This is a genomic window from Streptomyces sp. 7R007 (genome assembly GCF_054850255.1).
Window position 1 is genome coordinate 278,056 of the sequence record NZ_JBTWMV010000006.1, and the last position, 46,037, is coordinate 324,092.

The 46,037-nt window shown below is 72.9% G+C and carries 38 protein-coding genes (1 of these 38 running past the window's edge); 21 read left to right on the forward strand and 17 right to left on the reverse strand.

Features of this window, described 5'->3' with window-relative positions:
• Positions 1-405: the end of a hypothetical protein gene (locus tag ACYF6T_RS11175; protein WP_461695588.1), read on the forward strand. The gene continues 855 nt to the left of window position 1, outside the view; only the last 405 of its 1,260 coding nucleotides appear in the window; its start codon lies off the left edge, out of view; its stop codon occupies positions 403-405.
• A gap of 5 nt (positions 406-410) precedes the next feature.
• On the opposite strand, the gene ACYF6T_RS11180 is transcribed toward ACYF6T_RS11175, so the two are convergent.
• Complete coding sequence (locus ACYF6T_RS11180; protein WP_461695589.1) at positions 411-1,583, reverse strand: thiolase C-terminal domain-containing protein; 1,173 nt, start codon at positions 1,581-1,583, stop codon at positions 411-413.
• A 98-nt stretch (positions 1,584-1,681) separates the two neighbouring features.
• On the opposite strand from ACYF6T_RS11180, the gene ACYF6T_RS11185 reads away from it, so the two are divergent.
• Together ACYF6T_RS11185 and ACYF6T_RS11190 are read left to right on the forward strand one after the other, a co-directional pair.
• Complete coding sequence (locus ACYF6T_RS11185) at positions 1,682-2,875, forward strand: acyl-CoA dehydrogenase family protein (protein WP_461695590.1); 1,194 nt, start codon at positions 1,682-1,684, stop codon at positions 2,873-2,875.
• Positions 2,872-3,342, forward strand: a complete 471-nt coding sequence (locus ACYF6T_RS11190) for a nitroreductase family deazaflavin-dependent oxidoreductase (RefSeq protein ID WP_461695592.1) — start codon at positions 2,872-2,874, stop codon at positions 3,340-3,342. Before ACYF6T_RS11185 ends, ACYF6T_RS11190 begins: the two co-directional genes overlap by 4 nt.
• Before the next feature lie 99 nt (positions 3,343-3,441).
• Here the strand turns inward: ACYF6T_RS11190 and ACYF6T_RS11195 are convergent, their stop codons facing one another.
• On the reverse strand, positions 3,442-4,077 hold the full coding sequence (locus tag ACYF6T_RS11195; RefSeq protein WP_461695652.1) for a TetR family transcriptional regulator: 636 nt from the start codon (positions 4,075-4,077) through the stop codon (positions 3,442-3,444).
• 134 nt (positions 4,078-4,211) lie between these two features.
• On the opposite strand from ACYF6T_RS11195, the gene ACYF6T_RS11200 reads away from it, so the two are divergent.
• The gene (locus ACYF6T_RS11200; protein WP_461695594.1) at positions 4,212-4,946 is read left to right on the forward strand and encodes a VOC family protein; all 735 of its coding nucleotides are present in this window, start codon (positions 4,212-4,214) and stop codon (positions 4,944-4,946) included.
• Positions 4,947-5,127: 181 nt separating this feature from the next.
• Complete coding sequence (locus ACYF6T_RS11205) at positions 5,128-7,482, forward strand: outer membrane protein assembly factor BamB family protein (RefSeq protein WP_461695596.1); 2,355 nt, start codon at positions 5,128-5,130, stop codon at positions 7,480-7,482.
• A 6-nt stretch (positions 7,483-7,488) separates the two neighbouring features.
• Here ACYF6T_RS11205 and ACYF6T_RS11210 read toward each other — a convergent pair whose 3' ends face one another.
• From ACYF6T_RS11210 to ACYF6T_RS11220, 3 genes are read right to left on the reverse strand one after another with little or no spacing between them, the layout of a single operon-like run.
• Complete coding sequence (locus ACYF6T_RS11210) at positions 7,489-8,262, reverse strand: enoyl-CoA hydratase/isomerase family protein (RefSeq protein WP_461695597.1); 774 nt, start codon at positions 8,260-8,262, stop codon at positions 7,489-7,491.
• Positions 8,259-8,666, reverse strand: coding sequence for a Zn-ribbon domain-containing OB-fold protein (locus ACYF6T_RS11215; protein ID WP_461695598.1), 408 nt, complete (start codon positions 8,664-8,666; stop codon positions 8,259-8,261). The genes ACYF6T_RS11210 and ACYF6T_RS11215 overlap by 4 nt, the downstream gene beginning before the upstream one ends.
• Positions 8,667-8,669: 3 nt before the next feature.
• A complete protein-coding gene (locus tag ACYF6T_RS11220; RefSeq protein ID WP_461695600.1) occupies positions 8,670-9,833 on the reverse strand; it encodes a lipid-transfer protein in 1,164 nt (387 codons plus the stop codon).
• Positions 9,834-9,924: 91 nt separating this feature from the next.
• Between ACYF6T_RS11220 and ACYF6T_RS11225 the strand changes: the two genes are divergently transcribed.
• Complete coding sequence (locus tag ACYF6T_RS11225) at positions 9,925-11,496, forward strand: FadD3 family acyl-CoA ligase (RefSeq protein WP_461695601.1); 1,572 nt, start codon at positions 9,925-9,927, stop codon at positions 11,494-11,496.
• A 73-nt stretch (positions 11,497-11,569) separates the two neighbouring features.
• Here ACYF6T_RS11225 and ACYF6T_RS11230 read toward each other — a convergent pair whose 3' ends face one another.
• Both ACYF6T_RS11230 and ACYF6T_RS11235 read right to left on the reverse strand, forming a co-directional pair.
• Positions 11,570-11,731, reverse strand: coding sequence for a hypothetical protein (locus ACYF6T_RS11230; protein ID WP_461695603.1), 162 nt, complete (start codon positions 11,729-11,731; stop codon positions 11,570-11,572).
• A 204-nt stretch (positions 11,732-11,935) separates the two neighbouring features.
• Positions 11,936-14,890 carry an AfsR/SARP family transcriptional regulator gene (locus ACYF6T_RS11235; protein WP_461695604.1) on the reverse strand — a complete coding sequence of 985 codons (2,955 nt, stop codon included), beginning with the start codon at positions 14,888-14,890 and terminating at the stop codon, positions 11,936-11,938.
• A gap of 187 nt (positions 14,891-15,077) precedes the next feature.
• On the opposite strand from ACYF6T_RS11235, the gene ACYF6T_RS11240 reads away from it, so the two are divergent.
• The 7 genes from ACYF6T_RS11240 (at position 15,078) to ACYF6T_RS11270 (ending at position 23,218) form a co-directional block, all read left to right on the forward strand.
• Positions 15,078-16,316 (forward strand): amidohydrolase family protein, encoded by a 1,239-nt coding sequence (locus tag ACYF6T_RS11240; protein ID WP_461695606.1) that lies wholly within the window; start codon positions 15,078-15,080, stop codon positions 16,314-16,316.
• Complete coding sequence (locus ACYF6T_RS11245; RefSeq protein WP_461695607.1) at positions 16,313-17,236, forward strand: LLM class F420-dependent oxidoreductase; 924 nt, start codon at positions 16,313-16,315, stop codon at positions 17,234-17,236. Before ACYF6T_RS11240 ends, ACYF6T_RS11245 begins: the two co-directional genes overlap by 4 nt.
• Positions 17,237-17,246: 10 nt before the next feature.
• Positions 17,247-18,017 (forward strand): SDR family NAD(P)-dependent oxidoreductase, encoded by a 771-nt coding sequence (locus ACYF6T_RS11250; RefSeq protein ID WP_461695608.1) that lies wholly within the window; start codon positions 17,247-17,249, stop codon positions 18,015-18,017.
• Between the two features lie 96 nt (positions 18,018-18,113).
• Complete coding sequence (locus ACYF6T_RS11255; protein ID WP_461695610.1) at positions 18,114-19,232, forward strand: LLM class flavin-dependent oxidoreductase; 1,119 nt, start codon at positions 18,114-18,116, stop codon at positions 19,230-19,232.
• A gap of 120 nt (positions 19,233-19,352) precedes the next feature.
• Positions 19,353-21,083 (forward strand): N-acyl-D-amino-acid deacylase family protein, encoded by a 1,731-nt coding sequence (locus tag ACYF6T_RS11260; RefSeq protein ID WP_461695612.1) that lies wholly within the window; start codon positions 19,353-19,355, stop codon positions 21,081-21,083.
• Entirely contained in the window at positions 21,080-22,534 is a 1,455-nt protein-coding gene (locus ACYF6T_RS11265) for an aldehyde dehydrogenase family protein (RefSeq protein WP_461695613.1), read from the forward strand. The genes ACYF6T_RS11260 and ACYF6T_RS11265 overlap by 4 nt, the downstream gene beginning before the upstream one ends.
• A 135-nt stretch (positions 22,535-22,669) precedes the next feature.
• Entirely contained in the window at positions 22,670-23,218 is a 549-nt protein-coding gene (locus ACYF6T_RS11270; RefSeq protein WP_461695615.1) for a DUF3455 domain-containing protein, read from the forward strand.
• Positions 23,219-23,238: 20 nt separating this feature from the next.
• Here ACYF6T_RS11270 and ACYF6T_RS11275 read toward each other — a convergent pair whose 3' ends face one another.
• Positions 23,239-23,631 (reverse strand): nitroreductase family deazaflavin-dependent oxidoreductase, encoded by a 393-nt coding sequence (locus tag ACYF6T_RS11275; RefSeq protein ID WP_461695617.1) that lies wholly within the window; start codon positions 23,629-23,631, stop codon positions 23,239-23,241.
• 101 nt (positions 23,632-23,732) lie between these two features.
• Between ACYF6T_RS11275 and ACYF6T_RS11280 the strand changes: the two genes are divergently transcribed.
• On the forward strand, positions 23,733-24,557 hold the full coding sequence (locus ACYF6T_RS11280) for an endonuclease/exonuclease/phosphatase family protein (RefSeq protein ID WP_461695618.1): 825 nt from the start codon (positions 23,733-23,735) through the stop codon (positions 24,555-24,557).
• Here ACYF6T_RS11280 and ACYF6T_RS11285 read toward each other — a convergent pair.
• Together ACYF6T_RS11285 and ACYF6T_RS11290 are read right to left on the reverse strand one after the other, a co-directional pair.
• The gene (locus ACYF6T_RS11285; RefSeq protein ID WP_461695620.1) at positions 24,545-25,675 is read right to left on the reverse strand and encodes a hypothetical protein; all 1,131 of its coding nucleotides are present in this window, start codon (positions 25,673-25,675) and stop codon (positions 24,545-24,547) included. The genes ACYF6T_RS11280 and ACYF6T_RS11285 overlap by 13 nt on opposite strands.
• Before the next feature lie 64 nt (positions 25,676-25,739).
• Positions 25,740-27,305, reverse strand: a complete 1,566-nt coding sequence (locus tag ACYF6T_RS11290; protein ID WP_461695621.1) for a CehA/McbA family metallohydrolase — start codon at positions 27,303-27,305, stop codon at positions 25,740-25,742.
• Between ACYF6T_RS11290 and ACYF6T_RS11295 the strand changes: the two genes are divergently transcribed.
• The 3 genes from ACYF6T_RS11295 (at position 27,198) to ACYF6T_RS11305 (ending at position 31,303) form a co-directional block, all read left to right on the forward strand.
• Positions 27,198-28,046, forward strand: a complete 849-nt coding sequence (locus tag ACYF6T_RS11295; RefSeq protein WP_461695622.1) for an LLM class F420-dependent oxidoreductase — start codon at positions 27,198-27,200, stop codon at positions 28,044-28,046. The two genes, ACYF6T_RS11290 and ACYF6T_RS11295, sit on opposite strands and share 108 nt — an antisense overlap.
• 38 nt (positions 28,047-28,084) lie before the next feature.
• Positions 28,085-30,673 (forward strand): bifunctional FO biosynthesis protein CofGH, encoded by a 2,589-nt coding sequence (locus ACYF6T_RS11300; RefSeq protein ID WP_461695624.1) that lies wholly within the window; start codon positions 28,085-28,087, stop codon positions 30,671-30,673.
• A 72-nt stretch (positions 30,674-30,745) separates the two neighbouring features.
• Positions 30,746-31,303 (forward strand): hypothetical protein, encoded by a 558-nt coding sequence (locus tag ACYF6T_RS11305; protein WP_461695625.1) that lies wholly within the window; start codon positions 30,746-30,748, stop codon positions 31,301-31,303.
• 3 nt (positions 31,304-31,306) lie between these two features.
• On the opposite strand, the gene ACYF6T_RS11310 is transcribed toward ACYF6T_RS11305, so the two are convergent.
• The gene (locus ACYF6T_RS11310) at positions 31,307-31,816 is read right to left on the reverse strand and encodes a DUF2165 domain-containing protein (RefSeq protein ID WP_461695627.1); all 510 of its coding nucleotides are present in this window, start codon (positions 31,814-31,816) and stop codon (positions 31,307-31,309) included.
• Positions 31,817-31,927: 111 nt separating this feature from the next.
• Between ACYF6T_RS11310 and ACYF6T_RS11315 the strand changes: the two genes are divergently transcribed.
• Positions 31,928-35,338, forward strand: a complete 3,411-nt coding sequence (locus tag ACYF6T_RS11315) for a tetratricopeptide repeat protein (protein ID WP_461695628.1) — start codon at positions 31,928-31,930, stop codon at positions 35,336-35,338.
• 161 nt (positions 35,339-35,499) lie between these two features.
• Positions 35,500-36,615: an ADP-ribosylglycohydrolase family protein gene (locus ACYF6T_RS11320; protein WP_461695629.1), complete on the forward strand. Its 1,116-nt coding sequence runs from the start codon at positions 35,500-35,502 to the stop codon at positions 36,613-36,615.
• A gap of 17 nt (positions 36,616-36,632) precedes the next feature.
• Here the strand turns inward: ACYF6T_RS11320 and ACYF6T_RS11325 are convergent, their stop codons facing one another.
• The 3 genes from ACYF6T_RS11325 to ACYF6T_RS11335 form a co-directional block, all read right to left on the reverse strand.
• Positions 36,633-37,055 carry an SsgA family sporulation/cell division regulator gene (locus tag ACYF6T_RS11325; RefSeq protein WP_461695631.1) on the reverse strand — a complete coding sequence of 141 codons (423 nt, stop codon included), beginning with the start codon at positions 37,053-37,055 and terminating at the stop codon, positions 36,633-36,635.
• 221 nt (positions 37,056-37,276) lie between these two features.
• Entirely contained in the window at positions 37,277-38,845 is a 1,569-nt protein-coding gene (locus ACYF6T_RS11330) for a sodium:solute symporter family protein (protein WP_461695632.1), read from the reverse strand.
• 237 nt (positions 38,846-39,082) lie between these two features.
• Entirely contained in the window at positions 39,083-39,868 is a 786-nt protein-coding gene (locus ACYF6T_RS11335; RefSeq protein WP_461695634.1) for an SDR family oxidoreductase, read from the reverse strand.
• Positions 39,869-39,948: 80 nt separating this feature from the next.
• Between ACYF6T_RS11335 and ACYF6T_RS11340 the strand changes: the two genes are divergently transcribed.
• Positions 39,949-40,788, forward strand: coding sequence for a hypothetical protein (locus ACYF6T_RS11340; protein WP_461695635.1), 840 nt, complete (start codon positions 39,949-39,951; stop codon positions 40,786-40,788).
• A gap of 104 nt (positions 40,789-40,892) precedes the next feature.
• Here the strand turns inward: ACYF6T_RS11340 and ACYF6T_RS11345 are convergent, their stop codons facing one another.
• The 3 genes from ACYF6T_RS11345 to ACYF6T_RS11355 form a co-directional block, all read right to left on the reverse strand.
• Positions 40,893-41,084, reverse strand: coding sequence for a DUF397 domain-containing protein (locus ACYF6T_RS11345; protein ID WP_461695636.1), 192 nt, complete (start codon positions 41,082-41,084; stop codon positions 40,893-40,895).
• 255 nt (positions 41,085-41,339) lie between these two features.
• Positions 41,340-42,197 (reverse strand): helix-turn-helix domain-containing protein, encoded by an 858-nt coding sequence (locus ACYF6T_RS11350; RefSeq protein ID WP_461695637.1) that lies wholly within the window; start codon positions 42,195-42,197, stop codon positions 41,340-41,342.
• 314 nt (positions 42,198-42,511) lie between these two features.
• Positions 42,512-43,267, reverse strand: coding sequence for a GOLPH3/VPS74 family protein (locus tag ACYF6T_RS11355; RefSeq protein WP_461695638.1), 756 nt, complete (start codon positions 43,265-43,267; stop codon positions 42,512-42,514).
• Between the two features lie 1,065 nt (positions 43,268-44,332).
• On the opposite strand from ACYF6T_RS11355, the gene ACYF6T_RS11360 reads away from it, so the two are divergent.
• On the forward strand, positions 44,333-46,037 hold a 1,705-nt coding region (locus tag ACYF6T_RS11360), incomplete at its 3' end, for a D-alanyl-D-alanine carboxypeptidase family protein (RefSeq protein ID WP_461695640.1).

Below are 46,037 nucleotides of genomic sequence, written 5' to 3' on the forward strand. Positions count from 1 at the left end.
ACCCACGCCGACTACGAGGTCGACGACGTCGACCTGCACGGCGCCCCCGGCACCGAGCGCACCTTCCACCTGACCGTGCGCAACAACGGCCCCGCCGACGCCGGCGCCACCGCCCAGCTGGTCTTCGATCCGCCGCTGGGGATGACCATGGTGAAACAGCCCATGGAGGAGTACGACGACGACGTCTACCAGCCCTACTGCAAGAGCGACGGCTCCACGTACACCTGTGACGTCGGTCCGCTCGCGCCCGGCAAGACCCGCGCCTTCGAGTTCACCATGCGGCTGGGCGAGCCGGGCGAAGGCCACCTCACCCTCCGGGACAAGGGGCCGACCAGTGCCTGGGACCGCGGCCGTCAGGACGACGTACCGGCCAACGACGAAGCGGTGATCACCGTGAGCCGGTGAGCCGCTCACCCCCGGCCCAGCACCACCGTGCCCGAGGAGCAGAACCAGCCGCCCGTCCCCGACGCCACTCCGAGGCGCGGCAACTCCCCGCCGTGGGTCCGCACTTGCCGCTCGCCCGCCTCCCCCCGGAGCTGCCTCACCGCCTCCACCAGCAGGAACAGGCCCCGCATCCCGGGATGCTGGGCCGACAGCCCGCCCCCGTCCGTGTTCACCGGCAGCTCACCGCCCCGCACCAGCAGCCGCCCCTTCTCCACGAACGCCCCGCCCTCGCCCTTCCCGCAGAACCCGAGGTCCTCCAGCGTCACCAGCGTCATGTACGTGAACGCGTCGTAGATCTGCGCGAAGTCCATCTCCCCGGGCCCCACCCCCGCCCGCCCGAACGCCAGCCGCCCGCTCACCGCCGCCGGCGACACCGTGAAGTCCGCCCACTCCGACATCGCCGCGTGCGAGACGTGCTCGCCGGTGCCGAGGATCCACACGGGGGCCGTACGGCAGTCCCGTACGTACTCCTCGGCCGCCAGCAGCACCGCCGCACCGCCGTCGGAGCGGATGCAGCAGTGCAGCTTGGTGAAGGGGTCCGCGATCATCGGGCCGGACAGCACCTCGTCCACCGTGACCGGGGTGCGGAACATGGCCTGCGGGTTCAGGGCCGCGTTCGCCCGCGCCTGGACCGCCACCTCCGCCAACTGCTCGATCGTCGTGCCGTGTTCGATCATGTGGCGGCGGGCCGCCATCGCGTACTTGGCGATGAGCGTGTGGCCGTAGGGGACCTCGAACTGGAGCGGGCCGCGCGCGCCGAAGGACAGGGTGCCGGTGCGCCGGCCCGCCCTGACGTCCGCGCGGGCCGTCGAGCCGTACACCAGCAGCACCGCCTCGGCGTGCCCCGCCGCTATCGCGTCCGCCGCGTGCGCCGCCATGACCTCCCACGTCGCACCGCCGACGGAGGTGGAGTCGACCCAGGTGGGGCGCAGGCCCAGGTACTCGGCGACCTCGACGGGCGCCAGCGTGCCGAGGCCCGCCGAGGCGAAGCCGTCCACCACGGCGCGGTCCAGCCCCGCGTCGGCCAGCGCGCGGCGGGCCGCCTGGGCGTGCAGGGCGTACGGCGTCGCGTCGTCCACCCGGCCGCAGTCGGCCAGGGCCACGCCGACCACGGCCACGTTCCGGCTCCCGCGCGTCATGAGAGGTCTCCTCCCCGTGCACCGGAGGTCTCCGCCCCCTGTGCATCTCGTACCGGCGCTCCTAATATGACGGTCCGTCAGATCGGGAGGGAAGGGCCATGGACCCACGCTTCACCGACGAACAGGCCGAGATCCGCCGTACCCTGCGCGAACTCCTGAACAAGCGCTGTGGTCCGGGTGAGGTGCGGGCCGCCGTCGACAGCCCGGCGGGCCGCGACCCCGCGCTGTGGACCGCCCTCGCCGAGCAGCTCGGTCTGCCGGGGCTGGCCCTCCCCGAGGCGTACGGCGGTGTCGGCTGCTCGGTCACCGAGCTCGCGCTGGCGGGGGAGGAGACGGGCCGGGCGCTCGCCCCGACCCCGCTGCTGTCCACCGCCGTCCTCGTCGCCCCGCTCCTGCTCGCCCTCGGCACCGACGCCCAGCGCGCCGCCCTCCTGCCCTGCCTCGCCTCCGGCCGGCTCACCGCCGCCCTCGCCGTACCGGGCACCGCCCTCGCCACCGCCCTCACGCTGACCGGCGACAACGGCGGCGAGTGGGCCGGCGGCGGGCGGGCGGGGGGCGTGCAGGCCAGACGGACGGCCGAGGGCGGCTGGCGGCTCTACGGGCAGGTCGAGCAGGTGCTGGACGGGTACGGCGCCGGGCTGCTGGTCGTCGCCGCGCACACGGGCGGGTTCGCGCGGTCGCGGACCTTGCTGTTCCTCGTCGAGGCGCGGACCGAGGGGCTGGTGCGCGTGCGGCAGACCGCGCTCGACGCCACCCGGCCGCAGGGGCGGATCGAACTGCGGGACGTGCCCGCCGAGCTGGTAGGCGGGGAGGACGGGGCCGGTGTCCTCGGCGCGCTGTCCTGCGTCGGGGAGACCGCCGCCGCCTTCCTCGCCTGCGAGGCCGTGGGGGCCGCCGACCGGGCGCTGGAGCGGACGGTGGAGTACGTGAAGCAGCGGGAGCAGTTCGGGCGGGCGATCGGGTCCTTCCAGGCGGTCAAGCACCGGCTGGCCGACGTGTACGTGCAGGTGCAGGCGGCCCGGTCGGCCGCGTACCACGCCGCCTGGGCCGCGGCCCACGGCGGTGGCCGGGTGGGCGGGCTCGCGCTCGCGCAGGGACTGGAGGCGCTCAGGGCCGCCGCGGCGGAGGGCATCCAGCTGCACGGCGGCATCGGTTTCACCTGGGAGCACGAAGCGCACCTGTCCTTCAAGCGCGCCTCCGGGGACGAGCTGCTGTTCGGGCCGGTCCACCGGTTGCGGGCGTACGCCGCCGACGCGGCGCGGCTGTTCGAGGACGCGGAGGTGACGGTGTGATCGGCGAGCGGATGGTGCAGCGGGTGTCGTCGACGCGGGGCTTCGCCAGGGTCGCCCCCCATGTCGTCCCGGCCCTCGACCGGGCCGTGCACCGGCTCACGCGCGGCAGGGTGATCCTCAGCGCGCGGATGCTGCCGGGCGTCATCCTCACCGTGAAGGGCGCGAAGAGCGGACTGCCCCGCCGTACGCCGCTGGCGTGCATGCCCGAGGAGGGCGGGCGCGGCTGGATCCTCGTCGGCTCCAACTTCGGCCGCGCCGACCACCCCGCCTGGACCTGCAACCTCCTCGCCCACCCCGACGCCGAGATCAGCTGGAAGGGCGAGGACATCCCGGTCCGCGCGACACTGCTGGAGGGGGAGGAGCGCGCGGCCGTGTGGCAGGCGGCGCTGGCCTTCTGGCCGCCGTACGCGACCTACCAGGAACGGGTGGACCGGGAGATCCGGCTCTTCAGGATCGTACGGCGATGAGACGGATCGTACGGCGATGAAACGCGCGACAGGCGGCCGTCCACCCCAGGTGAACGGCCGCCCGTCAGACAGGACTTGACATGCGGCCCGTGGCTCCGGCTACTTCGTCGGCTTCTTGCCCGTCACACCCAGGTGCACCAACAACGCCAGGTTCGGCTTCAGTTCGGCCTGCTTGACGCCCCACGTCTGGAAGCCCTTCTGGTGCGAGGCCACCGCCGCGAGCATCGCGACGATCGAACCGGCCACCGCGGCGGGGTTCACGTCCTTGTCGACCTTGCCCTTGCTCTGCAGCTCGGTCACCGAGTCCGCGAGGGAGTTGTTCACGGAGTTCAGGATCTTCATGCGGATCTTGTAGAAGCGCTTGTCGCCCTCCGCGGCCCCGAGGTCGACCACGCGCAGGATCGCGTCGTTCTTGCGCCAGAACTCCAGGAACCCGTCGACGAGTTCCTGCGCGGTCTGCCAGCCCGCCTTGCCGACCCAGGACCGCCCCTGGAGCAGCTCGGTCAACTGGCCGCCCTCGGTGGCCATTTGCTCGGCGATCTCCAGGACGGCGCCCTCGACGTCCGGGAAGTACTGGTAGAAGGTGGCGGGCGAAGTACCCGCCTTCCGGGCGACATCGATGACTTTGACGTCCCGGTAGGGGGAGGAGCTGAGCATCTCGCTGAGGCAGTCGAGCAGCTTCTGCCGGGTCGCCTGCCCACGCCGGCCGGCCACGCGGCCGTCGACGGTACGCACTTGTCCTGTCATGCCGTCAGCTTACCGAGGGGTGATCGGAGCGCGATTCGGCCGACTGCAAATGGGGTGTACGAGCATCGGGAGGCGGGTGAGCTGGGCCTGCGCGGTGCGCCGGGCGCCGTTACTTTTGCCGCATGGCCGAAAACAGGGCATCCGCGTACGGAGAGGGCGTCCCCTGCTGGGTGGACGCGCAGCTTCCCGACGTCGAGGCGGGCAAGCGGTTCTACGGTGAGCTCTTCGGGTGGACGTTCGAGGAGGCGCACGGGGGGTCCGTCTGGGCGCGCAAGGACGGCGAGCCGGTCGCCTCGCTCGCGCGCAAGGCGGACGGGCGGCTGCCCACCGTATGGACGGTGTACTTCGCGACCCCGGACGCCGAGTCCCTCGCCGACCGGATCTTCGACGCCGGCGGCCAGGTCGTCACCGCCCCCCTGCCGGTCGCCGACCTGGGCACGACGGCGCTGGTCACCGACCCGGAGGGCGCCGTCTTCGGCATCTGGCAGCCGCACCGCCACCCCGGCTTCGGCCGCCGGCACGAGCCCGGCACCTTCGCCTGGGCGGAGCTGTACGCCCGTGACACGGAGGCGGCCAACACCTTCTACGGCGGTCTCTTCCACGAGGCCCTGTTCGGGCCGGACGCCGAGCCCGACTTCGGCCGCGCGGCCGTCTCCGAGGTCTTCCCGGCCGAGATGCCGCCCCACTTCCTCGTCCACTTCGGCGTCGAGGACTGCACGGCCGCGCTGGGGACCGTGAACCGGCTCGGCGGGCGGGTGCAGGCGCCACCCTTTGAGACGTCGTACGGAAAAGTGGCGGTCGTCACGGACGATCAAGGGGCGTCGTTCGCGCTGCTGGAACGATCCGCCCGCCCCTGAGCTGCTGGAATTTGCGGTTTTATGTACCGAGACACCCCGATTTGGCCCCGGGTTCGCAACCAGTGCCCGGGCCAGGAAGAATCGGGGTGCGTGCCGCCATGGCGGTGCGGTGGTGAGACGCTGCACTTCGGTCGCGTGAACATGTGGGTGGCGCGGCTCGTACGGGGAGGTGGCAGGACACGTGGTGGATCAGCTGACGCAGCACGATCCGCGCAGGATCGGGCCGTTCGAGGTGCTGGGACGGCTGGGTGCCGGCGGCATGGGGCTGGTCTATCTCGCGCGCTCGGCTTCGGGCCGGCGCGTGGCGATCAAGACGGTCCGCACGGAGCTCGCCGAGGACCAGCTCTTCCGCGTCCGCTTCACCCGTGAGGTGGAGGCAGCCCGGGCGGTCTCCGGCTTCTACACCGCCGCCGTGGTCGACGCCGACCCGCGGGCGGCCGTGCCCTGGCTGGCCACCGCGTACGTGCCCGCGCCCTCCCTCGAGGAGATAGTGAACGAGTGCGGGCCCCTCCCGGCCCAGGCCGTGCGCTGGCTCGCGGCGGGCGTCGCGGAGGCGCTTCAGTCCATCCACGGCGCGGGCCTCGTCCACCGCGACCTGAAGCCGTCCAACGTGCTGGTGGTCGAGGACGGGCCCAGAGTCATCGACTTCGGCATCGCGTCGGGCGTGTCGAACACCCGTTTGACGATGACGAACGTGGCGGTCGGCACCCCCGCCTACATGTCCCCCGAGCAGGCGAAGGACTCCCGCTCCGTCACCGGCGCCAGCGACGTCTTCTCGCTCGGCTCGATGCTGGTCTTCGCCGCCACCGGACACCCGCCCTTCCACGGCGCCAACCCGGTCGAGACCGTCTTCATGCTGCTGCGCGAGGGCCCGGACCTGGAGGGCCTGCCGGACGAGCTGCGCCCGCTGATCGAGTCCTGCATGCAGATGGAGGCCACGGCCCGCCCCAACCCGGCCGACCTCCAGGCCCAGCTCGCCCCCCACCTGTTCGCCTCCGGCTCCGACGACAGCGGTACGGCGTCCGCGTGGCTGCCCGAGAAGGCGGTCGCCCTCATCGAGGCCCGCCGCAACGGCCGCCCGGCCGCCAAGCCCGCGCCGGGCCCCGGCCGCAGCGGCGGCGGCCGCCCCGGACCGGCTCCCGTCCCGCCCCCGCCCTCCCACGCCCCGGCGCTGCCGGTCCCGGTCGGCGCCCCCGACACCGGACCCGTCCGGCTGGCCGGCGCCCAGGTGCCCATCGGCCCCGGCCCGCGCGTCGCCGACGTCCGCGCCGTGGCCGCCTCGGCGCCCTCGCCGCACAGCGGCCTCGCCGCCTCCTGGGCCAAGCCGCGCCCTGGCGTCAACGGCGCCGACCCCGCCGTGGGGCCCGCCGTACCGGCGCCGCCGCCCGCGCCGCCGGAGACCGCCGGTGGCTGGCGGCCCTGGCGTTTCCGCATGTCGAACGACGTCTGGGGCACCCCGTCGGTGGCCGGCGACCTCGTCTACGTCACCTCCTTCGAGGTGCACGCCCTCGACGTGGCGACCGGGCGCCGGCGCTTCAAGACGCGGGACGTCGCCTGGTCGATGGCGGTCGCCGACGGCCGTATCCACGCCTCGGACGGGCCCACCCTCTTCGCCCTGGACTGCCGGGAGGGCGCGGACCTGTGGCGCCTGTCGACGGATGCGTGGGTGTACTCCCTCAAGGCCGACCGGGGGACCGTCGTCACCGGCACCCGGGGCGGGGGCGTGCAGGCGTGGGAGGCCGCGAACGGGCAGAAGCTGTGGGAGATCACCGGCTGCCAGACCGACTTCGAGTCCCCGGAGGCCGGGCCCGCCGTCCACGAGGGCACGGTGTACGTCTGGCAGGACGCCCGGCTGCGCGCGCTGGACGCCCGTACGGGTGACGAGCGGTGGTCGTATCCGATCGGCGACGCGGCCTCCTGCGGCGGGGTGCCGGTGCGGCTGACGCACGCGCCGGACGGGTACGTGTACGTGGCCGCCGGATCGCGCGTGCTGGCGCTGGACGTGGCGAGCGGGCACGTGCGCTGGCACTTCGAGGCACCGGCCGTCTTCCTGTCCGCGCCGGCCTTCGCGCCGGGGCCCGCGGTGACCGGGGGCGGCGTCTACCTCGCCGACTACCTCGGCACGGTGTACGCCCTGGACGCGACGGACGGGCGGGACCGGTGGCGGATCGCCACGGAGGCGCGTTCCTCGGTGGAGCCGGTGCTGGTGGCCGCGGGGCACGTGCACGTGGGCAGCGGGAAGGGCCTGTACACCCTGGACGCCGTGACCGGGACGCCGAAGTGGCGCTTCCAGGCGGGCGGCGAGATCGTGGGCGCCCCGGCCGTCGCCGAGGGGCGCATCCACTTCGGCTCCACGGACCATCTGCTGTACACGCTGAAGGCGGACGACGGACGGCTGCGGTGGAAGCTGGCGACGGGCGGGGAGATCACCGGGTCCCCTGTGGTGCGGGACGGGGTGGTGTACGCGTGCAGCAAGGACCGGTGCGTGTACGCGCTGGACGCGGAGAAGGGGACGGGGACGGCGCGGACCGCCTAGGGGGCGTCAACGCAACCGGAACTCTCTGCGCCGGCCCCGGAACAGTTCCGCCTGGCGGGTGGGCGGGAGGTTGCCCAGGGAGATCAGGTGGGGGGCCTGGGCGAAGCCCTGCGTCAGGCACGCCTCCTTGGCCGCCCACAGGGCCCGTACCGTGCCCTGGACGCCCTCCGGTGGGTAGCCCGCGATGACGGTGGCGCAGGCGGTTGCCGCCGCCAACGCCCCGCCCGGCTCCGTGAGTTCGGTGACGAGCCCGATGGCGTGGGCGCGCTGGGCGCCGATCCGCTCGGCGGTGCCCATCAGCATCATCCGGGCGACCTCCCCGTGCGGCATGGCCCGCGCCATGAGGACGGACTCGTAGGCGCTGACCATCCCGTAACCGGTGTGCGGGTCGAAGAACGCGGCGGTCGGGTCGGCGACGACGAAGTCCGACTCGCCGAGCAGGTAGAAGGCGCCCCCGCAGGCCATGCCCTGCACGGCCGCGATGACCGGTTTCCACAGGTCGTTGGACTTGGGGCCGATGCGCAGGAGCGGATCGTCCTGCATGTAGGGCGAGGTCGGCTGGGGGACCTCCGCGTCCCGGTCCAGGCCCGTGCAGAAGGCACGCTCGCCGGCGCCGGTGAGGACCACCGCCCGTACGGTGTCGTCGAAGCGCAACCGGCGCCAGACCTCGGCGAGTTCGGCGGCCATGGCGAGGTCGATGGCGTTGAGCCGGTCGGGCCGGTCCAGGGTGACGACGGCGACCCCGGTCTCCTCGTCCGCCGCCGTCCGTACCGTCGTCACGACAGCACCCACTGCGGCCGGCCGTCGGCGAACACCGCCTGGACCCGGGAGCCGATGCGGACCGTGTGCGGGTCGAGGGAGTCCAGGGGCGCCCCGGCCTCGCGGACCAGGTTGCCGACCAGCCGGATGCGGGGGAACTCCTCCAGCTCGACGACGATCACGTTGTACGGCGCCCGGGCCGCGTAGTCGGGCAGCAGCGGCGGATGCGGGACGACGTAGGACCAGATCCGCCCGCGCCCCGACACCGGCCGCCACTCGCTCGCGAAGGACTGGCAGTACGGGCAGCAGGGGCGCGGCGGGAAGCGGGGCTCGGCGCAGTCGGCGCAGCTCTGCACGCGCAGTTCGCCCTGGGCGGCGTAGCCCCAGAAGGGGGCGCCGTCGGAGTCGGGGACCGGTTCGAGCATGTCTCAGCTCCTGTTCGTGCTGTTGGTGAGCAGCAGCGCGGAGGTGGGGACGCCCTCCCCGGCGGTGACCAGGCAGGTGGCGGCGTCCGGGACCTGGGCGGTGCTGGTGCCGCGGAGCTGCTTGACGCCCTCGGTGATGAGGTTGAAGCCGTGGACGTAGGCCTCGCTCAGTCCGCCGCCGCCGGTGTTGATCGGCAGCCGCCCGCCGATCTCCAGCGCCCCTCCCTCGGTGAACGCCCCGCCCTCGCCCCGGCCGCAGAAGCCGTAGCCCTCCAGGGAGAGCAGGATCAGGGGCGTGAACGCGTCGTAGATCTGGGCGACGTCCACGTCCTGGGGGGTGAGGTCGGCGTGCTTCCACAGGTGCCGGGCGGCGGTCCAGGCGGGGCCGGTGAGCGGGTCGTCGTTCCAGTAGTTGACCATGCCGTGGTGCTGGGCGGGCAGGCCCTGGGCGGCGGCGTGGACGTAGACGGGCCGGCCGCGGCAGTCGCGCGCCCGCTCGCGACTGACCACCACGCAGGCCAACGCGCCGTCCGTCTCCAGGCAGTTGTCGAACAGGCAGAGGGGCTCGCTGATCCAGCGGGAGGTCATGTACATCTCGCGGGTCAGCGGGCGGTCGTACATCACGGCGGCGGGATTCTGGTTGGCGCGGTTGCGGCAGGCCAGGGCGACGTTGAACAGGTGGTCGCGGGTGGCGCCGTACTCGTACATGTACCGGCGCGTCAGCATGGCGATCTCGTCGGCCGGGCGCAGCAGGCCGAAGGGGCGCGTCCACTGGGCGGGGGTGGGGAGTTGGCGCGTGGTGTCGGTCCACGGGCGGGGGCCCGACCCGCGCTTGCGTGAGCGCCAGGCGACGCCGACCGTCGCCTGTCCGGTGGCGATCGCGGCGGCGAGATGGGCGACCGTGGCGCACGAACCGCCGCCTCCGTAGCCGACCTTGCCGAAGAAGGTGAGGTCGCCGAAGCCGACGGCCTTCGCCAGCTCCACCTCGTCCGTCTCCTCCATGGTGAAGGAGGCGAGCGCGTCGACCTCGCCGGGCGCGATGCCGGCGTCGTCGAGCGCGGCGAGGACGGCCCGGCAGGCCAGAGTGCGTTCGTCCTCGGGGAGTTGCCTGGCGAAGGCGGTCTGCCCTATGCCGACGATCGCGGTGGCGTCCTTGAGTGAGGTCATGCTGGGGGACCTCCGCACGGTGACGGGGCGGCTGACAGGGCGTCAGGCTACAGCTAATCTGACGGACAGTCAGCTACGAGTGGGGGCTGTTGTGCGCGGTGACGTGGAGTGGGGCAGCATTCCGGGACTCGTCCGCTCGGCGGCCGAGCGGTACGCGGACGCCGAGGCGGTGGTGGAGGGCCGTACCCGGATCTCGTACGCCGAACTGGGCGTCCGCGTCGAACGGTCGGCCGCGGCCTGCGTCGGGGCCGGGATCGTGCCGGGCGACCGGGTCGCGATCTGGGCGCCGAACTCGCTGGACTGGATCGTCGCGGCGCTGGGCGCGGTGTCGGCCGGGGCGGTCCTGGTGCCGGTCAACACGCGGTTCAAGGGCGCGGAGACGGCGGATGTGCTGCGCCGCAGCGGGGCGCGGCTGCTGTTCGTGACCGGCACGTTCCTGGGCACGTCGTACGTGGCCTCGCTGCGGCGGGCGATGGCGGAGGGGCCGGGGCTGCCGGACCTCGGCCAGGTGGTGGTGCTGTCGGACGACGCGCCCGCCGACTTCCGCACCTGGAAGGACTTCCTGGCCGGCGGGGACGGGGTCGGGGCCGGCGAGGTGCGGGCGCGCGAGGCGGCGCTGGACGGCTCCAGTCCCTCGGACGTCGTCTTCACGTCCGGCACGACCGGCCGCTCCAAGGGCGCGGTGATCACGCACGCGCAGACCCTGCGCGCGTACGACATCTGGTGCGACCTCGCCGGCCTCCGCCGGGGCGACCGCTACCTCATCGTCAACCCCTTCTTCCACACGTTCGGTTACAAGGCCGGCGTCCTGGCCTGCCTGATGCGCGGGGCGACGATGATCCCGCAGCCGGTGTTCAGCGTCGAGACGGCCCTGGCCAACATCGCGGCCGAACGGGTGTCGGTCCTGCCGGGCCCGCCCACCCTCCACCAGTCCCTCCTGGACCACCCCGCCCGCTGCGCGCACGACCTGTCCGCCCTGCGCCTGGTGGTGACCGGCGCGGCGGTCGTCCCCCTGCGGCTGGTGGAACGGCTGCGGGGCGAACTCGGCGTGCAGACGGTCCTGACGGCGTACGGCCTGTCGGAGGCGAGCGGCATCGTCACCATGTGCCGCCGCGGCGACCCCCTGCCGGTGATCGCCGCCACCTCCGGCCGCGCGATCCCCGGCACGGAGGTCCGCGTCGACGCGCCCCCCGGCGAGCCCGGCGAGGTCCTGGTCCGCGGCTTCAACGTCATGCGCGGCTACTACGAGGACCCGGCGGCGACGGCCGAGGTCCTGAGCGAGGACGGCTGGCTGCGCACGGGCGACGTCGGCGTGCTCGACCCCGCCGGCAACCTCCGCATCACCGACCGCATCAAGGACATGTTCGTCGTCGGCGGCTTCAACGCCTACCCGGCGGAGATAGAGCAGGTGCTGGGCCTGCATCCCGACGTGGCCGACGCCGCCGTCATCGGCGTCCCCGACCCCCGTCTCGGCGAGGTCGGCAGGGCCTACGTGGTCCGCCGCCCCCACGCCACCCTGACCGCCGACGACCTGATCGCCTGGGCCCGCAGGGAGATGGCGAACTACAAGGTCCCGAGAACGGTGGAGTTCGTGACGGAACTTCCGCGCAACGCGAGCGGCAAGGTGGTGAAGGGCGAGCTGAGACGGCGGGCGGCCCGCTGAACGCGCCAAACGGCCGCGGCAGCTCCCCTCCAGGGCTGCCGCGGCCGTTTCGCGCGCGGAGAAGGCGTCGGTGTCAGGCCTTCTCGTCGGTGACGTGGACGTTGTCCGGGCTGACCGTGGCCGTCTCCGAGGCGGTGGCCGTCAGCGGCTCGTCGGTGACGTGCACGTTGTCCGTCGTGTCGGCGACGGGCTCGTCGGTGACGTGGACGTTGTCGGTGGTGTTCTCGTCGCTCATCTCGTGCTCCCCTTGCAGTGCGGGCGTTGGATGGACAAGATCCGCCCGGCAACTCCCCCGAGGGCCGCCGGACGGATCTTGAGGCCGGTTCACCTTAAGGGCCCGGCCCGGTGTCGTTCCGTCTGCCCCCCGACGCGACGGCCCGACACAGGTGAGCATGACGGGCGGCGATAAACGAACGATGAACGCCGCCCGGGCGGGCGTTCAGGCGACGGCCGTGGGCGTCAGCAGGCTCCTGACCTCGGCCGCCTCCGGCGCGCCCAGCGTCTCGAAGATGTCCAGGGCCTCCCGCCAGCACACCTGCGCCCGGTCCCGCTGGCCGATGCCGCCGAGGGCGCGGCCCAGCACCGTCAGGACGTTGCCGCGCCGCCACTCCCCGCCGATGCCGCGCAGCAGGGTCAGCGCCGTCTCGGCGTGGGAGGCGGCCTGCGCGGGACGCCGGGCGGTGAGGTCGAGCTCGGCGAGGCGGAAGACGGTCATGCCCTCCCACAGGCGCTGCCGGCTGTCCCGGAACACCCCGAGCGCCTGCTGGAGGCACTCCGTCGCCTGCGCCAGCTTCCCGCCCGCCGTCAGGGCGAGCCCCAGCGCGTAACGGCCGTTGGCGCCCTTGAGGTCGTGCCCCATGTCGTCGTACATGGCCGTGCCCTGGCGGGCCAGCGCCACCGCGCTCTCCGCCCGCCCGGTGGCCAGGTGGGCCCGCGAGAGGTTGCACAGGGCGCTCGCCTCACCCGGCCGGTCGCCCAGCGTGCGGAAGTGCTCGATGGCCCGGGTGAAGTGGGCCTCGGCGTCCCCGTACCGGTTCTGGTACATCGCGATCGCGCCGCCGATGTTCGCCGCCCAGCACCCGGTGAGCGGGTCCCCGGCCGCCTCCGCCGACCGCGTGGCGTCCTCGGCCTCCTGGACGGCCGCGTCGAACTTCGTGCCGGAGATGTGGTGCACGAACGCCAGCAGCATCAGCGCCCGCGCCTCGGTCCGCGCGTCCCCGCTCTCCCGGGCGACCTCGTGCAGCAGCGCCGCGACGGCCTCGTACTCCTTGGAGTTGGTGCCCGACTCGGCCAGGTCGACCGCCGCCCACAGCACGTCGACGGCGCGGCGCAGCGCCCCGGTGCGCGCGGACTGCCGTACGCACGCCAGCAGGCAGACCGCCTCGGCGTACAGCCAGTCCTGCGCCGCGTGCCGGTCGGAGAAGGCGAGGCCCGGATACGCCCCGCGCTCCAGGTGGTCCACGAGCCGGTCGCCGGGCCGCTCGATGAGGTAGACCCCGCTGACGGTCGCCAGATAGAAGTCCAGCAAGCGTGACAGCGCCGCCTCGCGCTCGCTCGGCGGCCACTCGTCCCGCTCGGCGCACGCACGCGCGTAGAGCCGGACGAGGTCGTGGTACCGGTAGCGGCCGGGCGCCGCCGACTCCAGCAGGGAGGTGTCGACGAGGGACTCCAGCAGGTCCTCCGTCTCCTCCACCGGCAGGTCGAGTACGGCCGCGGCGGCGGCCAGGGAGATGTCCGGGCCGTCCGCCAGGCCCAGCAGGCGGAAGGCGCGGGCCTGGGCCGGCTCCAGCGCGCCGTAGCCGAGTTCGAAGGTGGCCTTGACCGCGAGGTCGCCGGCCTGGAGCTCGTCGAGGCGGCGCCGCTCGTCCGCCAGCTTCGCCGCGAGGACGGAGACCGTCCAGGTGCGCCGGGCCGCCAGGCGGGAGGCGGCGATACGGATCGCGAGGGGCAGGAAGCCGCAGGCGGCGACCACGTCCAGGGCGGCCTCGCGCTCGGAGGCGACCCGTTCCTCCCCGACGATCCTGGTGAACAGCTGGAGGGCCTCGTCGGGGGACATCACGTCCAGGTCGACGAGGTGGGCCCCGGCGAGGTCCACCATGCGCACCCGGGAGGTGACCAGGGCCGCGCAGCCCTCCGTGCCGGGCAGCAGCGGCCGTACCTGCGCCGCGTCCCGCGCGTTGTCCAGCAGCACCAGGACCCGCCGCCCGTCCAGGACGGACCGGTACAGCGCCGCCCGGTCCTCCAGCGAGTCGGGGATCGCCGAGTCCGCCGTGCCCAGGGCCCGCAGGAAGGAGCCCAGGACCGTCTCCGGTTCCGCGGCCCGCGTGCCGGCGCCCTGGAGGTCGACGTACAGCTGCCCGTCGGGGAAGGCCGCCCGCGCCTGGTGCGCGACGTGCACGGCGAGGGTCGTCTTGCCGACGCCGCCGATGCCCGCCACCGCCGAGACCGCCATCACGCGGCCCTCCGCGGAGGCCAGCACCTCGCCGAGCTCCTTGACGAAGGCCGCCCGTCCGGTGAAGTCGGGGACACTCGCCGGGAGTTGGGCCGGGCGGACCGGGACGGCGGCGGGCTCCGCGCGCGGCGCCGAGGGCTCCGCGAGGCCCGGGTCCGCCTGGAGGATGCGCTGCTGGAGCTCGCGCAGGCCCGGACGCGGGTCCACGCCGAGCTCGTCGGCGAGCAGGCGGCGGGTGTCCGCGTACACGGCGAGGGCCTCCGCCTGCCGGCCGCTGCGGTACAGCGCCAGCATCAGCAGCTCGCGCAGCCGCTCGCGCAGGGGGTGCGCCGCGGTGAGGGCGGTCAGCTCCGAGACCGCCTCCGCGTGGCAGCCCTGCTCCAGGTCCATGTCCAGCCGGGATTCCAGGAGTTGCAGCCGCCACTCCTCCAGCCTGACCCGCTGCGCCTCCGCGTACGGGCCCGGCACCCCCGCCAGCGCCTCCCCGTCCCACAGGGCCAGCGCCCGGTCCAGCACGTCCCGGGCGTGGCACAGGTCCCCGGCGCCCCGCGCCTTCTCCGCCTCGGCCGCCAGCTCCTGCGCCACCGCGAGGTCCAGGGCGCCCTCGCCGAGGCCGCGGATCGCGTACCCGCCCGACTCGCTCACCAGCACGCCGGGGCCGAGCACCTTGCGCAGCCGGGAGGCGTACGTGCGCAGCGCCGCCAGCGCCTGCGAGGGCGGCTCCTCGCCCCACAGGGCGTCGATCAGCTCGGCCGCGGTGGCGGTGCGGCCCTCGCGCAGCAGCAGGGCGGCGAGCAGGGCGCGTTGCTGCGGGGAGCCGGTGCTCAGCGGCTCCTGGCCGCGCCGGGCGCGCACCGGGCCGAGCACGCTCAGGCGCAGGGCGTCCGGCTCCGCCGAGGAGCCGGGACGCCTCTGCTCCGGCACCCGCGGTACACCGTCCATCGCCGTCCCCCTAGAGATCCTGGCCAACCCCGTCAGTTTGCCTTGTTCACGCCACTTGCGTCAGCTCTGGAGAGCTCTGTCACAGACAGGCGCGCGGGATATCACAAAGTCCTCACCCGCTCTCCCCGTCCGCCGGGCCCGTTCCAGGGAGCTGACGGACCGTCAGATCGGCGCTACGGTGGCCGCCATGGACACCCACGACACCGAAACACCGGCGTTTCCGCTGATCATCTCCGTGGACGACCACACCGTGGAGCCCGCCACCGTCTGGCAGGACCGGCTCCCGAAGAAGTACCTGGACACCGGCCCCCGGATCGTGCGCGCCCCGCTGAAGGAGATCTCCTTCCTCGGCGGCCGCTTCCGCCCCGTCATGGGCGAACCCGGCGACGACGGCCCGCTCGGCGACTGGTGGCTGTACGAGGGGCTGCAACGCCCGCTCACCCGCCTGGACACCGCCGTCGGCTACAGCAGGGACGAGATCAGGCTCGAAGTCATCACCTACGAGCAGATGCGGCCCGGCTCCTACGACGTGGCGGCCCGCCTCGCCGACATGGACGTCAACCACGTCCAGTCCTCCGTCTGCTTCCCGAGCTTCCCGCGCTTCTGCGGGCAGACCTTCACCGAGGCCGAGGACCACGAACTGGGGCTGCTGTGCGTGCGGGCGTACAACGACTGGATGGTGGAGGAGTGGTGCGGCCCGCAGGCCCAGGGCCGGCTGATCCCGCTCACCCTGATCCCGCTGTGGGACGCGGAGCTGGCCGCCGCCGAGGTCCGCCGCAACGCGGCCCGCGGGGTGCGCGCCGTGGCCTTCTCCGAGATACCCCCGCACCTCGGGCTGCCGTCCGTGCACTCCGACGAGTGGGACCCCTTCCTCGCCGCCTGCGACGAGACCGGCACGGTCGTCGCCATGCACATCGGCTCCAGCAGCCGTATGCCCTCCACGTCCAAGGACGCGCCGCCCGCGGTCGGTTCCACGATCACCTTCGCCAACTGCTGCTTCTCCATGGTCGACTGGCTGATGAGCGGCAAGTTCGAGCGCTTCCCCAACCTGCGGATCATGTACGCGGAGGGGCAGATCGGCTGGATCCCGTACATCCTCGAACGCGCCGACGTGGTCTGGGAGGAGAACCGCGGCTGGGGCGGGGTCGCCGACAGGGTGCACCGGCCGCCGTCGGAGCTGTTCGCCGAGCACATCCACGGCTGCTTCTTCGACGACGCCTTCGGCCTGCGCAACCTCGACGCGATCGGCGTCGCCAACGTCCTGTACGAGACCGACTACCCGCACTCCGACTCCACCTGGCCCAAGTCCCGCCAGGTCGCCGAGGCCCAGATGGGCCACCTGGACGCCGACGTCGTGGAGCGGATCGTGCGCGGCAACGCCATCGACCTGCTGAGCCTCACCCCCGAAGGACTCTGGCGGCCATGAGCGCCCTGCCGTACGGCATCCAGCTCCCCGTCCAGTCCCAGAGCACGCTCTACGCCGAGCCCTGGGAGGCGACCGCGGGCGCCGCGGACCTGGTGGAGATCGCCCGCACCGCCGACCGCGCCGGCTTCGACTACGTCGCGTGCTGCGACCACGTCGCCATCCCGCGCCGCCTCGCCGCCGCGATGAGCACGGTGTGGTACGACCCCGTGGCCACGCTCGCCTTCCTGGCGGGGGTGACGGAACGCGTCCGGCTGCTGAGCCACGTGGCGGTCGTGGGCCTGCGGCACCCCCTGCTCACCGCCAAGCAGTACGCCACCGTCGACCACCTCTCCGGCGGCCGGCTCGTCCTCGGGGTCGGCGCCGGGCACGTGCGCGAGGAGTTCGAGGCGGTCGGCGTCGACTTCGACCACCGCGGGGCCGTGCTCGACGAGACGATCGACGCCCTGCGCGCGGCCCTCGGCCCCGAGGAGTTCCCCGAACACCACGGCAAGCACCACGACTTCGCGGACCTCGGCCAGCGTCCCCGCCCGGCGCAGGAGCGCGTCCCGCTGTGGGTGGGCGGATCGTCCCCCGCCGCCGTCCGCCGGGCCGCGCTCAGGGGCGACGGCTGGCTGCCCCAGGGCGACCCGCGGGACCGGCTGCCGGCGCAGATCGACCGGGTACGGCGGCTGCGGGCGCAGGCCGGGGCCGAGGGGCCGTTCGTGATCGGCGCCATCACCGAGCCGCTCTACGTCGGCACGCCCGCCTGGGACGTCGGGCGGCGCACGCTCAGCGGGCCCCCGCAGGCCCTCGCCGAGTCCCTGCGCGCCTACCGCGCGATGGGCGTGGACCAGATCCAGGTGCGCTTCCGCAGCCGCGGCCGCACCGAACTCACCGACCAGATGGCGGCCTTCGCGGCCGAAGTGGCCCCCGACCTCTGAGGAGCACGGCATGGGCAAGCTGGACGGACGCGTCGTGATCGTCACCGGCGCGGCGCGCGGACAGGGCGAGCAGGAGGCCCGGCTGTTCCGGGCGGAGGGCGCCGAGGTGGTGGTCGCCGACGTCCTCGACGAGCAGGGCGAGGCCCTCGCCGGGGAGATCGGCGCCCGCTACGTCCACCTCGACGTCGGCGAGGAGGAGCAGTGGCGCTCGGCCGTGCGGAGCGTCAAGGAGACGTACGGCCGCCTCGACGGACTGGTCAACAACGCCGGCATCCTGCGCTTCAACTCCCTCGTGGACACCCCGCTGGAGGAGTTCATGCAGGTCGTACGGGTCAACCAGGTCGGCTGCTTCCTCGGCATCCGCACGGTGGCGCCGGCCATGGAGGACGGCGGCACGATCGTCAACACCGCCTCCTACACGGCCGTGACGGGCATGGCGGCCGTCGGCACGTACGCCGCCACCAAGCACGCCATCCTCGGCCTGACCCGCGTCGCCGCGCTGGAGCTGGCCCACCGGGGCATCCGCGTCAACGCGATGTGCCCCGGCGCCGTCGACACCGCGATGTCCAACCCGGCGCGGCTGGACCCGGACGCGGACCCCGGGGAGACCGCGAAGGCGCTGGACGAGCTGTACCGCAAGCTCGTGCCGCTCGGACGGATCGGGCGGCCGGAGGAGGTGGCCCGGCTGGCGCTGTTCCTGACGTGCGAGGACTCCTCCTACATCACCGGGCAGCCGTTCGTGATCGACGGCGGCTGGCTGGCCGGGGTCAGCGTCATCTGACGGGCCATCAGCTATTGACGGTGCATGCGGGCGGTGCAACAGTCGGGCGGCAGAGAATCTGACGGTGCGTCAGGAACGTAGGGATGGTGACCCGCCTTGGAATTCGGGCTCTTTGTACAGGGATACGTGGGCAAGCGCGCCGAGACCGACCCGCTCGCCGAGCACAAGGCGCTGATGGAGGAGACCGAGTACGTCATCCAGGCGGACAGGTCCGGTTTCAAGTACGCGTGGGCGTCCGAGCACCACTTCCTGGAGGAGTACTCCCACCTCTCCGCCAACGACGTCTTCCTGGGCTACCTGGCGCACGCGACGGAACGCATCCACCTCGGCTCCGGCATCTTCAACCCCCTCGCCCAGGTCAACCACCCCGTGAAGGTCGCCGAGAAGGTCGCCATGCTCGACCATCTCACCGAGAACCGCTTCGAGTTCGGCAGCGGGCGGGGCGCCGGGTCGCACGAGATCCTCGGGTTCATCCCCGGGGTGACCGACATGAACTACACCAAGGAGATCTGGGAAGAGACCATCGCCGAGTTCCCCAAGATGTGGATGCAGGACGAGTACGCCGGCTTCCAGGGCACGTTCTGGCAGCTGCCGCCGCGCAAGGTCCTGCCCAAGCCGTACGGCAGGTCGCATCCGGCGATGTGGTACGCGGCCGGGTCGCCGCCATCGTACGCGATGGCCGCGAAGAAGGGGCTCGGCGTGCTGGGGTTCAGCATCCAGAAGGTCTCCGACATGGAGTGGGTGCTGGAGCAGTACAAGACGGCGATCGTGAACGCGGAGCCGGTGGGGGAGTTCGTCAACGACAACGTCATGGTGACGACCACGGCGATCTGCGCTCCGACGCACGCGGAGGCGATCGAGATCGCGGTGCACGGGGGGCTGCACTACCTGCCCTCGCTGGTCTTCCGGTACCACGACACCTTCCCGCGGCCCGAGGGGTTCCCGGTGTGGCCGGAGACGCTGCCGGAGTACACGCCGGAGTTCGTGGAGCTGCTGATCGAGGAGGAGCTGCTGATCTGCGGTGATCCGGACGAGGTGCTCACGCAGTGCAAGCGGTGGGAGCAGGCCGGGGCGGACCAGCTGAGCTTCGGGCTGCCGGTGGGGGTGCCGAAGGAGGAGACGCTGCAGACGATCCGGTTGATCGGCGAGCACGTGATTCCGAAGATCGACACCGATCCCGTGCACCGGACGTCGCGGTTCCGGGGTGCTGTCTGAGGCTGTGCGGCGGCTGCGGGTGCGTGGGGGCTGGTCGCGCCCCACGCGGCGGAGCCGCGCATCGATACGGCCCCGCGCCCCCAGGTACGTCGTCTCAGCCCGCATCAGGAGGTGAGCCTCATGCTCGATCACGTCATCAAAGGCGCCACCGTAGTCGACGGGACCGGCGCCCCCGCCCGCACCGCCGACGTCGGTATCCGGGACGGGCGTATCGCTGTCGTCGGCAGGGTCGTCGAGGAGGCCCGGAGCAGTGAGGACGCCTCCGGGCTCGTGCTCGCGCCCGGGTTCGTCGACCCCCACACCCACTACGACGCCCAGCTGTTCTGGGACCCGTACGCGACGCCCTCCCTCAATCACGGGGTCACCACCGTCGCCGCCGGGAACTGCGGGTTCACGCTCGCGCCGCTCAACCCCGCCCGTCCCGAGGACGCCGACTACACGCGCCGGATGATGTCCAAGGTCGAGGGGATGTCGCTGGTGGCGCTGGAGGAGGGGGCGCCGTGGAGCTGGCGGTCCTTCGGGGAGTACCTGGACGCCCTCGAGGGGCGGATCGCCGTCAACGCCGGGTTCATGGTGGGGCACTGCGCCCTGCGCCGGTACGTGATGGGGCCGGACGCGGTCGGCGGGCAGCCCGGTGAGGAGCAACTGGGCGCGATCGTACGGCTGTTGCACGAGGCCATGGACGCCGGGGCCTGGGGGTTCTCCACCACGCAGTCGTCCACGCACTCCGACGGGGACGGCAAGCCCGTCGCCTCCCGGCATGCGCGGCCGGCGGAGCTGCTGGCGCTCTCCCGGGCCGTCGGGGAGCACGAGGGCACGCAGATCGAGGCGATCGTGGCCGGGTGCCTGGACCAGTTCAGCGACGCCGAGATCGACCTGTTCGCGGAGATGAGCGCGGCGGCCGGGCGGCCCCTGAACTGGAACGTGCTGACCATCGACGCGGCCGTCCCCGAACGGGTGCCGCGCCAGTTGCGGGCGAGTGAGCAGGCGCGGAAGGCCGGCGGGCGGGTCGTCGCGCTGACCATGCCGATCCTCACGCCGATGAACATGTCGCTCGGTACCTTCTGCGCGCTGAACCTGATCCCCGGCTGGGGCGAGGTCCTCGGCCTCCCGGTGCCGGAGCGCATCGCGCGGCTCGGGGACCCCGCCGTCCGCGCCGAGATGCTGCGCCGCGCCGACTCCAAGGAGGCCGGCGTCTTCCGGCGGCTGGCGAACTTCGGGCGGTACGTCATCGGGGACACCTACAGCGCGGCGAACCGCGGGCTGACCGGCCGGGTCGTCCAGGACATCGCGCGGGAACGGGGCCAGGACCCCTTCCAGTGCCTGGTGGAGATCTGCGCCGCCGACGAACTGCGCACCGTCCTGTGGCCCATGCCCACCGACAACGACCCCGCCTCCTGGGCGCTGCGCGCCGAGACCTGGCAGCACGAGGACGTGATGCTGGGCGGCTCCGACGCCGGGGCGCATCTGGACCGGATGTGCGGGGCGCCGTACACCACCCGCTTCCTCGGGGACTGTCTGCGCGGCCGCAGACTGGTCGGCCTGGAGCAGGCGGTGAGGATGCTGACCGACGACCCCGCACAGCTGTTCGGACTGCGGGAGCGGGGCCGGGTACGGGAGGGCTTCCATGCGGACCTCGTGCTCTTCGACCCCGAGCGGATCGACGCGGCCCCGGCCACCCTGGTGCACGACCTGCCGGGTGACAGCCCGCGGCTGGACGCCAAGGCCCTCGGGGTGCGGGCCGTGTGGGTCAACGGGGTCGAGGCCATCCGGGACGACGTGGTGAGCGGGGCGGTGCCGGGGAGGGTGCTGCGGTCCGGGCGGGACACGAGGACGGTGAGCACGCGTTGAACGGCGACGGCCAGCGGCTGTTCGTCGGCGGTGCGTGGGTCGAGCCCGACGGCGGCCACTACGCCGTCGTCGACCCGGCCACCGAGGAGACCGTCGGATGGGCTCCGGAGGCCTCGCGGGATCAGGTGCACGCGGCCTGCGCCGCGGCCCGCGAGGCCTTCGGGCCGTGGTCGGCGACGGCACCGGAGGAACGGGCGGCGATCCTCGGGCGGGCCGCGCAGGTCATCGGCAGCCGCTTCGCGCCGTACGCCGAACTGGCGCAGGCGGAGACCGGGGCGACGACGGGGACGGCGCGGGCGATGCAGGTCGGCGTGGGCATGGCCCGCTTCCGGCGGTACGCGCGCGTGGAGCCCGCCGAGTGGGCGGTCCCGCCGCAGATCAACGAGGCGGGGCCGATGGGCAGGGCGGGCGTGTTCGGCGCGCTGGCGGTCCGGCAGCCGGTCGGGGTGGTCGCCTGCATCACGTCGTACAACAACCCCTGGGCGAACCCCGCGGGCAAGATCGCGCCCGCGCTGGCCATGGGCAACACGGTGGTCGTGAAACCGGCCCCGCAGGACCCCCTGTCCGTCTACCGCATGGCGGAGGCCCTGGAGGCGGCGGGCGTGCCGCGGGGCGTGGTCAACGTCGTGTCCGGGCAGTCGGTGGCCGTCGGGGAGGCGGCGGTGGAGTCGGCCGACGTCGACATGGTGAGCTTCACCGGGTCGACGGCGGTGGGGCAGCGCATCGGCGAGGTGTGCGGGCGCGCCCTGAAACGGCAGCTGATGGAGCTGGGCGGCAAGGGCGCAGCGGTCGTCTTCGACGACGCGGACGTGGCCTCCGCGGTGGCCGGCATCGGCACGACCTTCTCCTTCTACAGCGGGCAGATCTGCACGGCGCCGACGCGGGTGCTGGCGCAGCGGGGGGTGTACGACCGGCTGGTGGCGCAACTGGCGCACTACTGCGCCCGCTTGAAGGTCGGCGACCCCAGGGACCCGGAGACGACGGTCGGCCCGCTGATTTCCGCCGCCCACCGCGACCGGGTGGAGTCGTACGTCGAACTGGGCCGCAAGGAGGGGGCGGTGAGGGTGACGGACGCCGAACTCCCCGCGCTGGACCGTGGCTTCTACGTCGCCCCGACCCTCCTCGCCGACTGCACGAACGACATGCGGGTGGCCCGGGAGGAGATCTTCGGTCCGGTGGTCGTCGTCATCCCCTTCGAGGAGGAGGACGAGGGCGTCGCCCTGGCCAACGACAGCGACTACGGGCTGATCGACTACGTCTGGTCGGGCGACGTGGCCCGCGCCTTCCGGGTGGCCCGGCGCCTGCGGGCGGGCGGCGTCGGCGTCAACACGGTCGGCCGCAACATGGAGGCGCCGTTCGGGGGCTTCAAGAAGAGCGGGGTGGGCCGGGACGTGGGCTCGTACGCGCTGCACGCCTATGGGGAGGTGCAGGCGATCGTCTGGCCGGGGTGAGCTGCCCTTTGGGGCACCTGTCGGCCAACGGCCGGTGACACCCGGGAAGGCGGCCGTAGAGTCCGGCCCGTAGGGCGCCCGACGAGGTCGCCCGGCCATCCTGATGGCCCCTCGGATCAGTCCCGGAGTTGTCCCGTGAAACTCGCCAAGCGCATCGCCCTGACCACCGCCGCGCTCGCCACCGCGGCCGCCGGCACCTTCCTCGCCACCACGGCCGGCACCGCCGCCGCCTCCGAACCCGCCGCCGCCCACCCGGCCGTCCAGGCCCCCGCCGCGCTCGCGGTCCCCGACGGCAACAAGCTGACCGGCGTCTTCGCCGCCAGGGGCGTCCAGACGTACACCTGCGCCGACGGCGCCTGGAAGCTCCTGGAGCCCGCCGCCACCCTGTCGGACAAGAGGGGCCGTACCGTCGCCCTGCACTCCCGCGGCCCGGTCTGGGTCTCCACGGTGGACGGCAGCGCGGTGAACGCCACGGCCATCGCCAGCTCGCCGAGGACCGGCGCGGTCCCCGAGCTGCTGCTGCAGGCCACGGCCACGCGGGGCGCCGGCGTCTTCGCGGACGTGTCCTACGTCCAGCGCCTGAACACCACCGGCGGTGTCGCCCCCACGACCGCGTGCACCGGAACGGACCAGGTCAGCGTCCCGTACACGGCGACGTACGCCTTCTACAAGCCGGCCGCGTGACGCGCGCGGCGCGCTGAGGGTCAGCGGTCCAGGTCGACCCGTACCGTCAGCTGCCCGGTGCCGATCATCCGTACGGCCGCGCTGTTGAGGCGGGGCAGGACCCGCAGCCGGGCGGCCGGGTCGTCGTCGGGCAGGAGACGGGCCGTCCCCTCGTGCCACCGTCCCCCGATCCGCACCCGCACCCGCGGATCGGCCTTGATGTTGCGCACGTACTGGGAGCGCTCACCGAACTCCGACACCAGCCAGAAGGAGTCCCCGACCCGCCGCCCGCCCACCGGCGTGCGGCGGGGCCGGCCCGAGACGCGGCCCGTGGTCTCCAGCAGCGTCTGCGTCGGCAGCCGGCGCATCACGGCGTTGAGCCGGCGCTGGACGGCGGCGACGGCGCGGTACTTGTTCTCTGCGGCACGGGACATGGCTGCTGCTCCGTTTCCTGAGCGGAGGGGGTGCCGGTGGCTTTCAATGATCCCAGCGGCCGGGCGGTACGGCGGACGGACGAGAGGGCGGGGTGCCGGCGATGCGCGTGGTCACCTGGAACGTGTGGTGGCGCTTCGGCGCCTGGGCGGAACGGCAGAAGGCCGTCCTCGCCGTGCTGCGGGACCTGCGGCCGGACGTGGTGGGCCTGCAGGAGGTCTGGTCGGCCGGCGACGGCAACCTCGCCGGGTGGCTGGCCGACGAACTGGGCCTGCACTGGGCCTGGGCCCCGTCACCGGCCTCGGACCGCTGGCAGCGGCGGATCGGCGAGCCCGGGGTGGAGGTCGGCAACGCGGTGCTGAGCCGCTGGCCGGTGGTGGAGGAGGCGGTGCTGCGGCTGCCCGCCCCCGAGCACCTGGACGACGGCCGGCTCGCCTTCCACACGCGGCTGGCGGCACCCTCGTTCGAGATCCCGTTCTTCACCACGCACCTCACCTCGGCGCCGGACGCGTCGGCGGTCCGCTGCCAACAGGTCACCGCGCTCGCGGAGTTCGTGGCGGCCCACCGCTCCGGCACCGACTTCCCGCCCGTGATCACCGGCGACTTCAACGCCTGGCCCGACTCCGACGAGATCCGGCTCTTCGGCGGCTACAGGACGGCCCCCGCCGCGCCGGGCCAGGTCTTCCTCGACGCCTGGGAGTACGCCGACCCCACGGCCCCCTCCGCGACCTGGGACCCCGCCAACCCCCACGTCCGGGTGGCCCCGCCGGCCCGCATCGACTACATCCACGTCGGCCCCCCGGGCCCCACCGGCCTCGGCCATGTCCGCACCGTCCGCCGCGCGGGCGCCGCCCCCGTCGACGGCGTCTGGCCCTCGGACCACGCGGCGGTGGTCGCCGACCTGACGGACACCCCTCAGCCGTCCTGATAGTGGATCAGGTCCGGCAGGACCGCGGAGCTCACCGGCGCGGTCAGGCGGTACTCGATCAGCCTGGCCGGGCAGCCCTGGGCGACGAGCTGCGTGACGGCCGTCAGCCGGTGGTTGCCGTCGAGGACCAGGCAGCGGTCCGGGCCCAGCGCGAACGTGGCGAGGATCAGCGACAGGCCCTCGCCGTCGAGCCGGGCCGAGTAGTGCTCCCGCAGCACCCGGATGCGGGACCGCCGGTCCTCCCGGAGCACGGACGCGTCGGCGGCGAGTTCCGCGTGCCGGATGGGCACGGCGTCCGGGTGGTCGTACCGGACCTCGCCGGACCCGGACCCGTCCCGGTACCAGGGGGCGTGGTAGCCCGCCAGCGTGGTGAGCGTGTAGGGCGGAATGTCGGTGGAGACCATGGACAGCCGGACGGTGCCGTCGCCGCGCCCCGCCATCTCCGTCAGCGCCGGCCAGTCGAGGGAGGTGCGGATACGGTCCGGTCCCTTGGTGAAATGGGCGCGGAAGACGTCGAACGGCACGCCGCCGGTCGCGATCCGCAACAGCTCCCGCGTGCTCGTGTCGATCCCGTCGGACCAGTGGGCGGCCATGATCGCCGACCTCCTCGCGTTGAACTCGGCGGTCTCCCGCAGCCCTTCGACCGCGGTGACGAGGTGGGACCAGTCCTCGGCCGTCCAGCGGGCGTGGGAGTGCAGGGACGAGCCGAGTGTGTCCGTGACCGTCTCCAGCACCCGGGCGACCGTGCGCAGGTACTCGACCTGCATGGGCTGCCGGGCGAGGGGCACCAGCGACAGGCCCGACCGGCAGTCGTACACGGCCCTGTGGGTGCGTTCGGGACCGCTCGCCCGGCGCAGCGCCGTCACCGAGAACGTGAGGTAGGCGACCTTCTCGGTCAGTTCCAGATCGGCCAGGGCCTCCTGGATGTTGCCCTGCCGGCGGGCGAGCAGCATGCCGACGATCATCGTGGTGACCGCTCCCAGACCGAAACTGGACGCCCAGTCCGACCAGCTCCACGCCTGGCCGCGCCACCACAGGAACAGATCCATCACTCCGGCGGTGACGGGCAGGACGGCCAACGGCCAGTAGTCCGCCCACAACGACCGCGCTCTCGGCATCACCCACTCCTCCGCACAGAAGACACGCGAGATCGTCCGGCGGTTCCCCGAGCCGGCGCAACCGCTACGGACGCCCCAGGAACACCGGATTGGTGAACGCCGCCATCGCCCCCGGCACCGGCCCCGCCGCCGTCTCGTGCCGCAACTCCGCCCGCACGTAGGCCGCGTACGCGGCCGTCGTGCGCCACTCCACGACTCCCGACCCCGCGACCGGCAACGGGCCACCGGTGAACAGCACGCCCTGGTCGGTGACGAACCGCACCGTGCAGCGCGGCGCGCCGGAGACCTCGGCGCGGACGGTGACCGGGGTTCCGGCGCCGACCGCCAACCGCTCCCCGACACCGGCGCGTTCGCCGCTCTGAGCCGTCACCGTGAAGGACAGCGACACGTTCGCCGACTCGGCCACGTACGACCGCCCCGCCCGGATGCCCGCCAGGACCGCCTCCCGGGTCAGGTCCTCGGCGAGCACGACCGTCTGCGGCAGGCCCACGGCGTCCGGGGCCCGGTGCGCATCGCTGTTGCCCATGGCGGGGAGCCAGGACCCCGAGCCGGCCGAGGCGACCAGCATCCCGTCCCACTCGGCCAGCGCCACCTCGTCGTCCGGTGTCCACGGGCCGTTCCACACCTCCACCGCGTCCGCCTCGGCGAAGCCGAACTTCCAGGCGCAGCCGATGCAGGCGGCGTGCGGGTGGGCCGGGACGACCAGGCCGCCGGCCTCGCGGATGCGGCGGGCGTGGTGGCCGAAGCGGTCGTCCCGGGCGCGGTAGCGCCAGTCGACGAAGGTCCCCGGGTCGGTGCCCAGGGCCAGCACATGGCCGTTGCGGGTGGTCACCTCCTCGCCCAGCAGGATCAGCAGGTCCTCGCCCGCCGACGGGGCCCAGTGCGCGTGCGAGCTGTGCGTGTTGTGGTCCGAGGAGTTGATGAAGTCCAGGCCCGCCGCCCGTGCCAGCGCCGCGATCTCCTCCGGTGTGCGGCGGCCGTCGGAGTGCCGGGAGTGCAGGTGGCAGTCGCCGCGGTACCAGGCCCGGCCCCGGCCCCGGGCCCGCTCCGGCGGGTAGACGGGTCGCGGCGTCTCGCCGGGCTCCCCGTACGTCAGTGTGACCGTCAGCTCGTACGACAGCCCCTGCGGCGCCACCGTGTACGGGCCCAGCGCCACATGCCAGGTGCCCTCCCGCACCGGCCCGGGCACATATCCCGGCGTGGCGTCGTCCGCGCGGACGAAGAACTCCGAGCGCGCCCCGCCCGACCAGCCGCGGAAGCCCCGCTCGGTGCCGCGCTCGTCGAAGAGGCCGATGTCGAGCGCGTTGCCCTGGGTGCCGGCCGGCACGGAGGGCCTGTCGTAGGTGTAGGAGACCCTCAACTCCCGCACGGACGGCGGTACGTCGACGGGCACGTACACATAATCCGGGGAGCCCGGGGGCAGGGTGCCGCGGATCGTCGTCACGCTCTCCACCGTAGGGCAGGGGAAGGTGACCGACCAGTCGGTATGGACAGGGGGGCCGGATGTCGGTACAGATGGGACATGCGTATCGCCGTCACCGTCTTCCTCACCGACGAGACCATCACCCCCGTCCGGCTCGCCCGTGAGCTGGAGGAGCGCGGTTTCGCCGGGCTGTACCTGCCCGAGCACACCCACATCCCCGTCGAGCGGACCACCCCGTACCCGGCGGGCGGCGAGCTGCCGCGCGAGTACGGCCGGACCCTCGACCCCTTCGTCGCCCTCGGCCAGGCGGCCGCGGTCACCGAGCGGCTCGGTCTGGGCACCGGCATCACCCTCGTGGCGCAGCACGACCCGATCGACCTCGCCAAACAGGCCGCGACCCTCGACCACCTCTCCGCCGGCCGCCTCACCCTCGGCGTCGGCTACGGCTGGAACGTCGAGGAGGCCGCCGACCACGGGGTCGAGTGGCGCACCCGGCGGGAGCTGGTGCGGGACCGGATGGCGCTGATGCGGGCGCTGTGGGCGCCGGAACCCACGCCGTACGAAGGGGAGTTCGGGAGCGTGCGGGCCTCGTACGCCCACCCGAAGCCCGTGCGCGAGCCGCGCGGCCCGGTCGTCGGACCGCGCACGCTGATCGGCGGAGCGGCCGGACCGAAGCTGTTCGCCCACATCTGCGCGTACGCGGACGGCTGGCTGCCCATCGGCGGGCGCGGGCTGACCGAGTCGCTGCCTCTGCTGCGCGCCGCCTGGGCCGACGCCGGCCGCGACCCGGATGCGCTGGAGGTGGTGCCCTACGCCGTCTTCCCGACCCCCGGCAAGCTCGCCCACTACGCGGACCTGGGCATCGAGGAGGTCGTGGTCCAGCTGCCGCCCGGGGGAGAGGCGGAGGTGCTGCGGGCGCTGGACGGTTACGGGGCCTTCCTGGGCTGACCCCTGGGCGCTGATCAGTACGACCGTATTCTCGAAGGATGACGACTTCCGCGACCCCCGGAACCGGCGGCCCTACCGACAACTCCATGCGTCGCGCCCTCAAACGCGCCCGCGACGGCGTCGCCCTCGACGTCGCCGAGGCGGCCGTCCTGCTCCAGGCCCGCGGCGAGGACCTGACCGACCTCGCCGCGTCCGCCGCCCGGGTGCGCGACGCCGGTCTGGAACAGGCGGGCCGCCCCGGCGTCATCACGTACTCGAAGAGCGTCTTCATCCCCCTCACCCGGCTGTGCCGGGACAAGTGCCACTACTGCACCTTCGTCACCGTCCCCGGCAGGCTGCGCCGGGCTGGGCATGGCATGTTCATGTCGCCGGACGAGGTCCTCGACATCGCCCGCAAGGGCGCGGCCCTCGGCTGCAAGGAAGCCCTCATCACCCTCGGCGACAAGCCCGAGGACCGCTGGCCCGAGGCCAGGGAGTGGCTGGACGCGCACGGCTACGACGACACCATCGCCTACGTCCGCGCCATCTCCGTCCGCATCCTGGAGGAGACGGGCCTGCTGCCCCACCTCAACCCGGGCGTGCTGAGCTGGACCGACTTCCAGCGGCTCAAGCCCGTCGCGCCGAGCATGGGCATGATGCTGGAGACCACCGCGACCCGGCTGTGGTCCGAGCCCGGCGGGCCGCACCACGGCTCGCCCGACAAGGAGCCCGCCGTCCGGCTGCGCGTCCTGGAGGACGCCGGCCGCTCCTCCGTGCCCTTCACCTCGGGGCTCCTGATCGGCATCGGCGAGACGTACGAGGAGCGCGCCGAGTCCCTCTTCGCGCTGCGCCGCGTCTCCCGCGCCTACCACGGCATCCAGGAACTGATCATCCAGAACTTCCGCGCCAAGCCGGACACCGCGATGCGCGGCATGCCGGACGCCGAGCTGGACGAACTGGTGGCGACCGTCGCCGTGGCCCGGCACATCATGGGCCCGAGCGCCTGCCTCCAGGCCCCGCCCAACCTGGTCGACGACGAGTACGAGCGCCTGATCGGCGCCGGCATCGACGACTGGGGCGGCATCAGCCCGCTGACCATCGACCACGTCAACCCCGAGCGCCCCTGGCCGCGCATCGAGGAGCTCACCCGGCGCTCCGAGGCGGCCGGATTCACACTGCGGGAACGTCTCTGCGTCTACCCCGAGTTCGTCACGCGCGGCGAGCCGTGGCTCGACCCGCGGCTGCTGCCGCACGTCCGGGCGCTGGCCGACCCGCACACCGGGCTCGCCCTGCCGGACGCCGTCGTCGAGGGCCGCCCGTGGCAGGAGCCCGAGGAGGTCTTCACCGCCGCCGGCCGGACCGACCTGCACGCCTCCATCGACACCGAGGGCCGTACGACCGACCGCCGCGACGACTTCGACGAGGTCTACGGCGACTGGGACGCCCTGCGCGAGGCGGCCGCGCCCGGCATGGCGCCGGAGCGCATCGACACCGACGTCCGGGCGGCGCTGGCGACGGCGGCCGACGACCCGACCCGGCTGACGGACGCCGAGGCCCTCGCGCTGCTGCACGCCGACGGCCCCGCGCTGGACGCGCTGACCCGGATCGCGGACGACGTGCGCCGCGCGGCCGTCGGCGACGACGTGACGTACATCGTCACCCGCAACATCAACTTCACCAACGTCTGCTACACCGGCTGCCGCTTCTGCGCCTTCGCCCAGCGCCGCACCGACGCCGACGCCTACACGCTCTCCCTGGACCAGGTGGCCGACCGCGCCCAGCAGGCGTGGGACGTGGGCGCGGTCGAGGTCTGCATGCAGGGCGGCATCCACCCCGACCTGCCCGGCACGGCGTACTTCGACATCGCGAAGGCCGTCAAGGCCCGCGTCCCCGGCATGCACGTGCACGCCTTCTCGCCGATGGAGGTCGTCAACGGCGCGACCCGCACCGGGATGTCCATCCGGGAGTGGCTGACCGCGGCGAAGGAGGCCGGCCTGGACACCATCCCCGGGACGGCCGCCGAGATCCTCGACGACGAGGTCCGCTGGGTCCTCACCAAGGGCAAGCTGCCGACGGCCACCTGGATCGAGGTCGTCACGACCGCGCACGAGCTCGGCATCCGCTCCTCGTCCACGATGATGTACGGCCACGTCGACCAGCCCCGCCACTGGCTCGGCCACCTGCGCACCCTCGCCCGCATCCAGCAGCGGACCGGCGGCTTCACGGAGTTCGTGACGCTGCCCTTCATCCACACCAACGCGCCCGTCTACCTGGCGGGCATAGCCCGGCCCGGCCCCTCGACGCGGGACAACCGGGCGGTGACGGCCATGGCCCGGCTGCTGCTGCACCCCTGGATCCCCAACATCCAGACCAGCTGGGTGAAGCTGGGCACGGAGGGCGCGGCCGAGATGCTGCGCTCGGGCGCCAACGACCTGGGCGGCACGCTGATGGAGGAGACCATCTCCCGGATGGCCGGCTCCTCCTACGGCTCGTACAAGTCGGTCAGGGACCTGGTCGCCGTGGCGGAGGCGGCCGGCCGCCCGGCACGGCCGCGCACCACGCTGTACGGCGAGGTGCCGGAGGAACGGCAGCGGGCGGCCGCCGCCTCGGACGGGCATCTGCCCGAGCTGCTGCCGGTGCTGGACTGAGGAGCGGAGGCATCACAGTACGATGATCGGACCCCTGTTCCGACGGGTTCCAGGGGTCCTGTAACCGAGGAGATGCGTGCCGTGCCAGCCCCGAAGGTCTGGGTGACCGGTCTGACGGTGGGAGCGATCGCCGCCGTGGCCGTCCTGGCCGTGCAGGCCGACAAGGGCGCCAAGCCCAGCGCGGTGGCCGCGCCCCCGAGCGCCTCGGCGTCCCCGAGCGCGCACCCCTCGAAGCCGGCCGCGCCGGCCGCCGTCCCGGCCGGCTCCGGCACGGGCCGCCGTATCGTCTACTCCCTGGGGAAGAAGACGGTGTGGCTGGTCGACGCGAGCGACGCCGCCCGCCGCACCTTCACCGTCTGGCCCGGGACGGTGAGCCCCGACCCCGGCACCTACACCATCGGCACCCGCGCCCAGGGGCCCATCACCGGCTCCGACGGCGTGAAGATCGAGCACATCGTGTACTTCACCGTCAAGTCGGGCGTGAACGTGGCCTTCTCCAACGCCGTCGACGGTTCCTCCCCGCCGCCGGCCTCCGGGACGCAGACCGGCGGCATCCGGATGCACACGGCGGACGGGGCGGCCCTGTGGTCGTTCGGCACGGTGGGCACGACGGTCCGGGTCGTCGACTGACGGTCACTGCGCGGAGCGGCTCCCGGACGGCAGCTGTACGACGAGCAGGACGACCCCGCTCAGCAGGAACACCCGCATCGCCGCGTCCAGCCCGTTCCAGTCGTCGGACTGCCACATCGCGAACCACTCCCCGCCGATCGCGATGAAGCCCGCGCCGAACAGCAGCATCAGCATGAGCAGGCCGTACGTCGAGATCCGGCGGGCGCTCGCGTGGTCGCGGCGGGCCCACAGCCAGGTCGCCCAGAGCAGCACGAGCGCGGCGGCCGTCTCCCACACGATGATCGCGACGTACACCGCGTCCTGCACACCGTGGTTCGTGATCGCCCGCCACATCAGGTCGTCGTCCTTGAACGTCGTGTCCATCGCCAGGACGTGCCGGACGAACTGCTGGTTCGTCCCGAAGTCCGTGATGTTGCCGAAGGCGACGAGGGCGATGTAGAGGGCGACCGTGGCGGTGAGGAGGGCGGCGGTGAGGGTGAGGGCTCGTGAGGTGGGTGATGCGTTCGTGGCCATGCCGCATTCCTTCCCCGTCCCGTCGTGCGCCGGCGGCACGCATTGAGCCAAAATGAGGCCGGGACGCCACTCCGCGCGGGGGGAGACGGGATGGGGCCGAGTCGGCCGTCGATGCGGGAGCTCATAGAGCGGCGCAAACGCGGGGGATTCATCGGCCGGCGCGCCGAGATCGAGCGCTTCCGCAACAACTTCGACATACCGCTGGACGACGAGCGGCACAGCTTCGTCTTCCACGTCCACGGCATGGCCGGCGTCGGCAAGTCCTCCCTGGTGCGGGAGTTGCGCGAGGTCGCCGTCCAACGTGGCGCGGTCACCGCCACGTTGGACGAGACGGTCAACTCCGTCCCCGAGGCCATGGCGGCGATCAGCGCCCAGTTCGCCGAGCAGGGCTGCGAGTTGAAGGCCCTCGACAAGCTGCTGGCCACCTACCGCCAGCGGCGCCACGAGGCGGAAGTGGCCGCGGCCGCCCCCGAGACCGCCCCCGGAACCGCGCCTCCTTCCGCGGGCGGCATGGTCGTGGCCCAGGCCGGGCTCATCGGCCTGGGCATGCTGCCCGGCGTCGGCGCCTTCGCGGGCGCCGTCGACCCCGCCCAGGTCGCCCACCAGGCCGACCGGCTGAGAGCCGTCATCAGCCCCCGGCTGCGCAACCACGACGACGTCCAACTCGTCCTGGAACCCCTGAAGGTGCTCACCCCCGTCTTCCTGACGGAACTCGACCGCATCGCCGAGCAACGGCCCTGGATCGCGCTGTTCTTCGACACCTACGAACGCACCGCGCCCTTCCTGGACCCCTGGCTCGCGGACGTCGTCGCCCACAACCGCTACGGCAGCCCCCCGGGCAACACGGTCGTCACCCTGGCCGGACAGAACGGCCCCGACCCCGCCTGCTGGGGCGACTACACCGGCTACGTCACCGAGTGCGCCCTCAACCCCTTCACCGAGTCGGAGGTGCGCCAACTCCTCGCCAGTAAAGGGGTGGTGGACGAACAGGTCGTACGGGACGTGCTGCGCTTGTCCGACCGGCTGCCGGTGCTGGTGAAGACCCTCGCCGAGCACGCCGACAACGACCCCGGCACGGTCTCCGACCCCGCCGCCACCGCCGTCGACCGGTTCCTGCGCGGCGAACGGGACCCGCGGCTGCGGAAGGCCGCGCTGGACTGCGCCTTCCCGCGCCGCCTCGACGAGGACGTCTTCCGCGCGGTCGTCGGCGCGGACGCGGTGGGGTCGTACACCTGGCTGCGCGGCCTGCCGTTCGTGAGCGACCGGGCCGGCCGGGCGGTCTACCACGACGTGGTGCGCAAGATGATGCTCCGGCTCCAGCGCACCCGCTCACCCCACCAGTGGGCCGAACGCCACGCCCACCTCGCGCAGACCTACGGCCGGTGGCGGGCGCAGGCCGCGGACGGGCGGGACGCCGGGGGACGGGACGCGGACGAGCTGTGGGCCGACCCGGTCTGGCGCGAGCTGCGGGCGGAGGAGCTCTACCACGCCCTGTGCGCCCGCCCCCGCACCGCCCTGCCCGACGCCCTCGGAGACGTCGTCGACGCCTGCCGCTCGGACGCGGCGGCGGTCCGGGTGTGCGCGCAGGCCCTCTCCGACGCCGGGGAGCAGACCGAGACGGCGCAGACGGCGGCCTGGGGGCGCGACCTCCTCGCGGCGCTCAGCGAGGAGACGGACGGCGTCCTGGCGGCGCTCGCGGTCCTGCTCGGCCACGGCGGACTGAAGGCGCCGAAGCGGGCCGAGGCGCACTGCGTGCGGGCGCAGCGGCTGCGCAGGGCGGGGGAGTACGACCTCGCCCTGACCGAGTGCCACCGCGCCGTCGCCCTGGACCCCGACTCGGCGACGGCCCGCTACGAACGCGGGGTGGCGCTGTCGCTGCTCGGCGAGGACGAGGCCGCCCTCGCCGACCTCGACCTCGCCGACCGGCTGCGGCCCGACGACTGGGCGATCCTCTTCGAACGCGGTGACGTGCTGCAGGACCTCAACCGGCACCGGGAGGCGCTGGCGGTCTTCGACCACATGCTCGCCCTCGACCGGGCGGACGCCGTGGCCTGGGCGTGCCGGGCCTACAGCGAGCACGCCCTCGGCGACTCCGAGCAGGCGCTCGCCGACTTCGGCCGGGCGCTGGAGATCGACGACACCTACCTGTGGGCGCTGGTGCACCGGGCCGAGGTCTACCGCGCGCTGTCCCGCCTCGACGAGTCGTTCGCCGACCTGGACCGGGCGGTGGAGATCGGCGGTGACCGCGCCTGGGTCGCCTCGGAGCGCGGCGACGCCTACCGGCTGGTCGGGCGGTACGAGGACGCCGTCGCCGAACTCGGGCGGGCCTGCTCCCTCAACCCCGAGCACGCCTCCGCGCACGCCGGCCGCGGCTACGCGCTGGCCGCCCTCGGGCGCAACGAGGAGGCCCGCGCCGCCTACGACGAGGCGATCCGGCTCGACCCCGGCTACGCCTGGGCGCTGGTGCACCGCAGCCGCCTGAACCAGGCCGAAGGGGACCCGCGGGGCCGGTGGGCCGATCTGGACCGGGCGGTCCGGGCCGACCGGGGGGCCTGGGCGCCGGCGATGCGCGGACTGGTGCACTGGGAGGAGTACCGCAACGAACAGGCGCTCGCCGACTACGACCTCGCTCTGGAGCGCGACCCCGGCGACGGCTGGGTCCGGGCCCTGCGGGGCAGCGTGCTGATCGAACTGGGCCGGGACGCCGAGGCGTTCACCGACTTCGACCGGGCCGTGGAACTCGGCCACGACCAGGTGGACGTCCTCACCAGGCGCTGCGCGGCCCACCGCAAGCGCTGGAGGTTCCGCGAGGCGTTCGGGGAGCTGGAGCGGGCCCTCGCGCTCCAGCCGGACCGGGCGCACCTGCACAGCGAGCGGGCGGACGTGTTCCTCGCCGTGGGCGACCTCCCGTCGGCCCGCGCGTGCCTGGAACGACGCCTGGCGGCGGAGCCCGGGTCCGGCTACGCCCGCAGCAGGATCGTCGACACGCTGAGCCTGTCCGGCGCCCAGGACGAGGCGCTGCGCTACCTGAACGCCCACGAGGCGGAGTTGCGGCGGTACGACCCCGAGGAGACCGCGAAACAGCGCTGGTTCGCCGAGGCCCTCTCCGGCACCTGGGAACGCGCGCGCGGCGAGGCCGAGTGGCTCTACACCCACGACACCTTCTTCGGCGCCCACACCATGGCCCTGGCCACGGCCCTGCGCGACGGCCCGCGCGACGCCGAGCCGCTGTGGGAGGAGGCCGGGCGCAGGGGCCCGCTGCCCGGCGGCTCCGCCTACCGCAGCTTCGACCGGGCCGCCGTCTTCTGGGGCCGCGGTGACTGGCCGGCGGGCGACCGGCTGTACGCCGAGGGCCTCGCCCTGCATCCCGACTGGGAGGACCTGACCAACCTCCTGCACCTCCTGACCCTCCTCGCCCGCTGCCCCGGCGCCGACCGGTCCCTGCCCGACTCCCGCCGCGCCGAGGTCTCCCGCACCCGGGACGCCCTGCGGGCACGCTTCTCGGAGCAGACGGGCGGGTGAGCGCCCGGCCGGAGGGCGTACGAGCGCCGCCCGGCCGAAAGTCGCCCACCGCGTCACTCCGCCCACGTCCGGCATATGCCGCGGCCCCTCAACCCAGGGTCCCCGTTCGATTACAGTGCTGAACGGTCAAGTGTGCGGGCGGTGCCGATCGGGAGGGCTAGGTGAGCGGGACAGCCGGGGCCGTCTGGGGCCGTGCGGAACAACAGGACTACCGCAGCCGGGTGCGCGGCGCGCTGCTGGGCTCGGCCGTCGGCGACGCGCTCGGGGCGCCGGTCGACGGGCTCGCGATCGAGGAGATCCGGGAGGCCTACGGCGCCGAGGGACTCGTCGACCTGGGGTTCGGCTACGGGCGGCGCGGCGCCGTCACCCACCTCACCCAGCTGACCCTCTTCTCCGTGGACGGCCTCATCCGCGCCCAGGTCCGCCGCGACACCGGCGCCTGGCACCCGCCCACCGATCTGCACCGGGCCTATCTGCGCTGGGCCGCCACCCAACGCGACTGGGGCCCCGACGAGCGGCGCAAGGACGACGGCTGGCTCGCCCGGGAGGAGTGGCTGTACGCGCGCCGGGACCCGACCCGCGCCCTGCTCATCGGGTTGGGCGACGACACCATGGGCACCCTGGAGGCGCCCAAGAACCCGGCCGAGGTCGGCCCGGAGGCGGCGGGGCGGTCCATGCCCTTCGGGCTGCTCGTCGGCTGGGAGCCGCAGCTCGTCGTCCAGCTGGCCGTGGAGTGCGCCGCGCAGACCCACGGGCACCCCACGGCGTACCTGACGGCGGGCGCGTACGCCGTCATCGTGCACGCGCTCGCCCGCGGCGAGAGCCTCGACGGGGCCGTGCAGCGGGGGCTCGGGCTGCTCGCCGCGCGCCCCGGGCACCAGCCGGTCTCGGGGGCCCTGCAACACGCCCTGGGCGCGGTGCGGCAGGGCATGCCCACGCCGGAGCGGGTCGCCGAACTGGCCGGGGACGGTACGGCGGACGGGGTGCTGGCCGCCGCCGTGTACTGCGCGCTGGTGGGCGAGGACGTCCGGCACGGCCTGTGCCTGGCGGTCAACCACGACGGCCCCTCGGGCGCCACGGGCGCGCTGACCGGGGGGCTCCTGGGCGCCCTGCACGGCGAGACGGCGCTGCCGCCGGCCTGGCTGGCCGAGCTCGAGGGCCGCCCGACGATGCTCGAACTGGCCGACGACTTCGCCATGGAGATGACCCAGGGCCCCGCGCTGCACGGCCCGGCGGGATCGTCGCCCGGCTGGCTGGTCCGCTACCCCAGGGCGTGACCGGCCCGCCCGGCGCCTCACACGCCGTCCAGCAGGGACGCCAGGCCCCGGTCGAACTGGGGCGTCACCGTCTCCGACTCCGCGCCCGGCTCCGTCACGGCGTACGAGCGCAGCAGGAAGCGATGCAGGGCGGCCGTGTCGAAGCGGACCACGGCGATGCCCTCCGGGGCGTGGAACTCCACGGTCGTCCGCGACGGGCCCGACGGGTGGACGCGTACGGTGCCCACGCCCACCGGGCTGCCCAGCCCCTCCTCCAGCAGGGTCCGCGCGAACGTCCAGGTCACCTGCTCCCCGTCGAGCGAGATCCAGGCCGGGAAGGAGAAGTGCACGGCCAGGGGGTCGCCGGAGGCGTAGCGGAGGGTGACGGGGACCGCCAGCTCCTCCTGGTCGGGGGTGAGCAGACGGGCGCCGGTGGGCTGCTCCAGGGTGATGTGGCGCATGGGCGGTCTCCGGGGTGGGGCGGGCGCGGGCGGTCGGACGGACTGCGGGACGATCTGTGATCTTGGAGCGCGCAACGGGCGCTGTGATTACGCGAGTTGCACAAGAAAGTGCTGTGACGTGCGCCACTCCCGCAGCACGGAGAGAGCCGCTCGCCTCCCCCTCGACGAGGGGGAGGCGAGCGGCTCGGTGGTTCACATCCGGCAGTCCACGGCCGCCGTCCTCAGTCCTTCACCACCGTCCTGCCCACCACGTCCTCGACGTCGCTCACCGGCCCGGGCACCGCGACCGCGTCCCCGTCGGTGTTGACGCGGTCGATGATGGCGAGGCGGTCGGGGGTGTCCTCCGGCTTCAGGTAGCCGATGAGGACGTACAGGACCAGGGAGACCGCCAGCGGGACGGAGACCTGGTACTGGAGCGGGACGCCGCCGTCCACGTTCCAGTTGATGGGGTAGTTGACGAGCCAGAAGGCCAGCAGGCCCAGCGCCCAGCTGGTGAGGGCCGCCGTCGGGCCGGAGCGGCGGAACGGGCGCAGCAGGCCGAGCATCATCGGGATCGCCATCGGACCCATCAGACCGGCCACCCACTTGATGACGACCGTGATGATGTCCTTGAAGGTGGGCGAGTTGACCTGCGTGGCCGCCGCCATGGACAGCCCGAGGAAGACCAGGGTCGTGACGCGGGCCGCCACCAGTCCCGCCCGCGAGTCCCACGCCCGCGCCCGAGCGGACAGCACCGGCGCGCAGTCCCGCGTGAACACGGCCGCGATCGCGTTGGCGTCGGAGGAGCACATGGCCATCGTGTGCGAGAAGAAGCCGACGATGACCAGGCCCAACAGGCCGTGGGGGAGGAGCTGTTCGGTCATCAGGCCGTAGGAGTCGGAGCCGTCCGGCTTCTGCGCGTGGACCAGCAGCGGGGACATCCACATCGGGAAGAACAGGACCACCGGCCACACCAGCCACAGCACCGCGGACAGCCGCGCCGACCGCTCGGCCTCCCGCGGACCGGCCGTCGCCATGTACCGCTGGGCCTGGTTGAGCATGCCGCCGTTGTACTCGAAGAGCTTGATGAAGAGGAAGGCGAGCAGGAACACCGTGCCGTACGGGCCCGCCAGGCCGTTCCCGTGCCCGTGCAGCGCCGGCTCGTCCCAGGCGCCGAAGAAGCCGATGCCCTTGTCGTTCAGCTTCAGCACGACCGCCACGAACATCGAGATGCCGGCGAGGAGCTGGATGACGAACTGCCCGAGCTCCGTCAGCGCGTCCGCCCACAGGCCGCCGATCGTGCAGTAGACGGCCGTGATCGCGCCGGTGATGAGGATGCCCTGGTTCAGGGTGATCCCGGTGAACACCGACAACAGGGTCGCGATCGCCGCCCACTTGGCGCCCACGTCCACGATCTTCAGCAGCATGCCGGACCAGGCCAGCGCCTGCTGCGTCTTGAGGTCGTAGCGGTTCTTCAGGTACTCCAGCGGGGAGGCGACGCCGAGTCGCGAGCGGAGCCTGTTGATGCGGGGCGCGAACAGCTTCGAGCCGATGGCGATGCCCAGCGCGATGGGGAAGGACCAGGTCACGAAGGACGTCACGCCGTAGGTGTAGGCGATGCCCGCGTACCCGGTGAACAGGACCGCGCTGTAGCCCGACATGTGGTGCGAGATGCCGGACAGCCACCAGGGCATCTTGCCGCCGGCGGTGAAGAAGTCGCTGACGTTGCCGACCTGCTTGTGGGACCAGATGCCGATCGCGACCATCACACCGAAGTAGCCGATGAGCACGACCCAGTCGAGACTGTTCATGTGCCCCCTTCCAGGGTCCGCCTTGTGAACTCCACTCAGATGGTTGGCACTTCGCCTGAGCGGGGTAGGGGCGAGGCAAGCCGCGCGAGGCCGCGAAGTGCCCGCTCATCGTGGGTTCGGTTAAGCGGACACGACAAGCGAGCGTAAGGTCAAGAGCGGGCAAAAATGTTCCGCTAGTTGACCTACGTTCACACACATGAACAGTCGATCATGGCCGAAAGGAGCCCGGCGAAGCCGTCAGCGCATCAGCTCCCCCGCGTTCACCAGCAGCGACTGGCCGGTGATCGCCCGCGCCCGGTCCGAGGCGAGGAACACGGCCGCGTCCGCCACGTCCCCGTCCGTCGCCAGGTCGGGCAGTGCCATGCGCGAGGTCAGCCGCTTCAGCACCTCACCCTCCGGCACCCCCTCCGTGTGCGCCGTGAACTGCACGTACGCCTGCACCGGCGGCCCCCACATCCAGCCCGGCAGCACGGTGTTGACCCGCACGCGGTGCGGCCCGAGCTCCCTGGCCAGCGAGTACATCGCGCTCGTCAGCGCCCCCTTGGAGGCGGCGTACGCGGCCTGCCGCACCTGCGTCGGGGCGGCCACCGACGACTGCGTCCCGATGAACACCACCGACCCGCCGCGCTCCTTGAGCGCCGGCAGACACGCCCGCGTCATCCGCAGCGTCCCCAGCAGGTTCACGTCCAGCACCCCCTGCCAGGTCGCGAAGTCCGCGTCCTCCAGGCCGCCGAAGCAGCTGTCCCATGCGGCCACGTGGACCACCGCGTCGATCCGGCCGAACCGCTCCCGCGCCAGCGCCGCCAGCGCCTCGCACTGCGCCTCGTCGGTGATGTCGGTCGCCCGGTACGCCGTGTGCGCGCCGTCCGGGTCGATGTCCGCGGCGGACTTCGCCAGGTTCGCCTCCGTGCGCGCCCCCAGCACCGCGTCGCCGCCGTCGCGCACGACCGCCGCCGCGACCCGGTGACCGAGCCCGGCGCCGACACCCGAGACGACGACGGTCTTGCCCGTGAGCAGTGACATCCGAGCCTCCGGGGGTATGGCCATTCATCTGACGGAGCGTCAGAGTATGGGCGACCGGCGGAGGACGGAAGGGGAGCGACGTGAGCGAGGACACCCGCAGCGACGTGTACGCGGAACTGGCCGCCGTGGGACCGTACGGGGTGAGCCCCGGGCACGCCCTGATCACCATGGTGGAGCCGCACCCCGGCCACGAGTACGCGTACAACCGCTGGTACGAGGACGACCACTACTACGCGGGCGCCATGGCCATGCCCTGGATGTACGCCGGGCGCCGCTGGGTGGCCACCCGGGACCTCCAACTCCTGCGCTACCCCGAGAAGTCGGCCGTCGCCCAGCCCGTCACCGCCGGCTGCTACCTCTCGACGTACTGGATCACGGACGGCCGCTACGCCGACCACATGAAGTGGACCGTGGCGATCAACAAACGGCTCAACCGGGACGCCCGCGTCTACCAGGACCGCACGCACGTCTTCACGGCGTTCCAGGACCACGAGACGACCGTGTACCGGGACGGGGCGGCGGGGCCGCGGGACTTCCACGCGCTCGACCACCCGTACGCGGGGCTGGTGGTGGAGGTGATCGACGCCGAATCGCCCGAGCAGCGCGCGGAGTTGCTGGAGTGGCTGCGCTCGCGTCACCTGCCCAAGCGGGTGGCCGGCTCACCGGCGGCGATGGTGACGGTCTTCCGGCCGACGCCGCTGCCGGGCGACCGTATGACCTATGTCAAGCAGGTCGAGGGCGTCGGCACCCGGCTGACGCTGCTGTGGTTCCTGGAGACGGATCCGCGGGAGTGCTGGGAGGCGTACTTCGGCGGGCTCGACGCGCCGGTGCGGGAGGCGGGGCTGGGCCGGGTGGAGCTGGTGGCGCCCTTCATACCGACCGTGCCCGGCACGGACCGGTACGTCGACCGGCTGCGGTGACCGGACCGGACGCGGGCACAGCGGAGCCCCCTCGGCAAGGACGGCGAACTGGTCGAGAGGGCTCTTGCGGTGCTGCTGTGCGGTATCTCGTGGTGGAGGTGGTGTCAGGACTTGATCGACGCCACGAACGCGTTCCACGCCTCGGTCGGGAAGTCCAGTACGGGGCCCTCCTGAACCTTGGAGTCCCGGACGGCCATGGCCTCGGTCACCGGTGACTTGATCTCGACGCACGCGCCGTTGCCCGTGGAGTAGGAGGACTTGGTCCACGTGTGCGTGGCGCCCTGACGAATTGCCATTTTCTGCTCCGTAATGCCAGTCGTGGAGTGCTGTCACCGCATGACGGGACCGTCTCCGAACCCGCAGCGCGGTTTGCGCCAACCTTGCTGTGTGATTGGCGTGATCGACGCTACTCGCACACCTCGGCCTACGAAGCGACTATTCGCTCGACTGGGTGGCATATTCCAGGTGGGACTTCCACTGAGGGCCGGGGAAGGTGTACTGTGCGGCACCTTCCGTCGAGGAGCCTCCTCCGCGGACGCCCTCGCCGCGCTTCAGCGCGCGTACTCCTTGGCCGCGTCCGCGATGAACTGCCGTGACTGCTCCGGGTTCAGCGCCTGCGCCCTGAGGTGCTCGTACATCACGCTGTACTTCTGCACGTCGTTCGCCTTCTCCAGGTACAGGTCGCTGGTGACGCCCTCGATGTACACGACGGAGGAGTCGGCCGCGTCCGGGAACTCCAGGATCGCGTACTGGCCGTTCAGCCCCGGGTGCGCGCCCATGTCGAACGGGATGACCTGCACGGTGACGTGCGGCAGCTGCGACTGCTCGACCAGATGCTCCAACTGGTCCCGCATCAGCGAGCGGTTGCCCACCACCCGGCGCAGCGCGGCCTCGTCCATGACCGTCCACAGCCGCAGCGGGTTCTCGGGGGCGGTGATTCGTTCCTGCCGGCGCAGCCGCACCTGCACGCGCTTGTCCACGTCGGCCGCCGCCGTCTCCGGCAGCGCCCCCGCGATCAGCGCCTCCGCGTACTGCCGGGTCTGCAGCAGGCCGGGGACGACCTGGGGATCGTAGACCCGCAGACTCGCCGCGTCGGTCTCCAGCCCGATGTACACGCTGTACGGAATGTCGCCGAACGAATGCCACCACCCCTGCTGGCGGCTGTCCTTGGCCATCTGCATCAGCGAGTCGACGATCCGGTGGTCCTCGACCTCGTACACCCCGCACAGATCGCGCACGTCGCGCTGGCTGATGCTGCGCCGCCCGTTCTCCAGGCGGCTGATCTTCGACTGCGACACCAGCAGCCGCTCGGCGACCTCTTCGGCCGTCATGCCCTTGAGTTCACGGAGCCGGCGCAGCTCCTGGCCCAGCCGGCGCCGCCGTACGGTGGGATTGACATTCGACGCCACGGAACGTGCACCTCCGGCTGCGGACCTCTGCTTGCCCTGCTGCTTGCAACTATGCGTATCTGCTGCTGAGCAGATTGCCACCAAGGTGCTTACTACCGCTGGGAAACGGTGGATATGCACGGCGTACGCGCCAGTTCCGGCCCCCCGCGCGAAAGCGGCCGCGCGAGGCCGCGGAACCGTTACGCCGGCGCCCGGGGGGACGGACGGCGTACGACTCCACGACCCCGCGCGGCCGGCGGCTCCCGTACCGGATCTCGGGGACTGGGTGCGGCGGTATGTCGTATGTCGCGGAACTGCTGTCGTGGAACTGCGGCTCAGTGGGCCACGACGCGCGCCATCGGACCTCGGCGCGGCTGCATCGGAACGCCACGAGCGGGTTCCGGTGCGGCCCGGGTGCCGGCGGTGGCCTGACGGCCCGCCGGGGCCGGGCTGCGGCGTGGCTGGGCCGCCACACCGTTCTGGACGTCCATCACGGCGTGCGCGACGAGCCCGCCCATGGGGTCGTGCCGGATCAGATCCCGCAACCGGGACCGGGACGAGCGTCCCTCGTTCCCCGGGTACAGGTGCTTGCCGAGACCCACCGCGTGCGCCAGGGCGGCGAGCGCCGCGGTCCGCGGGTCCGGCGGTACGCCGGTGCGGATCGCCGAGTCCAGCCGGGCCCTGATCTCCCGGCTGATGGCGTTGTCCGTCGCCTGGTAGCGAGTCGTCGGCAGCACCCCGCACATCTGGCCCGCCACGGCATGCACCATGCCGCACCGCTCCAGATGCGAGAGGTAGGTCTGGCGCAGCCCCAGCCGGGGCCCGCCGATCCAGTGGACCGCCCGCACCGGAGCGCCGCGCCTTCGCAGCAACTCCAACGCGCAGTCCAGTGTCGGATCTCCTGTCGGCCGTGGTACCACCACGGCGATACGATCCCCGTCTGGGGCTATCCGTCCGGCCAGCGCCAGCTCCACTAGCTGTGCTCCGGCCAGACCGAGGTCGAGCGACTGCGGCTGTGCAGTGGTACCCGTGGCCGGGTCCAGTGCCAGCAGCAGAAGCTCCTCCGGAAGTGTTCTGCGGCTCCTGCCCATCCATGCCTCCCCGCGTGGATGAATGACAGGGTGACCCCTCTCACATTGGTCTGTCGAGGGTGCGTGACCTGTTTGTGAGGGAACCGGTAGGTATGTCGTTCTCGTCTACCGCAGGGGTTAAGCCCACACACAGGACACTGGTACATGGTTCGGACAGCGCGGTGGAGCGGTGTCCCGGGCGGGCGGTTCACTGTTCGGTAGGCGCACGGATGGCGTGCGTGCGGCACGGAGGAGGCATCGGTGGCGGGCGAGTCCCCCGACAGGTCGAAGCAGCGCGAGTCGTCGGTGGAACCGACGTCGGGGAGCGCGGGGCCGGTTCCCGAATCCGGCGGCGGGGAACGCGACCCGCGTCTGGCGATGACGTCCGAGCCGCGCGGGGGCGTGGACACGGCGACGCGGATCCTCTCGGTACGGGACCTGGCGACGGACGCCGAGAACGCGAGCGAAACCCACCGCACCGACACGAATGCCGACCGACTCGAGCGGGAGCCCACCGAGGGGACGGATGACGCCGAGGGGGCGAAGGACGCCGACCGGGCTGAGACCGAGGCTGCTGTGAAGGACGCTGGGCGGGCTGACGATGCCGACCGGGCCGAGGCCGGGGCCGAGGACTCCGGCACCACTGAGGCCGACGCCGGGGCTGAGGACGCTGGGCGGGCCGCCGGCGGGGTTGAGGGCGCTGGGCGGGCCGATGTCGAGGCTGAGGACGCTGGGCGGGCTGATGCCGGGGCTGAGGATGCCGCGAGGGCTGCGGGCGGGGACGTCGGCAGGGCCGAGGGCGGGGCTGCGGTGAAGGATGCCGGCGGGACTGAGGCTGGGGTTGCAGGGGCCTCGAAGGCCGGGACTCCGGGGGGCGAGACGCCGGAGGCGGCTGCGTCCGGAGGCGGGGCTTCGGAGGCTGGGGTGCCGGGAGACGGTGCCTCGGAGGGCGGGGCCGCGGAAGTCGGGGCTTCGTCGGACGAGACGCCGGAGGACGGGGCTTCAGCGCAGGAGGGTTCGGCGGAGAGTGAGGCTTCGGCCGGCGGTGACGCTGCCGAGGCGGGTGCCGGCGCTGCTGGCGGTGACGTGAGTGACGGGGCCGGGGACACGCGGCTGCGTGCTGCCGTGGCGGCGTGGGTGCGGTCCGGGGACACCGAGGAGCAGTCGGACGAGGAGCCGAAGGCGACCGAGCCCACGGCGGACGAGGACGCCCCGAAGGCCGAGCCCGCCCCCACCGACGACAAGGCCGACGAAGAGGCCCCGTCCGCACGGGGCAACGAGGACGCCCCGAAGAGCGAGTCCGCGAGCGGCGACGAGCCCGCAGCCGCCGATGGCGAGGACGCCCCGAAGGGCGCGTCCGTGCGTGACGACGAGCCCGCAGCCGCCGATGGCGAGGACGCCCCGAAGGGCGCGTCCGTGCGTGACGACGAATCCGCACCCGCCGATGGCGAGGACGCCCCGAAGGGCGCGTCCGTGCGTGACGACGAATCCGCAGCCGCCGACGGCGTGGACGCCCCGCAGGGGCCACCCGCGGCCGACGACGCATCCCGCACGGGTGGTGCGGGTGGGAGCACCGCGCAGCGCCACGCACCCGCAGCCGCCGACGGCGTGGACGCCCCGCAGGGGCCACCCGCGGCCGACGACGCATCCCGCACGGGTGGTGCGGATGGGAGCACCGCGCAGCCCCACACACCCGCACCCGCCGACCACGCCCCGCCCCGCGACCAGCCCGTCGACCAACCCACCGCCGTCTTCAAGCGCCCCAAGCCCCAGGTCGACCAGCCGACCACCATGCTCAAGATCGGCGACGTCCCCAGGGACACCCCCACCCCGAAGGACGCCCCGAAGACCGCTCCCGAGAGCCCCAGCGAGCGCACCAGCAAGTTCGTCGCCCTCAAGCCTCTTGACGACCCGGCGACGAGGAAGCCCGCCAAGCCTGCGCAGCAACCCGCCGACGCCACCACCCCCGTCCCCGCCGTCGGCCCCGAGCGCACCACCCAGCAGCCGCTCCCCCCGAAGCCCCCGCTCGACCTTCTCGCCGAGCTGACCAACACGCCCCCGCCCCCGGACACCCCCGTCCGCACGCTCGTCCGCCGGATCAAGATCTGGACCCCCCTGGTCCTCCTCCTGGCGGTCGTCTTTGCGATCGTGCAGGCCGTCCGCCCCCTCCCGACCCCCGGCCTCACCCTCACCGCCGAGGAGTCCTACACCTTCGACGGCACCAAGCCCGACCTCCCGTGGCCGGCCGAGGGCCAGGGCTGGCTGGACGTCAACGGCATCGGCACGATGGGCGACTTCGGCCGGCAGACCCCCGTCGCCATCGGCTCCGTCGCCAAGGCCATGACGGCGTACATCGTCCTCAAGGACCACCCCATGAAGTCCGGCGAGGACGGCGAGAAGATCACGGTCGACGCCCTCGCGGAGAAGGAGGGCGGCTACGACAAGGACGGCGAGTCCACCCTCAACACCGTCAAGAAGGGCGACGTCCTCACCGAGAAGCAGGCCCTGTCGGCGATCATGATCCCGTCGGCGAACAACATCGCCCGCCTCCTCGCCCGCTGGGACGCCGGCTCCGAGGCCGCGTTCATCAAGAAGATGAACGACACGGCCAAGGAACTCGGCATGACCGACACCACGTACACCGACGCCTCGGGCCTGAAGGAGACCACCGTCTCCACCGCCCACGACCAGGTGAAACTCGGCAACGAGCTGGTGAAGATCCCGGCGCTGACGGACATCACCAAGCTGCCCAGCTGGAAGGACCCCTCCGGCCAGACCTGGCAGAACTACA

Coding starts and splice junctions, on each gene's coding strand:
- ACYF6T_RS11180 (WP_461695589.1), bottom strand. CDS start 1,583: ATGACGCGCGGGAGCCGGAACGTGGCCGTGGTCGGCGTGGCCCTGGCC.
- ACYF6T_RS11185 (WP_461695590.1), top strand. CDS start 1,682: ATGGACCCACGCTTCACCGACGAACAGGCCGAGATCCGCCGTACCCTG.
- ACYF6T_RS11200 (WP_461695594.1), top strand. CDS start 4,212: ATGGCCGAAAACAGGGCATCCGCGTACGGAGAGGGCGTCCCCTGCTGG.
- ACYF6T_RS11215 (WP_461695598.1), bottom strand. CDS start 8,666: ATGCTCGAACCGGTCCCCGACTCCGACGGCGCCCCCTTCTGGGGCTAC.
- ACYF6T_RS11220 (WP_461695600.1), bottom strand. CDS start 9,833: ATGACCTCACTCAAGGACGCCACCGCGATCGTCGGCATAGGGCAGACC.
- ACYF6T_RS11230 (WP_461695603.1), bottom strand. CDS start 11,731: ATGAGCGACGAGAACACCACCGACAACGTCCACGTCACCGACGAGCCC.
- ACYF6T_RS11235 (WP_461695604.1), bottom strand. CDS start 14,890: ATGGACGGTGTACCGCGGGTGCCGGAGCAGAGGCGTCCCGGCTCCTCG.
- ACYF6T_RS11240 (WP_461695606.1), top strand. CDS start 15,078: ATGGACACCCACGACACCGAAACACCGGCGTTTCCGCTGATCATCTCC.
- ACYF6T_RS11245 (WP_461695607.1), top strand. CDS start 16,313: ATGAGCGCCCTGCCGTACGGCATCCAGCTCCCCGTCCAGTCCCAGAGC.
- ACYF6T_RS11250 (WP_461695608.1), top strand. CDS start 17,247: ATGGGCAAGCTGGACGGACGCGTCGTGATCGTCACCGGCGCGGCGCGC.
- ACYF6T_RS11260 (WP_461695612.1), top strand. CDS start 19,353: ATGCTCGATCACGTCATCAAAGGCGCCACCGTAGTCGACGGGACCGGC.
- ACYF6T_RS11275 (WP_461695617.1), bottom strand. CDS start 23,631: ATGTCCCGTGCCGCAGAGAACAAGTACCGCGCCGTCGCCGCCGTCCAG.
- ACYF6T_RS11280 (WP_461695618.1), top strand. CDS start 23,733: ATGCGCGTGGTCACCTGGAACGTGTGGTGGCGCTTCGGCGCCTGGGCG.
- ACYF6T_RS11285 (WP_461695620.1), bottom strand. CDS start 25,675: ATGCCGAGAGCGCGGTCGTTGTGGGCGGACTACTGGCCGTTGGCCGTC.
- ACYF6T_RS11295 (WP_461695622.1), top strand. CDS start 27,198: ATGCGTATCGCCGTCACCGTCTTCCTCACCGACGAGACCATCACCCCC.
- ACYF6T_RS11300 (WP_461695624.1), top strand. CDS start 28,085: ATGACGACTTCCGCGACCCCCGGAACCGGCGGCCCTACCGACAACTCC.
- ACYF6T_RS11305 (WP_461695625.1), top strand. CDS start 30,746: ATGCGTGCCGTGCCAGCCCCGAAGGTCTGGGTGACCGGTCTGACGGTG.
- ACYF6T_RS11310 (WP_461695627.1), bottom strand. CDS start 31,816: ATGGCCACGAACGCATCACCCACCTCACGAGCCCTCACCCTCACCGCC.
- ACYF6T_RS11315 (WP_461695628.1), top strand. CDS start 31,928: ATGCGGGAGCTCATAGAGCGGCGCAAACGCGGGGGATTCATCGGCCGG.
- ACYF6T_RS11325 (WP_461695631.1), bottom strand. CDS start 37,055: ATGCGCCACATCACCCTGGAGCAGCCCACCGGCGCCCGTCTGCTCACC.
- ACYF6T_RS11330 (WP_461695632.1), bottom strand. CDS start 38,845: ATGAACAGTCTCGACTGGGTCGTGCTCATCGGCTACTTCGGTGTGATG.
- ACYF6T_RS11335 (WP_461695634.1), bottom strand. CDS start 39,868: ATGTCACTGCTCACGGGCAAGACCGTCGTCGTCTCGGGTGTCGGCGCC.
- ACYF6T_RS11345 (WP_461695636.1), bottom strand. CDS start 41,084: ATGGCAATTCGTCAGGGCGCCACGCACACGTGGACCAAGTCCTCCTAC.
- ACYF6T_RS11355 (WP_461695638.1), bottom strand. CDS start 43,267: ATGGGCAGGAGCCGCAGAACACTTCCGGAGGAGCTTCTGCTGCTGGCA.